Origin of the sequence: Paenibacillus thermotolerans (assembly GCF_028745515.1) — a bacterium.
GTDB lineage: Bacteria > Bacillota > Bacilli > Paenibacillales > YIM-B00363 > Paenibacillus_AE > Paenibacillus_AE thermotolerans.
Genome location: NZ_JAQZSG010000024.1, coordinates 1 through 57,671, shown reverse-complemented (window position 1 = coordinate 57,671; position 57,671 = coordinate 1). Strand labels below are relative to the sequence as shown.

General features: G+C 49.7%; 57 protein-coding genes, 1 pseudogene and 2 riboswitches. Of the genes and pseudogenes, 11 read left to right on the top strand and 47 right to left on the bottom strand.

Features of this window, described 5'->3' with window-relative positions; genetic code table 11:
• Positions 1 to 264: 264 nt before the first annotated feature.
• From PT964_RS18435 to PT964_RS18425, 3 genes are all read right to left on the bottom strand, one after another.
• A complete protein-coding gene (locus PT964_RS18435; RefSeq protein WP_274364830.1) occupies positions 265 to 822 on the bottom strand; it encodes a hypothetical protein in 558 nt (185 codons plus the stop codon).
• Between the two features lie 229 nt (positions 823 to 1,051).
• Positions 1,052 to 1,765, bottom strand: a complete 714-nt coding sequence (locus PT964_RS18430) for a response regulator (protein WP_274364829.1) — start codon at positions 1,763 to 1,765, stop codon at positions 1,052 to 1,054.
• An 85-nt stretch (positions 1,766 to 1,850) separates the two neighbouring features.
• Positions 1,851 to 1,936: riboswitch (cyclic di-GMP riboswitch) on the bottom strand.
• Positions 1,937 to 2,161: 225 nt separating this feature from the next.
• Positions 2,162 to 2,392 carry a hypothetical protein gene (locus tag PT964_RS18425; RefSeq protein WP_197081102.1) on the bottom strand — a complete coding sequence of 77 codons (231 nt, stop codon included), beginning with the start codon at positions 2,390 to 2,392 and terminating at the stop codon, positions 2,162 to 2,164.
• 651 nt (positions 2,393 to 3,043) lie between these two features.
• Here PT964_RS18425 and PT964_RS18420 point away from each other — a divergent pair.
• The 3 genes from PT964_RS18420 to PT964_RS18410 are packed head-to-tail and all read left to right on the top strand — an operon-like array spanning position 3,044 to position 6,840.
• Positions 3,044 to 4,132, top strand: coding sequence for a GerAB/ArcD/ProY family transporter (locus PT964_RS18420; protein WP_274364828.1), 1,089 nt, complete (start codon positions 3,044 to 3,046; stop codon positions 4,130 to 4,132).
• 6 nt (positions 4,133 to 4,138) lie between these two features.
• The gene (locus tag PT964_RS18415; protein ID WP_082053538.1) at positions 4,139 to 5,689 is read left to right on the top strand and encodes a spore germination protein; all 1,551 of its coding nucleotides are present in this window, start codon (positions 4,139 to 4,141) and stop codon (positions 5,687 to 5,689) included.
• Complete coding sequence (locus PT964_RS18410) at positions 5,686 to 6,840, top strand: Ger(x)C family spore germination protein (protein WP_274364827.1); 1,155 nt, start codon at positions 5,686 to 5,688, stop codon at positions 6,838 to 6,840. The genes PT964_RS18415 and PT964_RS18410 overlap by 4 nt, the downstream gene beginning before the upstream one ends.
• A 179-nt stretch (positions 6,841 to 7,019) precedes the next feature.
• On the opposite strand, the gene PT964_RS18405 is transcribed toward PT964_RS18410, so the two are convergent.
• On the bottom strand, positions 7,020 to 7,337 hold the full coding sequence (locus PT964_RS18405; RefSeq protein WP_274364826.1) for a hypothetical protein: 318 nt from the start codon (positions 7,335 to 7,337) through the stop codon (positions 7,020 to 7,022).
• 188 nt (positions 7,338 to 7,525) lie between these two features.
• Here PT964_RS18405 and PT964_RS18400 point away from each other — a divergent pair, with 188 nt between their 5' ends.
• The 4 genes from PT964_RS18400 to PT964_RS18385 all read left to right on the top strand — a co-directional run bounded on the left by PT964_RS18400 (position 7,526) and on the right by PT964_RS18385 (position 10,220).
• On the top strand, positions 7,526 to 7,870 hold the full coding sequence (locus PT964_RS18400) for a helix-turn-helix domain-containing protein (RefSeq protein WP_274364825.1): 345 nt from the start codon (positions 7,526 to 7,528) through the stop codon (positions 7,868 to 7,870).
• Between the two features lie 281 nt (positions 7,871 to 8,151).
• Positions 8,152 to 8,235: riboswitch (cyclic di-GMP riboswitch) on the top strand.
• Positions 8,236 to 8,313: 78 nt separating this feature from the next.
• Positions 8,314 to 9,030: an EAL domain-containing protein gene (locus tag PT964_RS18395; RefSeq protein ID WP_274364824.1), complete on the top strand. Its 717-nt coding sequence runs from the start codon at positions 8,314 to 8,316 to the stop codon at positions 9,028 to 9,030.
• Between the two features lie 45 nt (positions 9,031 to 9,075).
• Positions 9,076 to 9,429: a hypothetical protein gene (locus PT964_RS18390; protein WP_041049416.1), complete on the top strand. Its 354-nt coding sequence runs from the start codon at positions 9,076 to 9,078 to the stop codon at positions 9,427 to 9,429.
• Entirely contained in the window at positions 9,426 to 10,220 is a 795-nt protein-coding gene (locus PT964_RS18385; protein ID WP_274364823.1) for a GGDEF domain-containing protein, read from the top strand. The genes PT964_RS18390 and PT964_RS18385 overlap by 4 nt, the downstream gene beginning before the upstream one ends.
• 153 nt (positions 10,221 to 10,373) lie before the next feature.
• Here PT964_RS18385 and PT964_RS18380 read toward each other — a convergent pair whose 3' ends face one another.
• The 7 genes and pseudogenes from PT964_RS18380 to PT964_RS18350 all read right to left on the bottom strand — a co-directional run bounded on the left by PT964_RS18380 (position 10,374) and on the right by PT964_RS18350 (position 16,624).
• The gene (locus PT964_RS18380; protein WP_274364822.1) at positions 10,374 to 12,095 is read right to left on the bottom strand and encodes a methyl-accepting chemotaxis protein; all 1,722 of its coding nucleotides are present in this window, start codon (positions 12,093 to 12,095) and stop codon (positions 10,374 to 10,376) included.
• A gap of 97 nt (positions 12,096 to 12,192) precedes the next feature.
• Entirely contained in the window at positions 12,193 to 12,834 is a 642-nt protein-coding gene (locus PT964_RS18375; RefSeq protein ID WP_274364821.1) for a GGDEF domain-containing protein, read from the bottom strand.
• 10 nt (positions 12,835 to 12,844) lie between these two features.
• Positions 12,845 to 13,151, bottom strand: a pseudogene (locus PT964_RS18370) (response regulator).
• Positions 13,152 to 13,338: 187 nt separating this feature from the next.
• A complete protein-coding gene (locus PT964_RS18365) occupies positions 13,339 to 15,663 on the bottom strand; it encodes a VirB4-like conjugal transfer ATPase, CD1110 family (RefSeq protein ID WP_274364820.1) in 2,325 nt (774 codons plus the stop codon).
• Positions 15,656 to 16,021 (bottom strand): PrgI family protein, encoded by a 366-nt coding sequence (locus tag PT964_RS18360; protein ID WP_274364819.1) that lies wholly within the window; start codon positions 16,019 to 16,021, stop codon positions 15,656 to 15,658. The genes PT964_RS18365 and PT964_RS18360 overlap by 8 nt, the downstream gene beginning before the upstream one ends.
• 34 nt (positions 16,022 to 16,055) lie before the next feature.
• Positions 16,056 to 16,412 (bottom strand): hypothetical protein, encoded by a 357-nt coding sequence (locus PT964_RS18355; protein WP_274364818.1) that lies wholly within the window; start codon positions 16,410 to 16,412, stop codon positions 16,056 to 16,058.
• 26 nt (positions 16,413 to 16,438) lie between these two features.
• Positions 16,439 to 16,624: an aspartyl-phosphate phosphatase Spo0E family protein gene (locus tag PT964_RS18350; protein ID WP_274364817.1), complete on the bottom strand. Its 186-nt coding sequence runs from the start codon at positions 16,622 to 16,624 to the stop codon at positions 16,439 to 16,441.
• A gap of 165 nt (positions 16,625 to 16,789) precedes the next feature.
• Between PT964_RS18350 and PT964_RS18345 the strand changes: the two genes are divergently transcribed.
• A complete protein-coding gene (locus tag PT964_RS18345) occupies positions 16,790 to 17,128 on the top strand; it encodes a helix-turn-helix domain-containing protein (protein WP_274364816.1) in 339 nt (112 codons plus the stop codon).
• A gap of 33 nt (positions 17,129 to 17,161) precedes the next feature.
• Here PT964_RS18345 and PT964_RS18340 read toward each other — a convergent pair whose 3' ends face one another.
• The 16 genes from PT964_RS18340 to PT964_RS18265 all read right to left on the bottom strand — a co-directional run bounded on the left by PT964_RS18340 (position 17,162) and on the right by PT964_RS18265 (position 29,541).
• Positions 17,162 to 18,001: a VirB6/TrbL-like conjugal transfer protein, CD1112 family gene (locus tag PT964_RS18340; RefSeq protein ID WP_274364815.1), complete on the bottom strand. Its 840-nt coding sequence runs from the start codon at positions 17,999 to 18,001 to the stop codon at positions 17,162 to 17,164.
• A 67-nt stretch (positions 18,002 to 18,068) separates the two neighbouring features.
• Positions 18,069 to 18,377: a glutamyl-tRNA amidotransferase gene (locus PT964_RS18335; protein ID WP_425571507.1), complete on the bottom strand. Its 309-nt coding sequence runs from the start codon at positions 18,375 to 18,377 to the stop codon at positions 18,069 to 18,071.
• Positions 18,374 to 20,029, bottom strand: coding sequence for a VirD4-like conjugal transfer protein, CD1115 family (locus PT964_RS18330; RefSeq protein ID WP_274364814.1), 1,656 nt, complete (start codon positions 20,027 to 20,029; stop codon positions 18,374 to 18,376). Before PT964_RS18330 ends, PT964_RS18335 begins: the two co-directional genes overlap by 4 nt.
• Before the next feature lie 100 nt (positions 20,030 to 20,129).
• Positions 20,130 to 20,321, bottom strand: coding sequence for a hypothetical protein (locus PT964_RS18325; protein WP_041052546.1), 192 nt, complete (start codon positions 20,319 to 20,321; stop codon positions 20,130 to 20,132).
• 47 nt (positions 20,322 to 20,368) lie between these two features.
• A complete protein-coding gene (locus PT964_RS18320) occupies positions 20,369 to 20,503 on the bottom strand; it encodes a hypothetical protein (RefSeq protein ID WP_274364813.1) in 135 nt (44 codons plus the stop codon).
• The gene (locus tag PT964_RS18315) at positions 20,500 to 21,273 is read right to left on the bottom strand and encodes a hypothetical protein (protein ID WP_274364812.1); all 774 of its coding nucleotides are present in this window, start codon (positions 21,271 to 21,273) and stop codon (positions 20,500 to 20,502) included. The genes PT964_RS18320 and PT964_RS18315 overlap by 4 nt, the downstream gene beginning before the upstream one ends.
• A complete protein-coding gene (locus PT964_RS18310) occupies positions 21,270 to 22,166 on the bottom strand; it encodes a PcfB family protein (RefSeq protein ID WP_274364811.1) in 897 nt (298 codons plus the stop codon). The genes PT964_RS18315 and PT964_RS18310 overlap by 4 nt, the downstream gene beginning before the upstream one ends.
• Positions 22,075 to 23,499, bottom strand: a complete 1,425-nt coding sequence (locus PT964_RS18305) for a relaxase/mobilization nuclease domain-containing protein (RefSeq protein ID WP_041052548.1) — start codon at positions 23,497 to 23,499, stop codon at positions 22,075 to 22,077. Before PT964_RS18305 ends, PT964_RS18310 begins: the two co-directional genes overlap by 92 nt.
• A 14-nt stretch (positions 23,500 to 23,513) precedes the next feature.
• Positions 23,514 to 23,873: a plasmid mobilization protein gene (locus tag PT964_RS18300; protein WP_041052549.1), complete on the bottom strand. Its 360-nt coding sequence runs from the start codon at positions 23,871 to 23,873 to the stop codon at positions 23,514 to 23,516.
• A 279-nt stretch (positions 23,874 to 24,152) separates the two neighbouring features.
• Complete coding sequence (locus PT964_RS18295) at positions 24,153 to 24,470, bottom strand: type II toxin-antitoxin system RelE/ParE family toxin (protein WP_274364810.1); 318 nt, start codon at positions 24,468 to 24,470, stop codon at positions 24,153 to 24,155.
• A complete protein-coding gene (locus PT964_RS18290; RefSeq protein ID WP_274364809.1) occupies positions 24,448 to 24,738 on the bottom strand; it encodes a type II toxin-antitoxin system Phd/YefM family antitoxin in 291 nt (96 codons plus the stop codon). The genes PT964_RS18295 and PT964_RS18290 overlap by 23 nt, the downstream gene beginning before the upstream one ends.
• 171 nt (positions 24,739 to 24,909) lie before the next feature.
• Positions 24,910 to 25,692: a DUF3991 domain-containing protein gene (locus PT964_RS18285; RefSeq protein WP_274364808.1), complete on the bottom strand. Its 783-nt coding sequence runs from the start codon at positions 25,690 to 25,692 to the stop codon at positions 24,910 to 24,912.
• Positions 25,693 to 25,741: 49 nt separating this feature from the next.
• Positions 25,742 to 26,026 carry a hypothetical protein gene (locus PT964_RS18280; RefSeq protein WP_274364807.1) on the bottom strand — a complete coding sequence of 95 codons (285 nt, stop codon included), beginning with the start codon at positions 26,024 to 26,026 and terminating at the stop codon, positions 25,742 to 25,744.
• A gap of 250 nt (positions 26,027 to 26,276) precedes the next feature.
• Positions 26,277 to 27,284: an HD-GYP domain-containing protein gene (locus tag PT964_RS18275; protein WP_274364806.1), complete on the bottom strand. Its 1,008-nt coding sequence runs from the start codon at positions 27,282 to 27,284 to the stop codon at positions 26,277 to 26,279.
• A gap of 8 nt (positions 27,285 to 27,292) precedes the next feature.
• A complete protein-coding gene (locus tag PT964_RS18270) occupies positions 27,293 to 29,152 on the bottom strand; it encodes a DUF342 domain-containing protein (RefSeq protein ID WP_274364805.1) in 1,860 nt (619 codons plus the stop codon).
• 29 nt (positions 29,153 to 29,181) lie between these two features.
• Positions 29,182 to 29,541: a response regulator gene (locus tag PT964_RS18265; protein ID WP_274364804.1), complete on the bottom strand. Its 360-nt coding sequence runs from the start codon at positions 29,539 to 29,541 to the stop codon at positions 29,182 to 29,184.
• Positions 29,542 to 29,915: 374 nt separating this feature from the next.
• Between PT964_RS18265 and PT964_RS18260 the strand changes: the two genes are divergently transcribed.
• Complete coding sequence (locus PT964_RS18260) at positions 29,916 to 30,155, top strand: helix-turn-helix domain-containing protein (RefSeq protein ID WP_274364803.1); 240 nt, start codon at positions 29,916 to 29,918, stop codon at positions 30,153 to 30,155.
• Positions 30,156 to 30,289: 134 nt separating this feature from the next.
• Here PT964_RS18260 and PT964_RS18255 read toward each other — a convergent pair whose 3' ends face one another.
• From PT964_RS18255 to PT964_RS18225, 7 genes are all read right to left on the bottom strand, one after another.
• Positions 30,290 to 30,568, bottom strand: coding sequence for a hypothetical protein (locus PT964_RS18255; protein WP_274364802.1), 279 nt, complete (start codon positions 30,566 to 30,568; stop codon positions 30,290 to 30,292).
• Between the two features lie 404 nt (positions 30,569 to 30,972).
• Positions 30,973 to 32,529, bottom strand: coding sequence for a helicase C-terminal domain-containing protein (locus tag PT964_RS18250; protein WP_274364801.1), 1,557 nt, complete (start codon positions 32,527 to 32,529; stop codon positions 30,973 to 30,975).
• 192 nt (positions 32,530 to 32,721) lie between these two features.
• Entirely contained in the window at positions 32,722 to 33,867 is a 1,146-nt protein-coding gene (locus PT964_RS18245; RefSeq protein WP_274364800.1) for a Ger(x)C family spore germination protein, read from the bottom strand.
• On the bottom strand, positions 33,864 to 35,390 hold the full coding sequence (locus tag PT964_RS18240) for a spore germination protein (RefSeq protein WP_274364799.1): 1,527 nt from the start codon (positions 35,388 to 35,390) through the stop codon (positions 33,864 to 33,866). The genes PT964_RS18245 and PT964_RS18240 overlap by 4 nt, the downstream gene beginning before the upstream one ends.
• Positions 35,391 to 35,392: 2 nt before the next feature.
• Positions 35,393 to 36,460, bottom strand: a complete 1,068-nt coding sequence (locus PT964_RS18235; RefSeq protein WP_274364798.1) for an endospore germination permease — start codon at positions 36,458 to 36,460, stop codon at positions 35,393 to 35,395.
• A gap of 483 nt (positions 36,461 to 36,943) precedes the next feature.
• Complete coding sequence (locus PT964_RS18230) at positions 36,944 to 37,720, bottom strand: ParB/RepB/Spo0J family partition protein (protein ID WP_274364797.1); 777 nt, start codon at positions 37,718 to 37,720, stop codon at positions 36,944 to 36,946.
• Positions 37,721 to 38,110: 390 nt separating this feature from the next.
• The gene (locus PT964_RS18225; protein WP_274364796.1) at positions 38,111 to 38,497 is read right to left on the bottom strand and encodes a hypothetical protein; all 387 of its coding nucleotides are present in this window, start codon (positions 38,495 to 38,497) and stop codon (positions 38,111 to 38,113) included.
• A gap of 628 nt (positions 38,498 to 39,125) precedes the next feature.
• On the opposite strand from PT964_RS18225, the gene PT964_RS18220 reads away from it, so the two are divergent.
• Positions 39,126 to 39,356 (top strand): helix-turn-helix domain-containing protein, encoded by a 231-nt coding sequence (locus PT964_RS18220; RefSeq protein ID WP_010274573.1) that lies wholly within the window; start codon positions 39,126 to 39,128, stop codon positions 39,354 to 39,356.
• A gap of 117 nt (positions 39,357 to 39,473) precedes the next feature.
• On the opposite strand, the gene PT964_RS18215 is transcribed toward PT964_RS18220, so the two are convergent.
• From PT964_RS18215 to PT964_RS18200, 4 genes are all read right to left on the bottom strand, one after another.
• Complete coding sequence (locus PT964_RS18215) at positions 39,474 to 41,420, bottom strand: DUF4368 domain-containing protein (protein WP_274364795.1); 1,947 nt, start codon at positions 41,418 to 41,420, stop codon at positions 39,474 to 39,476.
• Positions 41,421 to 41,501: 81 nt separating this feature from the next.
• The gene (locus PT964_RS18210; RefSeq protein ID WP_274364794.1) at positions 41,502 to 41,696 is read right to left on the bottom strand and encodes a transposon-encoded TnpW family protein; all 195 of its coding nucleotides are present in this window, start codon (positions 41,694 to 41,696) and stop codon (positions 41,502 to 41,504) included.
• A 237-nt stretch (positions 41,697 to 41,933) separates the two neighbouring features.
• Positions 41,934 to 42,878 (bottom strand): DEAD/DEAH box helicase family protein, encoded by a 945-nt coding sequence (locus tag PT964_RS26670; protein WP_337995049.1) that lies wholly within the window; start codon positions 42,876 to 42,878, stop codon positions 41,934 to 41,936.
• 3,584 nt (positions 42,879 to 46,462) lie between these two features.
• Positions 46,463 to 46,804, bottom strand: a complete 342-nt coding sequence (locus PT964_RS18200; protein ID WP_274364792.1) for a TnpV protein — start codon at positions 46,802 to 46,804, stop codon at positions 46,463 to 46,465.
• A gap of 298 nt (positions 46,805 to 47,102) precedes the next feature.
• On the opposite strand from PT964_RS18200, the gene PT964_RS18195 reads away from it, so the two are divergent.
• A complete protein-coding gene (locus PT964_RS18195; protein ID WP_274364791.1) occupies positions 47,103 to 47,687 on the top strand; it encodes a hypothetical protein in 585 nt (194 codons plus the stop codon).
• Here the strand turns inward: PT964_RS18195 and PT964_RS26575 are convergent.
• From PT964_RS26575 to PT964_RS18155, 9 genes are all read right to left on the bottom strand, one after another.
• Positions 47,674 to 47,826: a winged helix-turn-helix transcriptional regulator gene (locus PT964_RS26575; protein WP_425262765.1), complete on the bottom strand. Its 153-nt coding sequence runs from the start codon at positions 47,824 to 47,826 to the stop codon at positions 47,674 to 47,676. The genes PT964_RS18195 and PT964_RS26575 overlap by 14 nt on opposite strands.
• 131 nt (positions 47,827 to 47,957) lie before the next feature.
• Positions 47,958 to 48,398 (bottom strand): hypothetical protein, encoded by a 441-nt coding sequence (locus PT964_RS18190; protein WP_274364790.1) that lies wholly within the window; start codon positions 48,396 to 48,398, stop codon positions 47,958 to 47,960.
• 34 nt (positions 48,399 to 48,432) lie between these two features.
• Positions 48,433 to 52,257: a DUF5704 domain-containing protein gene (locus PT964_RS18185; protein WP_274364789.1), complete on the bottom strand. Its 3,825-nt coding sequence runs from the start codon at positions 52,255 to 52,257 to the stop codon at positions 48,433 to 48,435.
• Positions 52,258 to 53,370, bottom strand: coding sequence for a copper amine oxidase N-terminal domain-containing protein (locus PT964_RS18180; RefSeq protein ID WP_274364788.1), 1,113 nt, complete (start codon positions 53,368 to 53,370; stop codon positions 52,258 to 52,260).
• Positions 53,371 to 53,484: 114 nt separating this feature from the next.
• On the bottom strand, positions 53,485 to 54,468 hold the full coding sequence (locus PT964_RS18175) for a hypothetical protein (protein ID WP_274364787.1): 984 nt from the start codon (positions 54,466 to 54,468) through the stop codon (positions 53,485 to 53,487).
• Positions 54,455 to 55,003, bottom strand: a complete 549-nt coding sequence (locus PT964_RS18170) for a hypothetical protein (protein WP_274364786.1) — start codon at positions 55,001 to 55,003, stop codon at positions 54,455 to 54,457. Before PT964_RS18170 ends, PT964_RS18175 begins: the two co-directional genes overlap by 14 nt.
• Before the next feature lie 10 nt (positions 55,004 to 55,013).
• Positions 55,014 to 55,403 (bottom strand): hypothetical protein, encoded by a 390-nt coding sequence (locus PT964_RS18165; protein WP_274364785.1) that lies wholly within the window; start codon positions 55,401 to 55,403, stop codon positions 55,014 to 55,016.
• 81 nt (positions 55,404 to 55,484) lie between these two features.
• Complete coding sequence (locus tag PT964_RS18160) at positions 55,485 to 55,964, bottom strand: ABC transporter permease (RefSeq protein WP_274364784.1); 480 nt, start codon at positions 55,962 to 55,964, stop codon at positions 55,485 to 55,487.
• Positions 55,965 to 56,039: 75 nt separating this feature from the next.
• Entirely contained in the window at positions 56,040 to 57,623 is a 1,584-nt protein-coding gene (locus PT964_RS18155) for a hypothetical protein (protein WP_274364783.1), read from the bottom strand.
• Positions 57,624 to 57,671 lie beyond the last annotated feature (48 nt).

The window sequence follows — 57,671 nt, the reverse complement described above, 5'->3', positions numbered from 1 at the left end:
GCCGTAATCCTTTCCGCTGGGTAGCAGGGAAAGAAACGACGCTTGATAAAGAGTGACCACAGAGTTTTCTTGTTGCTACTGCTGCACTGTCTGTCCACGTTATCATCATAGCACGAAATACGTGCATATCGTGTGCATACTTCGTGCAAAAAAAGGGCAAATCCGGTGCAGCATTTGGTGCATGTTCGATACAATTCTGGCGCTCCAATCCTTAAATTTGCATAACTGAGGCAAATCTATGCACAATGCATCTTCTGAATTCATTCAATCTGCTTGAGACGACTCCAAATCCAACAAAACTGCCCGATCTTTGATTTTCATATAGATTTTGTGTAAGATCCGCTTCCGATGATAGAAAAATGCGCGACGGGACAGTGCCAGACGGCTCATGGCGTCTGAAAGCGCCAGATTATCCATATATCTCAACCGGACAAACTTGCTTTCTTCCGGGTTGAGAGCCGAGAGAGCGTAGTCGATTAAACCGATTCTGGACAGCAACAATGGGATTTCATGTTCAGTGATTTGTATGCGTCGAATGAGCGTTTGCAATACCGTTTCCAGCTTTCTGCCTCTACTATGAGCCGCAACCATATGCAGGGTGCGTGTCAATTCCGGAATGTAAGTGATTTCGGATTGAACATACTTCAATCTTGCTTTCCAGTCCTTATAGGACTTCAGCCATGATTCAACTTTCTCGTAGGGAATGGGGACTATGTCGGCGACATCACAACTCCCTCCTTGCTGCGCATGCTTTCTTATAGTTTTCCGCCAGTTTGGACGGTCAATCGACCTCGTTGTACATTGTTCACTCTCCATTTCCATCGTCATCTACCCTTCTTTTCTATTTCGCAGAAGTTGACAAGGTACTATTTTCACAACCTTCGCTACTCTTTTACGACTCTCACCTCCGGTAAAATTCTCCTAAGAATATCCATCTGCACCTATCATTTTACCTATAAAGTGATTAAATATGGAGGGTGATTTTTTCATCACGCTATCATTTCTAAAATTGTCGAATAAACGCAAAATGCCTCGAATCGAGTGTGAATCGCTAGCACGTGATCCGATTTTGCCGATCGTACAAGCCTCTTCGTTTCGCTTTTTCCGCTGCTTCATGAACGGAACAAACGTTGAATTTTCGATTGATATTACGAACGTGCGACTTCATGGTATTAGCTGTGACGCCTAGCAACTCTCTAATCATCGGCTGTCTATAGCCCCAACCGATCAACTGCAAGATCTCTTTTTCAGTGGGCGTCAGCATTCGATGTAATTCCTTCCGCTTAACAAGCCCAATTTCATTACGGATAATGGATGCAACATCGGCATGAAGAGAAGATTGCCCTCGATAGGCTTCCCTTACGGCATTTGCGACATCCGCATAGTTGATCTTGGTAATATAATTGATCGCCCCGGCTAGCACAGCTTCCACAATGATTTCAGGCTCATAGAGGGAGGTCAAGATAATGATTGGCATCGTTTTAATTTTCAGAACTTCGGAAATTGTATGGAGTCCATCCTGTTGCGATGAATTTAATACCAGATCAAGGATCATTACGTCTAAATCCAATTGCGCGCTGGCTCGAATGGCTGATTCCTTATCTGTTGCAATATGAAATATATTCATATCCGGCTCTGTATTGATCAGCCCCGCCGTCCGTTGTTGCCAAATGGGGTCGCTGTCCACCAGCAATACTTGTATCCTGCCTTCTTTCCAACGAACGACTTCATCAACTTCTACGGCATAACTTGCACGCTCCTCCATCTTTTCATCACCTCGTTGATTGTTCTGGAAAAACGAAAAGACACGTACCCTCGAAAGGCCGTGCCTTTTAACTGACAACATAAGAGAGGGTAACCCGGCGATCATTGCACGCATGCAGAAGACCCGTGGCTTTGCGTCCCAGTCTTTCGAACTGGTTTGCCATTTTCCTGTCGGAACTTGTACGTCATTTGTTATAATGCCCCATGTCCATTGTTGTCCTTTTCGTCACCTCGAAGCATACTCTGGAACTCGCAGGGTACGAATGAAGATGCCTTGGGGCATCTCCCTTACATCTCAGTCATCTTTTGAATCACCCTTAACTGCTTTCGTTCTTGTAACCTTAGCAGCATGATCACCGCTTCCGCCCGAGTGGCCGTATGGTCCGGAACGAATTTGCTACCGTCGCGGCCGCGAGCGCCGTGCGGCCCCGCTTGCGAAAAAGCCGGTACATGCAACGCAGCGAACGGATATACTTCGCTTTGATTGCCTCCTGCTTGCTACAGCCCAGCTATAATCGCAGCCCTCCATATATTCGCCTTTGTACAAACCGTTGATCTTGTCGTACACCCGTTCATCCGGTTCCTCCGCCGACAAAATGTCGTCCAGCATCCCCTCGAATGTCGTCACATCGGCAACCCGCCCCATCCAGCCGGATCGCGAACCCGTTTTCGGCTTTGTCTACGCTGATGGGCACGTCATGCTCCTGCAAACTTCTCCGCAAGTAAGACAGGCAAGTATACAAATTTCGCCTTTTTCACATCGTACCCCGCCAAATCGACTCAATGATGAGCGAGGTATCCGCAGGCGTCCCTTCGTGAGGGAGTTTCCTCGCCGCCTCCATGCCCGTCATGCCCGGCATATGAATTATCCAGGAAAACGGCGTCCACAGGCGTATTGCCCGAAGCGGATTCACAAACCTTCCGACAACTTCGAAATCCCCAATTTGACCGTTTCCAACAGATTGAGCGCATCTTCTTTCATCATCCGCGAGCTACACACGAATCATTGGGCTTTCCTCCTTTGGATGCCTTATGGAAAGACACCTGTAACACACAGTAATAAACTATCCATTCCTATACAATACTGGACAACCATGGACACACTTCGGACATATTCGACAGAAAATGTCCAATTCCTTGCCTTTCGTCAGCTTCCCCTATGAACGTCGTCGTCAGCTCTCGCTGTCGATCGACTGAATCAAAAGGCTCTACGTCTATTCAGGCACGATGTTTTCGCAAGGGGGAAATGGGATAACATAAGAAGAGGTTCCTTCGGAAAGTGGTGACAACTATCGCATCGGTCAATCATAAAATATCGTTGCTGCAAGGATATATGCTGATCCTGATGGCGATCGGCATTCTGAATCACGTCATTATTATCCCGCTTCTGCTGACTGCTTCCCAAAGAGATGCCTGGATATCCGTTTTAGCCGTATTGGCAGTATCGCCAGTCTGGATCACCTGTTTATCTTATATTCTCAAAAACATGAACGGGACGCCGGTCAAAACCTGGTTGTATCGTCATTTCGGCAAACTGCCTGCAACCGGTATGCTCGTTTTTTTCACGATATATATGTTCGTAATGGGCGCCATTTCGCTAAAAGACACCATCACATGGACGATTGCCTCCTATTTGCCGCAGACGCCGGCTTTGGCGTTAGTACTTGCGGGAGTCGGATGCAATCTATTGGCGGCATATGCCGGGTTGCGCGTGATTGCAATCGTCACCGGCATTTTGCTCCCGGTTGTGATCGTGCTCGGCGATTTTGTGATGACAGCCAACTACAAGTATAAGGATTACAGCCTGCTGTTTCCGGTCTTCGAGTTCGGGTGGGAGCCTGTATGGAAAGGCGCATTATATGCGGCTGGGGGGCTTTTGGAGATCATCTGCATCCTTTTTTATCAGGAGCATTTATCCAAACGTCCTCGCTTCGGCACTCTCATGCTGGTGAATGTGCTGCTTGCCGGATTGATTCTGGGACCGCTGATGGGTGCCATCGCCGTGTTTGGACCTGCTGAGGCGGCAAATCAACGCTACCCTGCATACGAGCAATGGCGTTTGGTTCAACTCGGGCAATATATTTCGCACCTTGATTTCTTCTCCATCTACCAGTGGCTTTCCGGCACGTTTGTTCGCGTCTCGCTGGCCCTGTTTCTTATGGTTGACATTTGGAAACCGGGCAAGCGATTGCCGTGGCTCATCCTATACGGCGCGCTGATGATCGTTGTCGTTGTGCTGCCCGTGAGTGATGCACTGTTCCTCGATTTTCTTGGGAGCGTGTTTTTCCCGGCGTCTGTTTACTCTGCTTTGGGCTTGACGGCATTGTTTGTCGCGAAAATCTGGATTTCCAACAGAATGAGGAGGTGAATTCCCATGTTCAAAAGGGGGTTGAGGCCGTTTGTTTTCAAAAAATCTGTCGCCGACTCTTTTCAACCATCCCCTTCAACTTCCGAACGGCCAGCCGTTGAACTGGCCGATGCTTCAGTTATTTTAAATTTGTTCAATCGTTGCGCCGATGTCAAGCATCATACTTACACCTTGAACGCACTGGAGGAACGTTCAACCGTACTATTCGTCTTCTGCGAAGGGATGAGCGATAGCCAACATATGATTCATGAGGTGGTGCTTCCCCGTTTGCAACGTTTTTATGAGACATACGGCTTTACGGACGCGGGCATGCTTCAAACGGCGAGTCAGCTTCAACTGGAACGTCTGCCGGATGATAATTGGCAACGGAAAGCAACACAACAGGTGTTTGAAGGCAAATTGCTCATGTATATTCCTGCGCTTCAGATCATCTGTTCCGTTGATATTGCCAAGCTTCCGGCGAGAAAACCGGAAGAATCAAATGTCGAAGTCTCCGTTCGGGGAGCCAAGGATTGTTTTGTGGAAGAGTTGGCCACCAATGCCGCGCTCATCCGCAAACGGCTTAAATCGCCTTCGTTAGCCTATGAGCAAATGGTGCTTGGCGAACGTACGCAAACCCGGATCGGATTGATGTATATGTACGATATCGCCGATCCAAAGGTCATACAGGAGGTGAAACAGCGCCTGCAGAAGATAACGATAGACGGAGTATTCAGCGCTACGGAACTTGAAGAAATGATTGAACCGACATGGGCGTTATTTCCCCTTATGGCGTATACCGGAAGACCCGACTTTACCGTCAACTGCTTGACGAACGGGCGATTTGTTATATTGGTGGACGGAACGCCGGCGGCATTAATTGGCCCGGCTAACTTAATGCTCCTGATCAAAACGCCGGAAGACATTCATTTTACAGCGTTATCCTCAACGTTCGGACAAATGTTGCGGTTGTTAGGTTTATTCGTGTCGCTCATGCTTCCCGCATTTTGGCTCTGCCTGCTTTCTTATCATCAAGACCAGCTTCCATTTTACTTGCTGGCGACGCTGACCGTGAATCGTCTCGGGATCCCCTTATCCACCGGCCTGGAGATGTTTCTTGCGCTCATTTTTCTTGAAATGTTGCGCGAGGCCGGCGTTCACCTTCCTTCCTCTATCGGTTCGACACTTACCGTTGTAGGAGGCTTAATCTTGGGCGATGCAGCCATTCGAGCCGGAATTTTGTCGCCCGGAATCGTGATCATCGGCGCGATCACGCATGTATTCGGCGCAACACTTACCAATCAGGCGTTAGGAGGTGCGGTGAGCATACTGAGAATCATACTGTTTATATTTTCTTGCATATTCGGTTTATACGGTTTTTTTCTCGGCGTATTTTTGTTGCTGGTTTTGCTGGCGTCTCTTCAGTCTTTCGGGGTTCCGTATCTGGCCCCGATGTCTCCTCCGTTTTTTAAAGATTTACCGCATGCTTTGTTTCGGTTGCCATTAGCGTGGAAGAGAAAGCGTCCGGAGATGCTTCATACGATTGACGATACAAACCGGGGAGAACAATCAAAATGAAAGGCATGAAAATAACAGGAATCTTGATTGCTTTACTCGTCATCACGACCGGTTGCTGGAATATTAAGGAAATCCAAAATATTAGTTATGCAACCGCCATCGGGTTCGATTATCGTGACGGAAAGTACATTGTGTATTTGCAACTTATTGATTTTTCCAGCGTCGCCAAGTTGGAAGGACAACAAAAATCGAGGGAAGCACCTGTATGGGTCGGTAAAGGAACAGGCGCATCGTTTACGGAAGCTGCAAACAATTTATATGAGACGTCGCAACAAAGAGTGTTTTGGGGTCATGTTTCCACGCTCGTGTTCAACGAACACATTCTGAAACAGAATAAATTTCAAGATGTATTGGATTTGCTGAACCGTTACAGGGAAATCCGCTATTTGGTTTGGGTTTTCAGTACCAAAGAATCGATTGAAGATATTTTCAACTCAACTCCGTTCTTTAATGAGTCTCCGATGATGTCCATTTTGCACAATCCGGAGGACCAGTATCGGCAACGATCGATCATTTCACCGATCAGGTTGTATCAATTTGTCATGACGCTGAAAGAAGATTCGCGGATGAGTTACCTGCCTGCTCTACGGATTGAGAAAAATCAGTGGGAAGTAAGCAGAAAAACGCATCCGTTGTTAGAATATGCAGGTATAACCGTGTTTTGGAACAATCGGTACCATGGAGAATTGGATCCGGACGATTTGCAAGGATTGCCTTGGATGCATAAAAAGACGGTTCGCGTGCCGCTTTCTCTCGAACGTGAAAAATCGTTAGCGGCTGTATTGGTCATGGAGAAGCCAAAAGTGCGCATCAAGCCGTCTGTTCAAGATCTTCGCGTTTATTTTGACGTCGAGCTAACGGTAAAGGCAGGCATTAACGAATTGCATCAGGAAATGTCCGAGAAAGAATTGATCGACCTGGCCGAACGAAAGATTGAAGAACAAATTCGCCATACTTACCGGAAAGGCTTTGAGCGGAAGGTTGATGTTTATAATCTGGGCGAGTCGTTGTTTCGACGCTATCCCTCGGTATGGCACCGGATCGAAGACGAAAATCATTTTGTGCTGCATGAGGATTCTTTACGAAACATACGAATCCATGTTCAACTGACCAATACGGGGAGGTACAAGTTAAAGCCTAGCCAAACCTAGATGTTAAATCTAAAGAAATTCCGATGTTCAAATCATGGATTCGCGGCGCGATTGATGCATGCGATCAATCGCGCTTCCACGTCGGCAGCAATGCCGTAACCATTTTCAACTTCATTGAAGATACTCCGGGATACAAGAATATAATACGTCCATCAAGCATTCTTTCTGAAGACAACCTCCTATTCCATTTCGGACAATTTCGTATCGGATTCCATCCATAGCAGTTTCTTGAACAAAAAAGCAACAAACTCTTCTTCAAGTCCCATGTTCCAAGCTGTCGCTATACATTCGAGCAGTTGCTCCTTGCTAAGCAGCCTCGTGGCAACCCTCCCCCTTATTTCTCGCATTCCATTCTCAGTCTGTTGACTTACGTTTTCCAATAATCGAGTCAGTCTCGTAATCTCCTTGGAAAGCTGGACCACTTGATTATGGCTCAAGCCGATTTCCTGCCGTTTCCCATATAATACAGTCTGTGCAGCGATCATGACATGATGCATAACTTTCGACTCCTTTTATCCAATCTAAACATAAAGGAATATGTGACTTGACTTTGCAACTCCGTGGAAAATTATAGCTTAAACAATTTAAAGGTACAATAAAGAGGATTTACTGTAGTTTAAGAGTACTCCATCCCTCTAACCGCTTTGACTACACTTTACTATAGAGAGGGGTTGTAAAAGACGACATGGCTACTTTTGCGCAAATCGTTGGAGCAAAAATTCGCTTACACCGCATCGAGCACAACTTGACGCAAGAAAAACTAGCCGAAACGATCGGCATGGCCGCGACATATCTTGGACAGATTGAACGCGGCGAAAAAAACGTCAAACTTCAAACGATTGAAAAAATTGCTTTGGCATTACATATGAGCGTATTCGATTTATTCAACGACGAGAAAGAGGCCAATCTGCAACAAAAAAAAAGGTTATGGGCCAGCATTCTCTTGTTGCTCAAACACAACGATGCCAAACAGCGACAAGCGTATCGTATTTTACGGGAACTGTTGGAACCGGCAACCGAAGATTTGTAGAGAAGTGATATAAACTATGAAAAAGCAAGCGGTTGGGACGATCAGGACCAACCGCTTGCTTGCTTATCTACCGCGATTCTTTATGACAAATGATAATTGAGGCATTTAACTATTTTTGGATAAATGCAATCCCTTAGGAGCACCCGTTCGGAAGGAGTTGGCGCTTTTTGCGCGAATTATTGGGTATAAAGAAGGATTTTGTCGTAAATGATCTAACTTTATTCAAAAAGGGGGATCTATTTGTAGGTCTTCAGGCTGATCCCTTTCTTTCAGGATCATAAAAAACGAAACGGCAAACCCATTGAAAAATGGGGGCGCAAAACTTCAGGCCTAAGGATGATATCTATGGTAGCTGGGTTGCCGAAATGATGCTTCCGAGCTCAAAGCTGCCCCAAATCGGGGTGGCTTCTTATTTTGATTCTCCAGCAAAGGGAGTAGCCTCGATGCCGAATATTGAACAATTAATTGTACAAAACGATTTTTATCATGTGTTCCAGCCCATCTTGGGGTTTCCCGAAAAGAGAATCCTTGGTTACGAGGCCCTCATTCGCAGTAACTCCAACATGAATCCGGATCTTTTATTTCAGCGCGCCATGGAGCAGAACAAGTTGTTCGAAGTCGATTCTTTTTCAATTTTGCAGGCGATTTCAGCCTACTTCGAATTTCCGGGCTCACGGGAACATAACTTGTTGTTTATCAACATATTCCCTTCAACTTTGGTCTCGCCTTTATTTATCGACTTACTCGACTCCCTTGTCGAGCGATTCGAGCGATTTAGAAACCAAATCGTATTTGAGATTAACGAGTCCATTTATGAGGGCCTCTTATGGAAAAGTGCTTCTTTCAGAGATGCCGTCCGTTTGCTGCGTGAACAGAACTTCCTTATAGCCCTGGACGATGTAGGAGATGGAACAACATCTTTTCGAAATATTGTGGACGTCTCGCCGGATTTTATCAAAATCGACCGATTCTTCGCCTCTGACTTGAGTACATCCAGGAAAAAACAAAAAGTTGTCGCGCTGTTTGCCGAGTACTGCCATGACGAGGCCAATCTGATCCTGGAAGGAATCGAAAAGGAAGAGGATTTGGATACCGCGCTGTCATTAGGCATCAAGATGGGACAAGGCTATTTATTCGGTAAACCGAATCGGTTAACGTAAACGGTCGAACGTGAAGTCTCACCCGAACATGAAGGAGTAATCAGGATGCAGGATAAACTGAACTATTTCCGGAAAGCCATGCTCTCCTTGAAAATTTCAGAGTTTGAAGTTCCGCCTATGCAGGATTTGTTGATCATCGGGAAAAAAGCCCCGATCGGGCCGGAAGCGGTAAAGCGAATGGCGCAGGCGATATCACCGGAACAATTTACAATCGTTAAACTGGAGCACGCCAAAATTGAAGCGGTCTTAATTCGGAACTCTCTTCTTCAGATGTTGGACGAACGTTTGCTGATGCAAATCATATTGGAAGAAGCGGACCGGTTGATCAGCGACAACATGGTTCTTCGTTCGGAACTGAAAATTTCGGTATCGGTTCAGCGGGAGGTGGAGCTGCAATGAAGGTGGCGGAATTCATGTCGTCCCCTGTCTATACGGTTTCAGTGGAACGGAGCGTTCAGTACGTGTCCGATATGATGAATGAACTTGAGATCGGTTCGTTGGTCGTCACAGATCATGGAACAATCGTAGGAATTATTACGTCGCGGGACATCCGTTCTTCCCACCCCAATCGGATTGCAGCCGACGCGATGACCCCAAACCCGATCAGCATTTCGCCTGACCAGTTTGCTTGGGATGCGCTGGAATCGATGGAGCGGCATCGCATTGAACGACTTCTTGTAGTTCATGAAGATCAGGTACTCGGGATTGTGACCCGCGAGAAGCTTCAAATCAAACTGAACCAGCTCGTTGACCCTCTAACGGGACTGTACCGCGCACCCTATATTCAACAGATCGGCGAACATTTTCTGAACCGTCGCCAACATTTCCGTTTGCTCTTTATTGATCTCAATAACTTCGGTGAAATCAACAAATTGCATGGGCATCCGGTAGGGGACGATTTTCTTGTCGAGTTCTCCAATCGCTTGCGTGCATTAACGAACGAACAGGATTACGTATGCAGGTACGCGGGGGACGAGTTTATTGTGATTACTTGCCGTGATGAATACGATGGCTTGCAATTGGAAGAAGCCCTTTCCCAGCCCGTCGTTATTCAGAACGTTGCTTTGTCCGCATCGGTGGGAGTCGTCAACGGGTCTCTCGTACCCGACTTTTTTTCGCTGACTTTTCGAGAACTGATCAGCAGAGCGAGTCTTTTATCCTCTTCTTTGAAACAAAACTCCCTTGTATGATGCAACTCGCAATATTAAAGTACAGCTACTTAAGATATTTAACGACTTTGTCGCAACTTAATTCTCTCGTCCAGTCATTTATTCGTAGTAGAGAGGAAACATATAAAAACTCAAGTCCCGATCCTATCAGACGAGGAAGATCGGGACTTGGACTCACACTTTGAACTTGCCGACTAGCGCTTTGAGAGAATCTGACATTTCGCCAAGCTGGCGAGCGGTCTGCAGCATTTCCTGGCTCGTGGCCGCCTGCTCCTCGGTCATGGCTGCAACCTCTTCAGTGAACGAAGCGGTTTCTTCCGTAATCTTCGTAATTTCCCGAATGGAACCTTCGATCGCTTTGCTTCCAGCGGACATCTGTCCTACAGAAGCGGCAACTTCCATGACTTGAACGCTCAGGTTGTTCACTTCGTTCATAATGGCCCGGAACGACTCGCTGGCTTTCATCATAGCCTGAACGCCATCCTTGACGCCATGGCTGTTCTCGTCTACTTTCTGAACGAGTTCGTTAATGCCGTTCAACATCACTTCGATGGTGTCATGAATCTCGCGGGTCGAGTGCGCCGCCTGGTCCGCCAGCTTGCGGATTTCACCAGCGACAACAGCAAATCCGCGCCCTTGTTCCCCGGCGCGCGCCGCTTCGATGGCGGCATTCAGCGACAACAGATTGGTTTGATTGGAGACGTCCTGAATATATCCGACCACTTCCCGAATCTTTACAGACAACGATGCCAGTTCCGCGGCGGAAGCCTGAATTTCGGAAAACGTTTCTTCAATCTGGCCGATTTTTTCCGCATTTGCCTGCATTTCGCCGGCATTCTCCGTCGCGACGGACTGCGCCCGCTTGGCAAGTCCGGAGACGTCGGTTGTCGTGACGGCAACCTGCTCCAGTCCCGATACCGTCTCCTGCAAAATCGCCGACATCTCCTCCGTCTGGGATACTTGCTGCTCCGCTCCCTGCGCAACGCGTTGAACAGATTCAGAGATTTGATCGGCGGCTTTGTAACTCTCTTCTGCGCCAACCTTCAACATGGATGAGGAGCGTTCCAGTTCCTGCGTCTTCCCTTGAATATCGGCGATCATACTCTGAAGACTGGATAACAGCAAGTTGGTTTGATCGGCCAAATCCTTCGTTTCGTCCTTGGTTTTCACTGTAATTCGTTTCGTCAAATCGCCGCCGGAGGAGGCAATTTCTGCAATGGCGTTCCCGACTTTGCGTACGTTCCTGGCCGTCAATGCGCCGGTGAAGTAAGACGAGATGACCGAAACGATAAGTACCAGCAACAGAGAGCCGTATAGCTGCAAGCGGAGTTGACCGTTTTTCTTTTCGAGCGCCGACACCCGATTCAACGTAAGCTGTTTTTCGATGGAACGGAACGACGAAAGCTGCTCGCGCAGGGCATCCATATCCTGCTTTCCCGGATCGTCCTGGAAAAACTGCTGGATTCCCTTGTTATCATTGGCCTTTTTCAAGGCAATTACTTTCTCGCCGGCCGTTTGAATCCAATGTTCCACGTTTTTTTGAATGGCTTTCAAGTTGTCCTGCTGGCTTGGATTGTCGGCAACAAGCTGGAAAAGGGCGTCAAAGTGCTTTTGCCAATTGGATTTGCCGTTGTTGTACGGGTCCAAATATTTGTTTTCTCCGGTTATAATAAAACCTCGTTGGCCGGTTTCCATATCCACCAAATCCTTCTCAATGGATTGGGCCAGACTATGTACTTGCATATCATGATCCGTAATGAACCTCGTTTCCTTTTGGAAAGAGGATAATTGCCGGGTTACGCTAAGAATGGCGAAGACAAAAAAAATGACGACGACCAGAAAACCGAGGCCGATTTTATTTTGAATGCGGTTTAGACGGATGGGTACAGTTTTCATCATTGAGTTCTCCTTGTTGTAGGTTGAATTCAGAAACGGATTAACGTAAAATGACTTTGTTCAAATTGTCAGGCCTTGCCTGTGATGCCCATGTTAATCATCTGGGCGGCTTGCATTTTTGCTCGTACATTCTCTTGTCCGCCAATCTCAGGAGATCGCCAAGATCGGCGCTCTCATCGGGACAAACCGCATAACCTGCATAAAGATATACGTGCGTCTTCAACTCCTCAAGTGATATGGACAGCGCATTGCCATGACGTCTCCGAAGCGCTCTGGCTCCTTCTTCGTCGGTGTATGGCACATTGACTATAAATTCATCGCCTCCCCACCTTGCAACATAGTCGTATTTGCCCGCTGCTTTTGCCAGCATGCTTGAAAGTTGACAAAGTACACGATCTCCGGTTACGTGAGAGTACGTGTCGTTAATATTCTTGAAGTTGTCTACGTCCACATAGAACACGAGCAGTTGTTTTCTCAACCTTTGAGACCGGCGAACCAGCCTGGGGAAAACGCGCTGAATGAACCCGCGATTATACGCCCCGGTCAGGTCGTCTCTTTGCAAGAGCCGCAACAACGCATCGAATCGCTTGCCGCATAGGTATCCCAACGGCAAAAAGACCGCAAGCGACATGGCCACGGCCTTATCCACTGCCTCGTAAGCATGCTTAATATAAATGAGCAGAACTGCGCCAAGAGAGAGAACGAAAACGACACCCGTAACGCGCCCGATCTTGTACATAAATCTCCGGCTACTTCAACGCTTTGGCCAGCGTCTCCAGAACTTTCTCCCGTTGAAACGGCTTGACGATAAAATCCGCGGCTCCTGACGTAATCGCATCGACAACCCGATCTTTTTGCCCCATTGCGGAGCAAATGATGATTCCGGGGCATCGTAATATCCATCGTGACAAGTTCGGTTTTGTGCTGCCTGAAAAATTGCACAGCCTCTTTTCCATTCTCCGCTTCCGCTACCACTTCATAGCCGTTATTCGTTATGATCTCTCTCAGCATCATTCTCATGAACGCCGTATCGTCCACAATCATAATTTTGGCCATGACAACCTCCGCTTGCCCATGCTCTCAAAGGCCTATGATTCCAAACCTATTATACTCGAAATTGGAACATATTTCATAGTCCGCCGTATTAAGAATCAGTTCATCGTATTTTTGTCGATATCATAATTATTCATCGACAAGAAGGGGCTGACCTCACCTGAGTCCAGCCCCTTCTGGCCACTTCCTTCTATTCACCAGGCTTCGTCGTCATCAGGCGATACAGCTTCGTATGCCGCGGAAACTTGTCGGTAAACGGCACAAGGGAGCTGCCGACTTTCATCAAGCCATTCCCGGCGTCAACATTGGTAATATAAGAGAGTTGCAGTTCCGAAATATTTAGCAGTTCGGCTAGCTCTTTCCGGTCGGTGCTGGCCTGATTCAGCATGACGATAAATTCACTGTTTGCCAGCATGGTGCGGGCCGTATGGCTTTGCAGTAAATCGTCCACATTTTGCGTAATGCCCGTACAAAAAGCGCCATACTTTCGGACGCGCTTCCAAAGCGTGAACAGAAAGTTGGCGCTGTATTCATGCTGGAACAAAAGATAGATTTCGTCGATAATGATAAACGTATTTTTGCCTTTTGCCCGGTTTTGCGTAATCCGATTCAGGATGCTGTCCAGGACGACCAGCATGCCGATCGGAAGAAGCTGTTTGCCCAGGTCGAGAATGTCGTAGCAGATGAGCCGGTTATGGACATTGACATTGGTCGGTTTGGCGAACGTGTTCAGGCTGCCGGAAGTAAACAGTTCGATCGCCAGCGCAATGTCCTGCGCTTCCGGCTCCGATTGCTTGAGCAGTTCCGCGCGAAAGTCTTGAAGCGTCGGCGGCTGCCCCTTATAGTTGCTCTGCAAATACTTCCTGTACACGCTGGCGGTGCAGCGGTCAATAAGCGACTTTTCCTTGGCTCCCAACTGGTAACCGCCAATCAATTGCTCGCAAAGCGAGAGGACGAATTCCGATTTAAGAATAATCGGATTGGCTCCGTCGCCATACTGCCTGTTCATATCCATCGCATTGATATGGTTGGACGAAGTGGCGGATATATGAATCGTCTCGCCGCCCAATGCGTCCACCAGCGCGGAGTATTCCCGTTCCGGGTCGATCAGGATAATATCATCGTCGCTGGCCAGCATCTGGTTGACGATTTCCCGTTTCGCGGTAAAGCTTTTGCCGGAACCGGATACGCCGAGGATAAAGCTGTTTCCGTTCAGCAATTGTTTGCGGTTGGCGATAATCATGTTTTTGCTGATCACATTTTGTCCGTAGTAAATGCCGCCCGGATGCATGATTTCCTGCGCCCGAAACGGAATAAAGACAGCCGTGCTTTCCGTCGTTAACGTCCGCAAAGCGTGAACCTTCCGCAAGCCGTAAGGCAGCACCGTATTCAGACCGTCCATTTGCTGAAAGGACAGCGTGGAGAACTGGCACAAATGCTTGCGGGCGGTGGTGAGCAGCGCCTCCGTATCGCTGTCGAGCTGCTCCTTGCTGTCCGCGATATGGACCATCGTCAGCAGGCCGAACATCATCCGCTGGTCGCGGGTAGTCAGGTCGTTCAGAAATTCTTTGCTCTCTTTGCGTTGCTGCTCCATATCGTAAGGGACCATTGCGGAAAAATTGTTGTTCCGGTTTTGTCGCCGCTGCCAGTTGGTGATGTTCGTTTCCACGCCGAGCAAACGGCTCTCCACCTCACGAACGGCCTCGTCGGTCGGAATCGGGATGATATCCAGCGACAGCAGCAAATTCCGGTTCAGGTCGCAAAGCTCGGACACCATGCTGTCCTTAATATAGCTGGCGTATTCCCGCAGAAAGATGACGCGGCCAAAAAAGTTGCCCATCCGAAAATGATCTTTTTCAAACTCGAACGTATCCGGGCAAATGTAATCCTTGAAATCATGCCCCTTGCGCATCGTTTCGGAGAGATGGAAACGAAAATCCGCTTCCTCGCCGATCCGAAAGAAATCATGAAAAATGCGCAGACGGTCGGTTGCATCCAGTTCGATACATTTGGAACCGAGACGAGAAAAATGCGACACAAGTTCGGTTCCGACCCTCGCGAAATATTGACGGGCTTCCTCCACATTTTTCTTGACGACAGAAATGGTAACGTACTTTTCCTGAATCGTACCGTTCGCGCCGATGGCCTTTGCGAGCAACATCTCGTTGTACTCTTGCCGGTACACATCGAGAGGGTCCTGCCGAAGCGGAATCAGAATCGAGCTTTCAAAATCGGCCCGATTCAAACGCCGGTTATGGATTGTGATCTTCGTGGTCACTCCGCTGTCAAAGGAATTGAGCAGCTCGGAATAAGACAAAAACATCGCTTCCTTGTCCTCCCTGGACGCTACGGCGTAGTTGATGTCCTCGAATCGATACGATTTGGAAAATTTGTTGCCGACAAAAAAAATCCCGTCCGGCCAGAGGGCGCGAATCGGGATAACTTGCTGAACGCCTTTCGGGATGACAAATCGTTCCTTGTCCTGCTTGATGATGCGTCTGAGCGTTTTAATCACGGCGCATCATCCTTTCCTGCTCATGATGCTGCATGCTCTTTTTCATCGCTTCAACGTAGATGTTGGTCGAATAGAAGACGAAGCGCCTTGGCAGCAGAAATTCCGATTTCACATACGCCCAAAGCAACTGCTCGGCCGTCATACCGTGATAGTTGATGAAACCCAAGGCTGCGCAGGGCGCGGCCCCCAAAATGCACATCCAACTGAGCGTTTCCAAGCCAAAGCGGCCGCGCAGTCCAAAATAAAGGCCGATCGCCACGCCGACAGCCAGCACAGAAAAAAAGAACTGCCGCAAGGACAGTCCAAAGTATAAGCTTTCCGTATAATCCCGGATTTCCCGGTTGATTTTCACTTCCATTTAAAGTCCTCCCATTAACAATGCTCGTTATGGTCTACAACTCGGCCCCATCCTCCGGTTGAACCGTTGTTGGCTCTGTCTTTTTCGATCTTGCCAACACCTCATCGCCGGATGGAAAGGGAGCGGCCAAAAGCGCAAATACAAGCTGAGCGCCGTCCCGCATGCCTTGCAAATATATCCATTCATTCATGATCGCCTGCCTAAAATGGTGCTTGTCCTCCCATTCCGCATACTCCGGCATGCGCCCAATGTCCATACCAGCGAACAAAACTTGAAATGCCTTGCTTTCTTCAGCACGAGGACGACTCAGATCAGGATGATATTCAATTCGAGCAGAAATATCATCCAATCGGCTTTGAATAGCTTGCCGAAACCACGCTGGAAATTCCATCGCCTTCTTCCTCCCAGGTGCCCCTTTTACCGTACCCGCTGCTTTCGCTGGACCTTCAGGTCATAATAACGGGCTACTAACTCATCTACCTTTCGACTCTGTTCCTGAAGCGCTTGGCTGCAGGATAAAGAAATCGATTGTTCCATTAACTTATCCCCAAGCGTATTCAGCTTTCGTCGCTCCTCCTCCAGTTTTCTTAACAAATCATCCATCCTTCATCCTCCCGTTCTTCCGTGTGAGGGCAGCTATTTATGAAAAATCTATGGTGTATGTTAAAAAACTACTTTGATCGTAATTTCAAACCTCATTTATGTCAATTGTATACTCCTCCATAATGGAAGTTATAAATTCCTAACCCAATGGATATAGGTGATAAAATGATAGGTGTTTACGATAAAAAGAAGGTGGGGCAACGCATTCGGAAGCAACGAGAGGCTTTGGAAATTTCTCGTGAGCAATTGGCTGAACGGATTGGACGAGTCCCGAGATTCTGTGCCGACATTGAACGAGGTAAAGCCGGTATGTCCATTGAAACCATGCTCAACATCTGCAATTTGCTCAAACTTTCTCCTAACGAACTGCTCTTAGAGCATGAAGCAAAGGTTACGCCGAGCGATGAAACGGAATTGATTGTAGCCGCCCTTCGTCATTGTACGGAGAAACAACGCAAGGACGCATTGGCTCTTTTAAAGCTGTTTCTTACCGCAATTCGTTAATGCAAGACTCAATCTCAGCAACGGAAGCGCGTTTCACAGCCCCATCATCTCCCTCACCACCCGGTCCGCCATTTTGACCGTTCCCACAAGCACCAGCATGTTGAAAATCAACTCGCCAATGTACGTCCACACCATCGTAACCGCGCCAGCGCCTTCATCAACCGCCGGGGGAGCGGAGGCAAAGGCGGAGTAGATAATGCAGGCGAGTACGATTATCGCGCCCTCCAGACAAGCGGCCGCATACCCTTTGAGAAACGATTTGCCGATATTTTGGCTCGGTTCCCCGGCAATGGCGGACAACGGAACGGGAGCGATGGCCGTATATAAGTAGATACGAAAAAAACGTCCGTACACCGAGAGGATCATCACAAAAGACAGCACCGTGATGAACAGACTGCCCAGAAGGGTGACGACCCACAGCGGAATGCTTTGCCAAAAACCGACGTCTTCAATCGCTTTTGCAATGGTGTTCGGCAAAGTCATAGCCTCCGTCCTTCCGAACCCGGAACGTCCCATCATCGTGGAAATGATTCCCTGAACAATGGTAAACAGCGCCATCATGAGCTCCAGTCCGTAGGTAACGACTGCTTTGGCCAGGACAAAGCGGATAAACAGCTTGACGGCCATCTCCGGCTTTTTCACTTCGGCAAAACTGCCGGTCGTCTTCACCACGCCGATCATAAAAAACAAGACTAGAAGCGCCAGTCCCGTCGCCTGCAACGCGCCGTGAATGTCGGTAATGACGCGCCACACGCCGCCACCCTTGAAGTCGGCCGGCGACTCGGTAACAAGCTGCCAGATTTCATTCATTTTCTCGTTCCATGTATCGAGCGCATGTTCGAGGTTGTCAATAATCCAACTGTTTTTGGCCATATTCTCACCCCTTTTCTGTAGACGGGGAACGGACAAATCGCCCGTTCCCCTCATTTGCGACTCCCGTTTAACCGGCAATCAGGGTAAGAATTTCCTTCGTAAAGGTAATGATAATCCCGCCGGCAAGCGTCAGGAACCCGTTCGCTCGCTGGGAAGGGTCGTGAGACTTGAGCGACAATCCGATCTGCACAATGCCGAAGCCGAGTATGATCATACCGATGGCCCGTATTAATCCGAATATGAAGGTGGACAAGTTATTGACGGTCGTCATCGGATCGCCCTCGGCATAAGCGGTAGAGACGAATACGGTTCCCGTTAAGACAAGCATGATGTAAAGCGCCAGCAGCCGTTTCCCTTTGATTTTCAACTTCATCATTCCCTTCGTAAAAATAGCGACTCCATGTCTTCTTCTGACAGAAGCTCGTACTCTCCGTTTTCATGAAGCAACACCTTTCGCCAATCCAAAGCGTGTTCCGTGCCGCCATGCTGGTAGGGGAGACCGCTGCCATCCGTCGTGAGCTCGACATGGGGATGCCTGAGCAAATCGTACTTGTCGTCCTGAACAGGACGCTCGCCGCGAATAAAGAGCAAGGCATGACGGTTATCGACAAGCCGCACCTCATCGGGCGTCAGCAAGTCGCGGCCGGACAACTGATAGTTGATCGAATAACTGCCGCTGCGGCCCTTGCTTTGACCGTATGTGTTCGTGTCGATCGTTTCCTTGCCCAGCAGTTCCGAGACGTATTTGTGAGTGGATTGTTCATTTCCGCCCAGGTACAAAAACACGTCGCAGTTCCCCACGATTGATTCCCACGTCTCCTTATACAGCGCTTTGAGCTGCGCCAAATTTTGCAGGATGATGGAAACCGAAATCTCGCGGCTGCGTATGGTGGAGAGCAGCTTGTCGAATTCATCGGGCAAGGCGACGTTGGCAAATTCGTCCATCACGAAATGCACGTGCACCGGCAAGCGTCCGCCGTGCCGATAGTCGGCCTCGTACATCAGGCATTGGAAAAGCTGGGTGTAAAGCATCCCGACGATGAAGTTGAAACTGCTTTCGTTGTCGGGAATGACGGCAAACAGGGCCGCTTTCTTTTCTCCCATGACAGCCAATTCCATTTCATCGACCAAGCTCATTCCGGCGATTGAATGCAAGTTGAACTTCTCCAGCCGAACGCCTAGGCCGATCAATATCGATTTGGCTGTTTTCCCCGCCGCCAGTTTGAAGATGTTGTACTGTTTGACCGCTAAATGCTCCGGGTCGCGCATCGCCAGCCGTTCAAACAACTCGTCCAGCGGACTCTGGTAGGTTTCGTCTTCTTCCCGCACTTCGGCGGCGGCGATCATTTCCATCACCATCGGGAAATTCTGTTCCTCCGGCGGCGCTTCATAGAGCAAATACAAAACGAGCGCCTCCAATAGCGCCGTTTCGGATCGTTCCCAGAACGGGTCGTTCGTGTTGCTGCCCTTCGGCGTCGTATTGCGAATCAGGTTGGTGACCAGTTTCAGCACGTCCTTGTCGTCGTGCAAATAGGCGAAAGGGTTGTAGCCATGGGAACGATGCGGATTGATCAGGTCGAGCACCTTGATGTCATACCCTTTGGCTTTGAGCAGATGGCCGGTATCGCGCAAGATTTCGCCTTTCGGGTCGAGAACGACGAACGACGTGTTCGCTTGCATGACGTTCGGTTTGGCGTAAAACCGCGTTTTCCCGGAGCCGGAACCGCCTACGACAAGCACATTCACATTCCGGCGATGCTTGCGGCCGTCGAGTCCGATGCAAACCTGCTTGGTTAAAATTTTGTTTTGCTCCAGCTGCTTGCTTCGATATTTGGCGCATATGCTTTTCGCCCGGCCCCAACGGGCGCTGCCGTGTTCCTCCCTGCGCCGGTAGTTTCGCGGGGAGGCCAGATAAACGCCGACACCGAGTCCATAGGCCAGCGTAAAAGAGAGCAGACAGCGGGGCGTATCTTCCACCCACTGAATGTCGAACGGGTGGTTGATCGCCGCGCTGAGATGCTCCACCATCGCTGGCAGCCCCCCGGAAAGTGCAGGGGCGGTGAGCAATGCCGCCCAAACGACGGGAATAAAAAAAACCGCAAAGAGTATCAAATGACTCCTTGCGGTTTCAACGCGCCTCATGATGGCTCCGTCGCTTATGTTTTTGATAAGGGGCATCAATCGTTTTGAGCAACAGTTCATCGACGGCGTCGGTGGGGCGCTTCTCGCCGATCAAATCGTTTCGCAGCGCATTCAGTGCATGCACCACGATGCCATGCTCGTAATGATCCAAACAGAGAATCCGTTCTTCTTCCTTCACAGGCGCTCCCTCCTGAACAAAAATTGAGCATGTCCCGCGCAGCGCTCCTATCTTGCTGGTTCTGTCCGATGATGCTGCCGCTGCTGCGCCAGCATCCGGTTCATCCTGCGGGCCATGTCATGTGCGGTATCCTTCATCACCGCCAGTTCGGCGCGAATTTGCTGCGGCTCGATGTCCTTCACTTCTCCTGCACACGATGGAAACGAAAGGAAGACGTGTCCACGCCGAACTGTTTGCACAGCATGTAAGAGGCGCAATATGCATGGAACGTAAAATAGGAACGGCTGTAACGGCCATCGCCGCGATCCAGATCCGCATGCGCCAGCTCCTGCGCGAGCGACCGGAAAATGTCCCCGGCATCCAAGCCGCGGCGGATGACAATATTGCGCATGTCCGGCTGATAGAACGCATGCGTTTCCGGCGGCATCGCATCGCCAATAACGATCGGAACAGGAGCGCGATCCATCAGCGCTTTGATGCGCACTCGGTCGTCCGGATAGGTCGGTTGCTCCCGTTTTGGATTGGCCGTCGTTTGTGCGATGTCGAACATCTTTTTGAGGTTATAGCTGATGCCGGTGCTGCCGTCTTCCCTCCGGTACTCCTCGCCCGGCTCCAAAATATAAAAGCCGGTTTCCTTGCGGCGAATAAAGACGCCTTGTTCCTTCCACGAATCGAAATCGGCGATGCGGGTCGCCTCCGGCCGCTGCGTGAGAATCAGAAGCGCATTGGATACGCTGTAGCGGTCGAAACGGCTTTGCACATCCAGATACCGCTGAAATTCATCGCCGCTGCGCGAGATGGAAATCGTGGCTGCATCAATCGTCTCATAGGCCCATTGCCTGAGTTCCTGCTTTTTCTGTACCCACGCTTCCTTGTCAAAAGGTTGCTCGGACGAATTCGTGGAAGAATGGCCCGTTGCTTCCTGCCGGAATAAATCGTCCAGATTGTTCATTTGGCTTTCCCTCGCTTTCGGGTTCCGTTGGATTTGGTTTTGCCCGTCTTCGCTTTTCCATTATGTGGCTCGCTTCGCTTGGGCAGCGACGATTTCTTGACCATCTGACGCCGTTCTTTCTCCGCCTTCCGATTTTCTTCCCGGATCTCGCGCAACAGTTCGCGGATCGATGGCCGCCGCTGCACTTTATCGGCTTTCAGTTCAATCATACCCCTTGCGGATGCTTCGCTGCGCCCGAAGGTAGGCTCGGACGGATGGGGCGGCTCCGTCGTCGCCATCGTGGGGTTTGGGTTGCCGTTCGCCGGGGAAGTTGGCTGCGTCGATTCGGGCCTCTGCATCAGTTCGGCCAAAAAATCGTCGGTGCTCTTCGCTCCTGGCGTTCCCTTGACTTCCGCTCCTTGTACCTCCTTCTTCTGCCGGGTTTGGTTCGATGCTTGTTGTTGACGCTCCCCGGACGCTGGATGGTCCTGCTGTTTCCCGGCGCGGGATTTCTCAATTTCACTCTTGATGCTGGCCGTATCCACGGTCGCCAGCTTGAACCGCTCGACGATGCGGTTGATTTTGGAAGCGTCCTCGGCACGCACCATCACATCGCACAAGCCATCGACATTCTTTTTGTCCCGCAGGGCACAGTACAAAACGCCGTATCGTTTGGCCTCCTTGCAGAAGGTAGGCAAGTCTTCGTTTTTGACGGCAAATACTTTCAATTCCTTGCCGCTGCGGAGCAAGCTTTCCAGACGAATGCTGCCCTTTGTCCGTTTCTGCCCCTGCAGGGCGGCAAACAAATAGACGGCCAGATGCTTAGCGCCTTCGCCGGAAATCTTGGCCATAACCTCGATGCCCCTCAGACTCATGTTGACGACCTGATCGGCCGCCTCGGCTCCACTGCTCATGGATGGAATCCTCCCTTCGTAATGGTTGATTTTTCCTGTCACCATGTAGTTTAGTCATCATTTCCCCGGATCGGGCCAGGATGCCCGCACACAGCTTCACCTCCTTTCGAAGCGCGGCAAGCCGCTTGGATAATACGGCTATCTGCTCTTTGCAAGCGTCGATCCGGCCTTCCTCCTTGCAGCGGCGAAGACGGTTGTACAGCGCTTTGCGCTCGCTGGAAAGCAGGCGCATCTCCTGTTGGGCAATGGATACATAGTCCAAAAGCTGCTCTTTGCTGGAGATACGGCGCTGGCAGAGTAGTTTGGTCTGAGCGGTAATAACCGCCAAGTGTCGCAAGTCTTCCCGTAATAAAAAAGGCGTCCTTCTCACGGACGCGCGAAAACGGGGCCATATGCCCATCTCATATAAATAGCGCAGGTACAATGCTTGTAAGCCGCTGAACTTCCTGCCGGATCGAAGCGTTCCTTTGCAAACGGCGCGCCTGCGTTGCGGCATTGGCAGAGGCTGTGTTTTACGGGGAATGCGATTTCGTAAAATCCGCTGTTTCAGAGCCTCTTCCGTATAGTCGTCTCCCAAGCTGCGCAAACGAACGAAACGTTCCTTACCCGGTGGACGAACCGCCATATGCTTCACGGTCGTTTTCACGTCATAGCCCTGCTTTTGCAAAGAGGCGATAAACTGGGTCCACGTCATGGATGCCGCAATCGCCTGATCCACATCGCTCCGAATCGTCCCCCTCCAAGTCGGCTTGCCTTCCCGATCTGCTTTCCATTCTCCGTAGTGCTTGGCCTTGCCCGGCTCGGGTTGCTCGATCACTGACAATGCATGTTCACGGCATAACCGGTCGGATGTTCTCCTTAGGAGGGCGTAGGAGGCTTTGTTGTCGTAATACCGTTTGCCGTCCATAAAGGAGACGGAGTTTAGCACAAAGTGATTGTGCAAATGTTCCTTGTCCAGATGGGTCGATACGACGACTTCAAATCGATCGCCCCATAGCTCCTGCGCCAACTTGACGCCAATGGCGTGCGCCGTTTCCGGCGTCGTTTCACCTGGTGCAAACGCTTGGTAGCCATGAAACGCGACGATGCCATCCATCTTTTGAAATTGACGCTTGGTGCGCTGCATTTGCTCGTAAGCGGTGAGCGGATCGCAATTGATTCCGCTCACATAAAGCTGCCTCTCCGTCTTGAGATCCGATACTGCATAATCGATCGCCTGTTGCAAACCTTCATTTTTCTCGTCGCGATCTTGCGCTGTTTTGTCAGGATTGGCGGCGTAATCAATCACGCGCTTCAAGCGGTCGGTGACATCCCATATCGCCGTCGTCGCCATATGTGACGCCCCCTTTACATCGGATGCGCACGTGGAATCGCTTGCTCTGTTCTTCTTTCCGGGGCAGTCACGGCCTGTTGAATCTGTTGGACGGCGCGGCGCAACTGATCTGCCTCCTGCTGAAAAGAAGCCCGATCCAGATAACCTGTCGCATGCGCCTTCGCCGCCAGTTGGTTGAGATTGTTGCCAATGGCGTGAAGCTCGCGCATCATCGCGTAATAATCAGGCGGCGGCAGCGGCTTCGGTATATACCCATTGATGAGCGCCCGGATGTACGCTTCCCGAGAAAGACCTGTTTGTTTCACTTCATTCATTAGACGAACATGTTCGCTTTCACTTAAACGAAGCAGAAATGAGATCGAACGTTTTCTCAACGAACAACCCCCTTTCAAAATCAACTATTCTAAGAAGTTTACGCCGCAATAAACATGCGATCTGAAAACCATCCGCTTATCGAATCGTTAACATCGCGATGAGGGGTCTTAGGGGCGCAAGCCCCTAACAATCGAATTTGGATATCCAAATTCAGTGCTTGCTGCAACACGAGACATGCATCTCGCGTTGCCTTCAAAGCACCTGCCGGGAAAAAGAGAGGAGCCCAAAAACACAAAAAAGACGCCGATCCGCTCAGCGTCTTCCTCAGAACTTTTTTGTTATCGCACTAACCAGTTGTAATCTTGGCGGCAGTCTACAATGAAATCGACATACACGATTTCATCCTGAATCTGATACAATACCAGATACCACTTATCCACGAACATCTTGTGATACTTGTTTGACGGGATAAATTCCGCTTCCAGAAAAGGATAACGTTCCGGCATTCGCGCTAAGGAACGTATCGCATGCAGCAATTCGTTTTTCGTTTTCCGCGCCGCATCCGGATGTTTCTCCGCAAGAAATCGCACATGAGCCGCCAGCATTTGGCGGGCGCGATCGGAAACGATGATCCTATAACGGGACATCTTTTCCATGCTGAACCTCGTCAATAATGCCCTCTAGGTAAGTGTCCAGTTCATCCGGCGTCACACCAACACGGCCCGCCAAACGATCCTCTTGCACAGCGAGCAGTTCTTCGCGCAGCTTTAACATCCTCTCGCGACGGGAGAATGTCTCAATGTCCATCACGACGAGATCCCCTTCACCGTTCTTGGTCAGATAAACCGGTTCTCCGGAAGATTTGCATAGGTCGGCGATTTCATTATAGTTTTGCCGGATACTGGCAGAAGGCTTGATGATCATCTTGCTCACTCCTTGCATAGCTGTATATTGATTTTATTATACCTATTACATGCTATACAATCAATATGGCTGCGCTTATCCCCAATCTATTCACATCTCATCCACATGCAGTGCGTCACCGCTATCGGGATGGTTCTCCGCGTCTTCTTCGGGATTCCATCAAATCGTTGTTTACATCCTTTCCGAACTTAGGCGGCTCATCGGATATGAGAAGGGCGGGGGAGTAGAGTCCTCCCCATTTGTCTTGGGCCTGTATATTCCGGCCAGCGACAGCTTATGCGCCTGCCGCCAATCCCGGCCTGCGAGATGTTCCAGCGTACAGTAAGATAAAAGATCAATGGCGCTCTCAAACAGATGCAGTTCCGTACAGTTTCTCGGGGCCGAAATGGAAAACGAATACCGCTTGTCGCTGCCGGCGGCTTCCCCCATATAACGGGTGCTTGTCGTACCGCGTATCGCCGCATAGCGCGGCGTCCCTTCCTGGTCAAATCCGACGAATACCGCGTTGTGGTAACGGCGGCTTTCGTACAACCTTCCCGATTCCAGACAGTAGTCGATCACCGAGCGGTGGATGCCTCGTTTACTCAAATAAGCGATGACGCGATGAGAGTTTTCATACGGTTCTGGAAGCTCCAGCCGCGCCGTAGATGTGCGTTGTTGGCATGATTGCGAAACCATAAGAATATTGCCGGGATGAACGCCTTCAATCCGAAGCACCGCATCGGGAAAAGACATGCCGCGCACTTTGATCAAGTAATCCAGCGCCGAGCGCCCGCCGATTCCCCTTGACCACCAGTACCATTTGCCGTTGGAAATTTTCAAGCTGTCATTTGTTCGGGTGGTATAGACATTGCGGGAGCAACGTACCAGTTCCGCAGGCTCGCACATTTGCAAATACGTGAGCAAATCCAATCTTTTTGCACGTTCGATCTGTTCCTTGTTTACGTAGCCCATTGCCGCAGCTCCTTTTGGAACTCCAAGCAGCGTCCGATGGGTATATTGTTCATCGTGCCTTCCCCCGCTTTTTGGGGTACGTATAAGCGCTGCCTTCCTTCAACTTTGTAACGCCATTCTTTTTCATGAATGCGTCTAAATCGCCTTCATAAACTTGACTGGTCACCCCGTTTGAGTCGCGGATGTAATAATACGTGTCGCCAAATCCGTTCTTCTCTTTGGATATCAACTCCAATGTTGGCACGGCTTCTCCCTCCTCGATCAAGCCGGTTCCATAACAAAAAGGCGGTAGAATCGGACAAAAGCATCCGTCGCTTGGGATGGCATACAACATGTTCATTCCTCCGGAAATGAGAAAAGGACCCCAAAATCGGAGTCCATTTCGTCATATGATTTTAACAAGTGACCTATATTCGACCTGTAAATGCTACGCATCGAAGTCATAATTCCCCAAACTACAAAAAAAACCTGCCGCGCGATGAAGCGCAACAAGCTTTCTAAAAAAATGTATCCGGTTTTAGGTCGAAAAGCACGAAAGATACATCTCTAAATGAACCTATCAAAATAAACTAGTTTCTGTATTATTATTGGATACTGGCAAAGTCCATAATTTTACTTTTAGACAGCCTTAAATCATAATATTTCCCTTGCGATTCAACCAACGGATTGATCAGGTCATCTGGATGGAGCATCACAATTCGAGCCACTTTACCGTCTGACAACAGAACTGAATCTCCAATCATTCTGTTCATCAAGTTAGTAATGAAGCATTGTACGATCACAGGGTTAAACAATCCGAATGCTCTTTGATAAATCTCCTGTAATACTTGGAATAATGGGATTGCTTTCTTATATACCCGCTCTGAAACCATCGTATGAAACACATCGGCAACAGCCACAATCTTACTAAAATATTCTATTTCTTCACTAGACTTCCTATAAGGATAGCCGCTACCATCTTCTCGTTCATGATGTTGTAGGGCAACCAGAGCTTGTTGATCCGTCATGTCTGGGAGTCTAAGAATCATCTCATACCCGTACACCGTATGAAGCTGCATTTCAGCATACTCATCCGAACTTAATTTACCTGCCTTTAGTAAAATCGAGTCAGATATTTTTGTCTTACCTACATCATGTAACAATCCCGCAACAGCAAGGTCATTTAACTCCTTCTCTTTCAGACCTAACCATTTTCCAATAAAATAGGATAGCACCGAAACGCCAATACAATGTCGATACGTATAATTATCTTTCTTTCTTAAACCCAATATTACATTTGAAAAATTATAATTGGAACACAATTCCTGGATCTTTGGCATTACCTTTTGACGAATCATTTGATTTGAAGGCTTCTCGGCGCTATGATTTATCTTTTCGTATATAAATTGAACCTCGGAGATTGTTTCATCTATTATAAATTCGGTAACAAGTTGGGTGTCCTCGTCCAACAAATTAATACCATGTTGATTCAAGAGGTCAAGATTATGGTAACTTAATACACTGTTCTTAGGTAAAAGCAAGCTTCCTTGCCTAGAATAAATATTGGTATTTAATTTTCTTCCAATAAAAGATGTATTGTCTATAGGAATCACCCACTTTTCTAAGCCAGTCGTATGATACTAGTACGATCAAAAGTCATTTCTTCTACTGGCTCAAAGATATCTGTACTATACCGATCAACAGTTACTCTACCTTCAAACATTTTCTTTACAATAACCTTTTTTGTTGCTTTTAAGATTGTTCCAACTCCAGTGATTCCACCTACATACATCGCAGAAATGGTGTCACCAGCTTCAAGATTAGAGCCTCTGCAAACTGAATTATCTAGGAAGAAGATGATATTGCCCGCGGAATATAGATCACATTGAATAACACCTTCTCTTCGAATCAAAATATCCCCATTTGACTTTAATGTAGAGTTTTGAGCTTGGTTAATATTTATCTGAACTTGTGATTCTTGGCTTAACGCAACTCTCATGTACGCATCTTTCAATACTCGAATGAAATCTTCCATTCTTGGAGCTGACATCACTTCAACAATCTTAGTCGGCAACAAGAATAATTCCAAATAATCTTTCAATTGCTGCATAGCGTCCTTATTATAAGTCTGAAGGCCGGAAATAACGCCAAGCAGTTCCTTCACAACTTCCCAAACCTGCTGATATTTGCTCTCAATTACTAACAATAATACTTGTCCATACTTAACTTGTAGTTTCTTTTTACTAATTTCATTCATTAACAGCTTTACACTTTCCGCCATTTTTTCGAGGAGATCCAACAACCGTTTGGAACCGTTATAAAGTCTGTTGAAAAGCATGCCGAAATACCCCGAATAAAGATTGCTTCTAATTACATTACCCTTCACTGCAATACTTCCTGTGGCCGTTAAGGTTGAGTTGAAGACACTGCCAGATATATAAATGTTCCCAAGCGACTCAATAATCATGTTGTCCATGACATCGCCATACACAATAACGTCTCCAGCAAAAACGATATTACCTGTTTGCAAATCAACATTCCCTGGTACAATGAAGGCGGTGTTAATATCGAAATACTTTATCTTGTTACCAGTTATTCGCGGTCTTCCTTCTTTCCGAGCAATCACGATATCATCTGGTGTTATTTCAACACTTTCTTTCCCAGCAATGCGAATATCGTGAACCGGTTCAGGAAGTAATATATTTCCAAAGACATCATACCCCGCCTGACCGTCTACGGGGGGTGTCTTCTTTGCTATTACATCCCCGCTTTTGACAGAAGGAATATTCAAATGATTCTTAAAATCCACAAAACCTCTTACCTCTGTAAATATGTTCTCGATATTTTCCGAAAAGAAAATATCTAAACAAGCATCTTGACCCTGCACCGGAGCTTTTCCTCTGGCGATGGTCACTGGTCTATATGTAGGTTGAATAATCTCGGTTTGAATAACTGCAACATCAAGATTCATTTTGATATTCATGTTTTCAACAACCGCGAGAATATCCTGCAAGTTTAGTGTTTCCAAAATAATCGCTGAATCTTCTTTGGCAGTAAGGGTCAAATCTAAAGTTGAGGTATTATCAGATAACACCCACGCATACCTCTGTGGACGATGAACAATCAAATACGCTGTTAACTTATCATCCGAAACTTCAATCTCGAATAATGGCTTTTCTTCAATCTTCCACTCAATGACGCTTTCTGATGATACTTTAATCCTTTTGTGGATCTCTTGACCATCAACAAATAGGATCACAGGTGAATGGGCCTCGATAGTCGGAATCTTACCCCCATTTAAGGGATTTACGACGATGATTTTACCGTGTTCAACTCTGATATATCCATCCACTACTTGACCATCTATGTTAATCCCCGTTACTGAAGATGACCCCATCCGTTCACTTTCCGACTCTTGGGAATCTTGGTCGAGTTTCTTCATTAGCTTCAATACTTCTTGCTCACTGATAAAGTCTGACATACGAATCACCTCATCGACAGCAGTGAGAACTAATTTTCTAGAGCAACTGTAACTAATCCTAAAAATTTATTGATGTCGAATGGTTTTGAAATAACTGCAATGTCTTTAATCAATCTAGAATCATTTCCTAACGCATCAGTGGAAGCAGTGCACAGCAAGACTTTGACTTCAGGATCTACTTTTGTGATTTCTTCTATAAGTGAAATGCCATCCATGACTGGCATTTGATAATCGACTATCAACAAATCGGGTTTTGCATTGAAATAAGCGTTTAATGCCTCTTGACCGTTCTTCGCTTGTAAAACGACTTCATGACCTGCATCCGTAACTAGGGCTGAAATCAATAATCGAACAGAAGGATTATCGTCTGCGATCATAATTCTCGCCATAGGCATCCCTCCAATAGAAAATCAAGAAAGTAATGTTTTAGAGGCTCAACTCACCTTCGGTAACTTTGCTACCGTAGAATTGTCTTCCCTAGTCCCAAAATTTCACCCCCTTCTTTTCAATAGGGTTTCCGTTTCGTTTATGAGAACTCTAAAGTTAGCTTTTATATTTACAAAACGAAAACAGATCAAAAATTTGTCAAAATCTAAGTATAGTTTTAACATCACCTAACATAAAAACGACAAGAATCGACGTAATATTTGTATGGTTCAATATTACTACAGATATTCAGCTAAATAAACCCATTTTGTAGAGTATACTCCGTAGTAATCCTCCCCCATACTAACTAAAGATAAAGCTTTAAAGGGGGGCAACTATGAAAATTGAACTATCGTTTGCTAAAATTCTGAAAACGTTGAGGATTAATAATAAGTTGAGCCAAGAGGAACTTGCCTTTAGAAGTAATCTTGATCGAACTTACATCTCAATGTTGGAAAGAGGTATTCATCAGCCGACCATTTCCACTTTATTTGCCTTGTCAAAAGCTCTAAACATTAAAGCTTCCGTGATAATTCAACTTGTCGAGCTTGAATGCGAAAATAAGAATGAATCATAACAGCAATAAAAAACGCATTTGAGTACAACAAGAAGATCGAAACTCCGCCCCCTGTGTTCCTTAGTAAAAAAATCGCATTGTAGGGAATTGATACCCCGACAATGCGATTTTCTTACTTATACCGGTAGATCGACTTAGATGTTACTGAATCTCCGCAATAATTGCATTCCATCCTTTAGACCAGCAAAATATACCCACTCTTTTTCAAGTGTACACCGATGGTTAAGAATGTCTTCCAACTCGAGAAGAAGATCCAAATGGGCTTGTGATAATTCATCCTTCAGCAACTTTTCTATTTCGTTCTGCCTAAATCGGAATTGTTCAACCTCCATTTGACTTCCAGCTTCCTTAGCAACTTCAATAAAGCGTTGATCAAAAGCTGGTCTTAACCATTCTGGACCTATATGATGCATATTTACCCTCCTTTCATTCAGAATGTACCGATGTTACAGCGACAGGAGGGGTATCTCAAGTAATTATTGGAACTCTTCTATGTTTACAGTTTTACTTTCCAGATTCTTAACTCTCCATCTCCAACAGTTCCTTGAACCAAGTTACATCCAGCATCCTCACCAATGGAGCTCCAGAGTAGTAATGTTGATGTCATCGGTTGATGGTGCAACCCCCAACTCGCCATTATCGGAATATTGCGGAGACGATTTTACTGCCGGAACAATCGTACGTATATCTCCTCGCTAGCGCTTTCAATCTGGTCGAATACGGCCTCCATTCGCGATAAATACGTCGGTTTCCAAATACGTCCCCTTCCTGCTTCCACTATAAAGGAAGCAAGAAGAGGAACGATGGTGTCAACCCGTTATCGCTCACGGCCCACCACCCGCCGTTCCGGCGCTTCCGGTTCTTCGTCCGGCACGCTGTCCACGGCTTCGTTTTCCCGTTTGTCCATGTTGAGCAGCGCATTCAGTTCCGCAAGACGCGCCGCTTTCGTTTGCAGCTCCTGCTCCTTCTCAAATGGAGTCGCGATTTGTTCCTTCGCCGTTTCCATTTGCAGACGCAAAGTGGCAAGCTGCTCGCGGGCATGCTCCAGCTTCGCAGGCAAGTCGGACAAGGCATTGTTGATGCGGCTTATGTTACCGCCTGCATCCGCTCCGAGCGTCACTGTATGACCGAGCGCGCCGCGAAGCGTGACCTTATACTCCTTATGGAAGCTGTCAAAGGACAGCCACAAGGAAAATCCCCGGTAGCTGCCGAATTCCTGCGGATCGGGCGATCTCATTCCTTTGCAAGCGTCCAGCAAAGCCGCGCCCGCTGCCGCCCTCTCCGTATAGGTGAAATCCTTGACCGTCATGCCGGGAAATTTCTCTGTCCCATCCGCCTCGGATGACAGAGAACGTGTATACAAAGCAACGTCCTGTTCATAGCCGGCAATTCGTTCTTCGGTGGACTTGATCTGTTGCGGCAGCAGCTTGAGCAGACGATCTTCCAGTGCATAACGTTGGCTCAAGTGGTTCGCTTTGAGCAGCTTGAGTTTGGATACCTGGATATCCAGGTCCATTTTCTCCTTGATGTACGGGTTGCCGGTCGCCAGCGCCTTCACCTCGGCATAGGAGAGCGCCGTCTCGTCGATATCCTCGGCGGAACGAACCGGAGACTTGCTGGTCATGATCTGCGAAATGAAGCGCTGCTTGTTCTCCAATGTCTGATAAAGGTACGCGTCGAACGTGTTCTCCGTCACATAGCGAAAAATATGCACCTCGCTGTTCTGGTTGCCTTGCCGGATAATGCGCCCGCTGCGCTGCTCCAGGTCGCGCGGACGCCAAGGGCAGTCAAGGTCGTGAAGGGCAATCAGCTTCGTTTGCACGTTCGTGCCCGCCCCCATCTTGAACGTCGATCCGAGCAGTATCCGAACCTGTCCGCTGCGTACTTTGGCGAACAGTTCCTTTTTCTTGACCTCGGTATTGGCATCGTGAATATAGGCGATTTCGTCAGCAGGAACACCTTTTTCCATCAGCTTGCGCCGCAGCTCGTCGTAGACGTTGAAGGAGCCATCCTGTTTGGGGATGGATAGATCGCAGAACACCAACTGGGTCAAACGCTGCTCCTGATGTTCCGCCCAATACCGGTAAACGTTGTCCGCACAAACGCTCACTTTGCTGCCTTCGTCGTCGGGAAGCATCTGATTCGCCAGCCTTTGATCGAGCGCGAGTTTGCGTCCGTCGTTGGTGATCGTCAGCATATTGTCCTCGTGCGGCTCCACTTCTTTCGCCCGCACCCGTTCGGCGCGGCGGGCGAGATCCGCGACCATTTCCCGCTGAAAGTCGCTCGGCGGCACCGCGACGTTGTGGAAATGGGCTTTCGGAACCGGAAGCTGGAGCATGTCCGCCGTCTGGATGTCCGCCACTTCCTTGAACATATTCATCAGTTCCGGCAAATTGTAAAAACGGGCAAACCGGGTTTTCGCCCGATAGCCCGTTCCTTCCGGTGCAGTTTGTCAAGGAGGTTATTACTCATATGAAATGGGCATGGGTCGCTCAAATCCACTGTCCCATAAAGGGGCGGTACCAGAGTAGCTGACACCACCCGCAAAGTAAATCACAACCAAATATTAGGATGATAATTTATACCTGCCAGGGTACACTATTTGTACGGTAACTTTGATATTTTGTAACGAGTCTTTGTTCAGCACGATATGCTGTTTTCCAGATGCAATTCGTTTCCACGCATGCGGATTTTTGCGATATAGTGACTCGCCTAGATTGTAGATATCGATGTTCTCCTCATACGAAGCTTGAAAGGTTTGCCTAATTTGACGCTCAATTTCTTCTTGAGCCATTCGCTTGAGTACTTGTTCTGTAACGTCAGCATGTATCTCATTCACTCCGGCCTTCACCTTGATGGATATATCGAAATACGCCTTGTCGTATTTAACGCTTGGCATGACGTCATATTCGGGTTTCTCTGCGACGAGAACCGCAAGAAGCTTGTTTTCGGAAAGCAAATCAACGGGCAGTCGGATTGTGTGTTTATTCAGCCACGGCAATCCTTTTATTTCTTCGAGGCTCATGCGTGCGTAATAGCTGCCTTTGTCACATATCTGTATGCCAGAATATCTAAGCAGCTCGTGCGGTTTTTGATTTTCCTTCCATTGGCCCTTTCGAATAGATAACTCTGGGATGTAGCTTGTCTTCTCCTTTTCGTTTGAATCCATTACAAACTTTTGCAAGCGGATCGGAGCGAGGATCGAACGCTGCCGATAATTCTGCTCGGGGTTATGGAGAATCGAAGCCTTTGGAGACAATCTGTAAAAGGGTGTCGCCATTAAAATCTCATCGAGAGGGTCTCGCGTGCTGAACACCCAGGCCAAGTACCTGATCTCGCGATATCGATTAATCAATTCCAACACATCGCCGACTTTTCGTTCCTTCAATAACCTTTCGCTGAATAGGATTGCAGAAATCTGTCCCCAGTTTAACCTCTGTTGCGATGTGCTGTAGAGGTCATTTGCTGCTTCTGTAAAAGAGATACCTTTTCCAATACCGACCCAGACCGGAGGCTGTTCTGCCTTCTGTTGTCCTTCCAATTTTGCTACTGTCGAGAAATCAAGCAGTTGGGCATAAATGGTGTATTGACCATCCGCATAGTCTACTCCGACGGCAGTCGCATAGTTCATGTTTTGCAATTCATACTTGCTCCAACATCCGGTGAGAATGAAGGGAAGTAAAAGGAGAACAGTACATTTGTATACGTTCATTGCTGTCCCTCCCCTTGGCGTGTTGGATCTTGAGTATTTAACATGTCAGGCCGTGTCTTCCGCCATTTCCAAGGCAATCGGAACAAAGCATTGGCGAAATCTTTATAGGGAGGCGAAAGCGGAGCCAGGTAAGGCAATCCGCATGAACGTAATGAGGCCAAATGAGTGGTCACGATAAACAAAGCTAGCAAAAAACCATAAATCCCAAGGATGGCAGACAAGGCGAATATGAAGAAACGCAATATACTGATGGTTCCGGCCAGCGACTGGCTGGACAAAGTCGAACCGAATACTTGCGTAATGGCTCCCAGAACAACAATGCCGGGGGACAAAAAGCCTGCGCGGATGGCCGCATCCCCCAGAATAAGTCCTCCTACTACCGTAACCGTAGAACCTACCGCAGAAGGCAACCGAACGCCGGCTTCCCGCAATATTTCCAAAAAGATGAGCGCGAGCAACATTTCCCCTGCCACGCCAAGAGGTATACCTAATCGGTTAATGCCGAGTGTGGCAAGAAGGTAATACGGCAGTTGATCTTGATGAAATGCAAGTATGGCAACCCAGAAACCGGGCAGCATGAGTGAAACGGACAAGCCCAGCAGACGAAGCGATTGCCCAAACGTAGCAGACAACGCCGTAAAGTGAATATCCTCGGGTGTTTTCAGGAGCAGAAATAAATTGGCCGGAGCGATCAAAGCAGCCGGAGTGCCATCCACAATCAGCGCCACACGTCCATTCAACATACAGTTGACGACAAAATCCGGCCTTCCTGTGTATCCCATTAAAGGAAACAAAGCTTTGGTAGGTTCCATTAATTCTTCTAGCTGAGTGGCGCTGAATGCTCCGTCAATTTGAAGACCATCCAATCTCGTCTTGATATCACTGACAATTTGGGGATCAACGATGTCTTGCATATACAAAATCGCAACGATTGTTTTCGTCCGGGCACCTAAGATTTTCGTTTCGTAAACCATGCTTGTTGACTTGATTCGTTTCCGAATTAACGCAACATTGACTCCAAGTTCTTCGACAAAACCGTCTTTGGGCCCGCGGATTGAATTTTCAATATTGGATTCTTCGGGCTGACGAGCCGGTTTTTTCGATATGTCGAGTGAAAACAATGAAGTCAGTGCCGGAATATACAAAAGCAGTTTCCCCTCAAAAATGTCCGTTTCGGATTTCTGCTCCCATTCATGGTTGGAAATATGTTCAAGTTGTAATTGACATGACTCAAGTACTTCCTCGTTCTTCTGAAAGCCGTAATTTTCATAAAAACGGGTCAAGTGAGGAAGCGCTACATCCTGAATGAGTTGCTGACTGTCGCATAACCCATCGCAAAACAGTAAAACGATCCTCGACTTTTCGTCCCCTGCTTTTAATTTGTAAGCATGGTGCTTGACATCACGGCACATCTGGAACTCTTGAAGAAGAGCTTGTTCATGAAGCGGTTGTGTAACCGATGCTCTTTTTTGCGGCGAGAACGAAGCAACAACTGCACCTTTTTTGCTGAAAAGTTTTATCATCTTCAATTGCTCCTCCGTGTTGAAATGAAAATTCGGAATACGTATATGAGCATAATTCCGATGGTAAAGACACAAAACGATGGGAAGTAATATCGACTAAGCAGGTCTTGAAATACCATATCGCTGACTGGCATCAAAACAGCAACCAGCATGAATAATGCGCCAAGCAATATAGGCAGCCACTTATATTTTTGCAAATTCCACAATTCGCTCAGAAGGAACAGGGAGAGGGACACTCGAATGTATGTACCGGACAACCACTGGTAAATCGAGAAAAAATCGACGTGCTCGACGTACTCGCCAAGTCGAACCATTCTCCATTGTTCGAAAGCGGGATATCGTTGGTGAGCCGCTTCATGTGGCCCGTACATGGCAATCGAACCCATCAAAGGGCCGATGGTTAGGCCGGATAATATCATGCAAATCAGCATTAGACTTTTAAAGCCAGCCTTCTTCGTCATCTTGTGCTGTAACAAAGTCAGTAGCGACAACTCCAGCAATCCTCCAGCGGCGTACGGAACGCCTTTCCAAAGCGGTGATGTCCCATTTTCGAGCAGCGGAAAAAGCATGGTGTACTCTTTAAACTGAAAATTCGCCGTCATGACAAGGTCGCCCAGAATAACGACAAAGGGCAGCAGAATACCGCTTAATATCGCAATGGTGCGAAGTCCTTGAGATGCCGCGAAGAAGCATCCGACAAGCGTTGCTGAAGCGAGAACAAGCATGGGAACTTGAGGCATATATGTTGCAATCGTCCATGTTAGTGTATCCTTCAAGGAAATAGTTCCCATAAGCCATACAAGCACACTGTAAAAAACAATCAAGGTTGCCGAGAAGAATACTCCAAAATGCTGCTTTAACCAATCCTTAATAAGTATTCCATTCATGTTTTTTAGGACATAGCTCAGAACGCCCACCCATACTGGCGAAGCAGCTAAAACAAGAAGCACGACAAGCCAGGAATCTCGCCCTGACGCACCTAGCAGTAACGGTATGATGATGACGTGGTTCAGCAGACCGACTGAAAGCATGATGATCATGTACATCTGAATAAGTGAAATTTTCGGCATTAGTTCACCTTAACCTTGGTAAGCAGAAAATGGAAACATCATCATTTACTTTTCCCTCCTTAACCATCTTCATACCAGTCACACACTTTAGATATTCCCTTTCGAGAAAGTTCCGGTTTTGATTCGGGAATTAGAATTTCGCAGATTTTATTCCACATTGTCTCATTAAGTATGCTTCGGTATACATATTGAGATTTCAGTTCCAACCAATTTAGGTTACATTTTTCTTGCTGTGAGCATTTGAGGCGAAGTTGAGAACATAGATTTACGGAAAATTTTAAGACTGTAGCTGTATGTCAAGGCCGGATTTATAATGACCCACTAATGCCAATTTAAAAATGACCCACTCACTGACCGTCTGCGCTTGAGTGGAAGCGACATCTTCCCTTTCATCCTGTAGTTGTTGAAATCATTTAATTACATATACAATGTGAGTGGCGTCAGCTTCGCTGATCCTCCCCCCATATACCATCCGGGAAAAAGTCAGCGGCTGTTCTCGCGGCTCTGTTCCCGCTTTTTGCGCCATTCCTCCAGCAGCTTCAATATGGTCTGCTCCATCTGGCGGGCCGTATAGCCCTTTGGAAAATACTCCTTGATGGTTTCCATTTGCAGCTTGATTTGCTCCCGTTGATTCGGTTTTTCTTCGGTCATGATTTTGAAAATCGCGTCCATATCGAGCAGACCGTTCGCGCTCAGCTTTTTCATGCGCTGGGCTTGGGATAGGGAAGGAGTACGGTCCTCGCTGCTCATCGTATCCAGCAAGGCTTTCTGTTCTTTTTCAGTCGGATAGGACAACTCCACGGCAGGACTGAATGCCACCTTGCCGCTGACCACCATTTCCAGAAGCGACGGAATCAACTCGCTCAAACGGATATAGCGTTGCACCTGCGTCGCACTCGTTCCAACATCAACGGTAACGTGCTCCCGCGACTTCTGTCCAAGTTGGTCAGGAGTTCCAATATCGGCCAAATCATTACGCTGCCCTTGCCGTTTGATAGCATCCAGTTTCATCTTATAGGCCCATGCTTTTTCGGACGGCAATACATGCTCGCGGTGCAAATTGCTGTCCACCAGGGCGATAATCGCCGCGTTTCGATCCATTTCACGAATAAAGGCAGGGATCGCAGCGATCCCCGCCTTTTCACAAGTCGCTATACGACGGTGTCCAGATATGATTTCATAATCTCCTTCGTCCCGGGGCCGCACGACAAGCGGCGTGATCACGCCATGCTCCCGAATGCTTTCCGCGATGGCCTGCAACTCGTCGTTATCCGCAACCTGATAGGGGTTGTCAGGGAACGGGTGTAGCTTTTTCTATAGGAATTGTCGTAACAGTTTCGTTCATCGGACTTGCTCCTCCTTTTTTCCCGGCAGGTGATCTACAGGCAATGTGAGACGGCTGTCTCACGTTGTAGCAAGCACTGAATTTGGATATCCAAATTCGCATGTTAGGGGCATCGCCCCTAAGACCCCGCTATTTTCTGACAGCATACAGCGCCACTGAAAACATAGTTTGACACACCTTTTTACGGGCAGAGGTGTTCATCTATATAAAAAGCGTCAGAACGGTGTCGACTCGCCGTTCTGACACTTGGATCTTCTAAGTGAAGAAAAAGGACGCCATTGAATTACAGCGACCTTTTCGGTAAGTTATTTGGCTGGTTCCGGTTTAACCTGTGAATTAGCGAGCATCTGCACTGCCAGCATAAACACGCATTGCATTCCGATTTCCATATACACATCTTCACAAGTACCTGCGTAGTCATAAACCCTTGCTGTTACTTCCTCGTATTCAGCCATGTCGGGGAACTTATTCTCAAGTAGCTCGATAACCGACTTATGCGCTTCGTCAACCCGTTCCTTAATGCTCTTCGGATTAGTGTCGGTGCCCGCCACACCGCGTAGCAAAAATTCACGAATACATTGAATATGGGCTCTCTCGAAGATTTCTGAAATATGGCTCATTTCTTTCATCACCCCCTGTTGATTCGTATAGAAATCAATCACATTGTAAATCCCATATCCCTTTGCAGACAAAGCTATACTGCTTCGCCGCCCGCGACAGTATGAATAGTGGGGATTGGGGGGCAGCCTTCAACATTCAAATTTGAGAGCCCAAATTCAATGTTTGCTTCAACGCGAGACAACCATCTCGCGGCGCGAACATCAATTTGAAACGTGATTATCTTTCAGAAATGCGCTTTTCGAAAATATTGTTGTTGAAATAAAAATCAATCAATTGGATCGTCTATTAACGCCATTTTAAAGTGTAAATCAACACAAAAAGCTAGGAATTTATCTCCTAGCTTTTTGTCTGCGAAAATATGCCGCGCCTTTTACGAGGAAAGGTATTGGACAACAACTGTATTGACGACCTTTAATGAATATATGTTTGGGTGTCGGGAGCGCTTTCCCGGCATTTTTTTAATTCGCGCCGATATTTTGCTTCAAGTATAAAACAGGTAACCCATGACAAAATACCCGCTATTAAGTAAATCACTCTCGCCCAAGTAGGCATTTCTAGCCAAGTGAAATAAAACAACTCCATCACCCCCACGCAATTCCATTTTCCTACAAATATACCACAGAACCAAAATTATACGAAAATCGCATAAATGTCAATATACTAAAACCGCATAAAGTAGTATTGGTTTGGGTGATAGACATGTATAGAAAGGTACGGGATTTACGAGAAGATAAAGACATTACACAACAACAAATGGCGGAACACTTAAATATTACTCAAGCCACATATTCCCGCTATGAAAGCGGTGATTTGGATATTCCGACATCTGTTTTAATAAAACTTTCGAAGTTCCATAAAGTAAGTGTCGATTATTTATTAGGGCTGACCGATAACCCCAAACCTTACGGGCGTATTCGAGAACAGGATTAACTATGACAAACGAATGCAATCTCGCTTCCTTATGTCATGTAAAATTGTATGAACGCTTCCCCAACGTTCCTTATCCCCCGCTTCTTAGGCGCGTCTCATCCGATGTATCCATCCTAATTAGCTTATAAACTGCTTTACGTCAGTTTCTGCTCTTTTTAACAGAATAACCTGACGCTCCAAATCCAACTTTTCAACGTCGTAGCCGGCATTATAGATGATGTTGGCTAATGGACGATTCTTCTGCGGATACCAGTACGTCCTGTATTTGTACGCAGTCGCCGTCAGTCTTCTCCCAACGACCTTCTCAATTTCAGAAATGGTCAATTGAAGCGTGACGGCACTCTGCTGTTCCAAATACTGTTTAAGGGGCGCATAAGCTTTCATTGCCTTTTTTGAAACGGTTTTTTGCAGGGTACTACTACCAGGGACGACGTTATTTTTCTCTCCCGGCAACTCCACCAATCCCACAAAGTTAAAATAAATATCCACCTTTTGCGTGGTCGTGTAGCGATTGCCTTTAACCCTTTCGTGAACAACTACCTTTTCCACAAATTCATTGAGCATAGGCGTAGTAAGTTCCTCAAAATCGGTGTAGCGGTCAACCAAGTCCAGGAAGCGATCTGCATTGACCGTCTGCTTCTCCATGTTGTCAATCTCACTCTGTATGCGCTCTATAGTCTGCTCCAGTTCTTCCTGCTCTCGCTCATAATCGCCGGTTAGCTTCTCGAAACGCTTGTCCGACAGCTTCCCGCTCAAATTGTCCTCATAGAGCTTGCGGATGATCGTATCAAGTTCATTACTGCGCTTCCTATATGCGGTCAGCTTCTTCCGCTGCTGCTTTGCCGATTTGTCCTGCCGCATGGAAGTGCTGTCCGTTACCAGACGAATAAATTCCTGCTTGTTTGCCCGCGCAAATGCGCTAACTTCCCGCAGCGCATTCAGAATAAGTGTCTCAACAACGGGAACGCGGATAAAGTGCATTGTACAGCTACGGGTTTGTGTGCGGTAGCTGGAACAGTAATATTCATTTTTGGCACTTCTGCCCGGCCGCTTGTCAATGGAGCGGTCATGCGTCATTTTCGCGCCGCAATCGGCGCAATAAAGAAGCCCTGTCAGCCTGCTTGGTTTTCCTTTCTTATCAGGTTTACGCACCGTTCGGCGCAGCCGCTGGGCGTTGCGCCACGTTTCTGGGTCGATGATGGGTTCATGCGTGTTTTCAAAGATTACCCGTTCTTCCGGCGCTGTCGCCTTGGAGCGTTTGTCTTTGTAGGATACGGTATGGGTCTTGAAAGCCACGGTATGGCCCATGTATTCCATCCGCTCAAGGATTTTTGCCACCACGCCGCCGCGCCAACGGTACGGGTCTTGATAATGCTTGTGCCTTTGATTATCTGCCCCGATGCGTTCCCAATGAGCGGAAGGAATAAGCACCCTGTCAGCGGTCAATATATCAGAGATTTGGTAGACGCCATACCCTTCGATTACAAGCCGGAAAATGCGCTGCACAACCTCCGCGGCTTCCGTGTCTACAATCCATTTTTGCTTGTCCTGCGGTTCGCGCAGATAACCGTAGGGAGTGGAAGGTGAAACGCGCTTGCCCTCCAAAGCCCTTGCCCGGAAAACCGCTCGGATTTTGCGGCTGGTGTCTCTTGCCGTCCATTCATTCATGATGTTGCGAAAGGGAGTAAAGTCGTTTTCTCCGTTCTCGCTGTCCACGTTGTCATTAACCGCAATAAAGCGGATACCGGCTTTGAAAAATTCCTCCGTGTACATGCCAACGCGCAAGTAATCCCGCCCGACTCGCGACATGTCCTTGACGATGATTGCGCCGACTTTTCCCTGCTCAACTTCTGCCATGAGCTGTTTCCAGCCAGGTCTTTCAAAGTTCGTGCCTGAATAGCCGTCGTCTGTGAAGTTAACAAGATTCTTGAAGCCGTTATTCCTTGCGTAATCCTCCAACATTTTCTTCTGATTGACAATGCTGTTGCTGTCTCCCTGTAATTCGTCATCTCTCGAAAGGCGTTCGTACAGGGCGGTGATTTTCTCATTTGACTGTCTAAACATAATAGCTCCTTTCAGACAGTCAACTCATTTGTGGCTAGTGTCATTTTATCATGCATTCAGTTGCCGCCTCCATTGTGCCGTTTACTCCGTCAGGCGGCGTTGCAGATCGTTGCGGACAAGACGCAGTATCTTGTCATTCATGTTTTCCTTGCTAGTCTTGCTGAAATGAATCGTCACATCGTAGGTCGTTGAGCCAATTTTGCAGGATAACCTGCGCGCGGCGGCGGGTAAATCGGGTTTCGGCGACACAGCATCCGGGTTTTGATATTCGGTCATGTAGCGGCTCCTTTCATTCCTAATACGCTGGCTTACAGCGCGATTTCAGAGCTACAAAAGCACACAAAAAGGCTGAACAAGACAGATCGCCACGCTTTCGCCATTGGCAGTCTTCTTTTCAGCCTGTATGATAGGAATTATTCTCCTGCGCATGGACATCCGTTTCCTTCCATGCGCAGGCTTCCAACCGTTAGATTATCGGTACACTTGCAAATTCTTTTTCGTCAGCCAATCCATTTAGCCACAAATGAGTTGACCATACTTTTTCGTATTTGAGGAAAACCCTCCACCACAGCTTATACCTTCCGGCGCAAGCTCTATCGCCGTAACCGTTTCGCCAAATGTCGAAGCCCAGGCGTCAAAATGTTGCAAACCTTGCCGCTTGAGTCGCTCGTACTGCAAGTAGCGCTGCATCGTGTACATCTCGGTGATGGAGTTGGAGATCGGCGTGCCCGTCGCAAAGATGATGCCCCGGCCTCCGGTCAGTTCGTCCAAATAGCGGCATTTGGCAAACATGTCCGACGACTTTTGCGCTTCGGTCTGCGACAACCCAGCCACATTGCGCATTTTCGTATAAAGAAACAGGTTTTTGTACGAGTCGGCTTCGTCCACAAATAAACGGTCTACGCCTAGTTCCTCAAAGGTGACGACATCATCCTTCCGGCTCGTATCGTTCAGCTTTTCCAGCTTCGTTTGGAGCGTCTTTTTCGTTTTTTCAAGCTGCTTGATCGCATAGCGTTCGCCTCTGGCTTCCTTAAGTTCTCGGATGCCGTTTGTAATTTCCGAAATCTGCTCATACAGCTGCTGCCGCTGACGTTCCATAGAAATCGGTATTTTTTCGAACTGCGAATGACCGATGATGATCGCGTCATAATCGCCGGTGGCAATCCACGCGCAAAACGTTTTGCGGTTTTTCGTTTCAAAGTCCTTTTTGGTCGCCACCAAAATATTCGCGGACGGATAAAGCTGCAAAAACTCCGCCGCCCACTGTTCGGTTAAATGGTTCGGAACGACCAGCATGCTTTTGTTGCATAACCCTAGATGCTTGCTCTCCATCGCTGCGGCGGTCATGGCGAATGTTTTGCCCGCGCCGACGCAGTGGGCGAAGAGGGAGTTACCGCCGTACAATGCGCGGGCAACCGCATTGACTTGATGCTGGCGCAGTCGGATTTCCGGGTTCATCCCGGTAAATCGAATATGACTGCCGTCGTATTCGCGGGGACGGATGGCGTTAAAACGGTCATTGTACAGCCTTGTCAGCCGTTCGCGCCGCTGCGGATCTCGCCATATCCAATCGCGAAACGCTTCTTTTATCATCTCCTGCTTTTGCTGGGCGATGGCCGTCTCCTGCTTGTTTAACACACGCTTTTCCACGCCGTCCTCATATACAGTGTCAAATACGCGCACGTCCCGCAGATTGAGCGTATCTTCCAAAATCTTGTACGCATTAACGCGGTTTGTGCCGTACGTGACGTTCGCCTTAATATTGTTGCTGCGATCATCGCTTTTGCCTTTGACGTTCCAGGCCGCCGTATATTCGGAATACATGACGTTGATGTAAGTCTGGTACATCGGCGGCGTGTCCACCAGTTCAAACAGAAATTGCCGAATGTCTTCCGGCGGCAGCCAAGTTGCGCCCAGGCGGACGTCGATTTCAGAAGCGTCCAGATCTTTCGGCTGTACCGCTTCAAGCGCTTTGACGTTTTCGCCGTAACGTTCGGCATCATATGCGGCAAACTGTCTGGCCACACGCAGCTTCTCCCGCACATTGCCGGACAGGTACGCATCCGCCGTTTCGTAGATCGGCTTACCTTCCTCGTCCAGATTTTCGGGATTAGGAAAGATGACGCCGCGCAGTTCCTTAATCAGCTGCTCTTCCGTCATACCGGTTAGCTCCGCCATATACGGCAAATCGACACGAGCTTTTGCGCCGATGGAAACCGCAAGCGCCTCCGAAGGGGTATCTACTTGTTCAACGTGGATGCGCTGACGGATGGTTCGTTTGGTGAACATATCCGCCTTGCGCAGCAGTCGTCCTTCCTCGTCAATGATTTCAAGCGAGCAAAGAAGAAAGTAAGAACTGTCATCCGAAAAAGCAAGACTGTTGGCGCGGCTGTTGATCAGGCCGTATTGTGCCGTAAACCGATCGTACTGCGCATTCAGCTTACGCTGCTGCTGCTCAATCATCTCATCGCTATTGTCTTCGGTTTGGTATTCGATCAACTCGCGCACGGTGTCCCTTAGCTGAATCATTCCCTTGATGCGACCTGCTGCCGTAGCCGACGTGTCCACACGGCGCATCCGGCTGTTCTCCCGGTAGTAGATATGACCGTCCACCAGCGCAAAGCTGAAATTGCGGACAGACGGATCGGCAGGGAGGGAAGGCTCTTCCTCCTCCGGCTGGTCTTCCCGTTCCAGTTCCACCCATTCGGCATGGATGCCCGACAACGCTTCGCGCAGCAGTTCATCCAGGTTGGCATCCGGGAATGGCTTGCAAGACGTTTCTTGACGGTTACCGTACATCCGGTCGTCAAAAACCATTGTGCCCAGCACCATATCGGGATGTTCCGCGAAATAACGATTCACCGGCACACCGTCCGCTGTCTCGGACAGGGATAGCCATGCTTCGGTTTGCTCGCTGACGGCGACCATGCGATCCCGTTTCTGTAAAAAGATGATGTCGGCGGTTACTTCGGTTCCGGCATTGGCCAGAAACGCATTGCTCGGCAGACGCACCGCTCCGAGCAGTTCGGCGCGTTCCGCAATATATTTGCGAACCGCCGGGTTCTGCTTGTCCATCGTTCCTTTGGACGTAATAAAGGCGATGATGCCGCCCGGACGCACTTTGTCCAGTGTCTTGGCGAAAAAGTAATCATGGATGAGAAACTTGTGTTTGTCGTAACGTTTATCCGCCACGCCATAACCGCCGAACGGCACGTTCCCGATGGCGAGATCGAAGAAGCTGTCCGGCAAATTCGTCTGTTCGTAGCCGCTGACCGCAATCGACGCCTGCGGGTATAGCTGCCTGGCAATACGGCCGGTAATACTGTCCAGTTCCACGCCAAACAGCCGCGAGCCTCGGATCGACTCCGGCACCAGTCCGAAGAAATTGCCGATGCCGCAGGACGGCTCCAAAATATTGCCGCTGCGAAAGCCCATCGATTCCAGACAGTCGTACATCGCCTTGATGACGGTCACAGACGTATAATGGGCATTCAGCGTTGACGCGCGGGCGGATGCATATTCCTCCGGCTCCAGCACATTTTTCAGTTCCGCATATTCGGCTGCCCACTGCGTGTTCGCTTCGTCAAACGCCTGCGGAATGCCGCCCCATCCGACATATCGAGCCAGTATCGCCTGCTCGTCCGCTGTCGCTTGCCGCTGCTCCTGTTCCAGCTTGTTCAGCAGCCGAATCGCTTCCATGTTCCATTTGAACTTCGTTTTTGCGCCGCCATGCCCCAGTTCATCATCCGTAATCCGGTAGTTGACAGCCGGGACAGACGGACGGGCTGGCGCGGTGCGGCCGGCCGCACCATCAGAGGAAAGGGAAGTGTCTGGCTGCGATACGGTCTCTGGCCCTTCCGTCACCGGCTTCTCCTCCGGTAAAACCGCATCTTCCGCCGTTTCCCATGCCGTTTCGTCAGTCCATTCCGATTCCTGCTCTCCGGTAATCAAATGATCGTTCAGCGGGTTTTCGCGCAGCATTCGCTCAAAATCCCGGCGATTCACCTCTTTGATGAAGAGCGGGAACTGACGGTCTTGCAGCACCACTGTTCGTTGCTCCAGCTGCACAACTTCATATTCGTCCGCACCAATCCAGACCGTGCTGCCTGCGTCATAACCGTAGCGCGCCCGTTCCCGATTCACAGGCGTGTGTTCCGGTTCCGCTTGCGCGTCCGGTCGGGAAAGCCCCGACGATGCATCCGGCTGCGGCAATTCGCGCCTGGCCATTTCCGCCGCTTGCAGCCGCCGCTTTTCCTCCTGTTCTTCCGAAAAGGCGGGCAACCGCTCGGCTTCCTCCCGGTTCAAGTAACGGCCCGCTGCCAGCAGTTCGCCGATACGTTTCTGCACCTTCATCCACGGCAGCACCACCTGCGTATCCGGGTTCATGATGGAGCCGCGGGTCAGCGTGATGCCTTTGCTGTCATAATTCATGTGAATATCCGTGCCGATCAGCGCGGGAAGACGCCCGCCGGTCCCGTATTCCCGTTTCAGGAAATCGGCGTTCTCCTGTGCGGATAGCGACTGCTGGAAATGCAGCGCAATCCGAAACTTGCCGTTCTCAAAGCCGCTGCCGTTTTGCAAAATGGCGTCAATAACCGCTTGCGGCATGAAAAAAGCGGAGGCTTTTGCGTCCTCCGCTTGTTCCATCCACAGCGTCTGTTGCTCGATGGATGGTTCTGACTTTCGCGACAAGTCAAATTCGTTCAACAGCATCATGCTGTTGATATGCCCGGCGATGACACCCCAATCGTAAAAGCTTTGCGCCGTGCGTTCCTCCGCCGTACCTGTCCACAGATGCAAAACGTTGCGATACGGTTCAAATCCTGCTCGTACGCCTTCATCAAGCGTCAGTTCGGTGATGCCTGCCGGAAACAAACCGCGCACATACAACATGCGCTCGCGCTCGTCCTCATTAGCAAGGAAAAATGCTGCGATGTCCGACTTGCTCTCCCGCAGCGGCGCGGCTCGAAGCATGTCATTGATGATGGCCTGGTCATGAAAAAACGGAAGACTTCGGTCCTCCGTTTCCCGGTCGTACCATTTTAATGATAAATCAGTTCCGCGAGAATCAGTTCCTCCGCCTGCTGCTTCAGGTTGTTCATATGTCCCGTCCAGGCCAGCGGATCGCTCGCCTTGTCCGGGGCCGGGTAAGAAGCGAGCATCTCCTGCATCGTCCGGTCGATCTGCTCCCGCGCCGTCCGGTCGATGTCCGCCAGATGCCGGTTCAACTGCTCCGACAACATCAGATGGGCGTACATGCCCTTCCGCTCGGTTTTCAGAAACGTCTTGCGCATCATCCCGTACTTCCCGATGGTCGTCTCCGCTTCGCTCAGCGTCAGGTTGGGCAGCAGATAATCCCCTTGCGGCGTGTACGTCAGTTCCATGTTCATCCTTCCTTTCTTGCAGGGTAGCTTCATTGTGCGGCAAGGAATCGGGTCTTGCAAGGGTATGAAGCGACTGACCCTCATTTGCACGTTGTGCATCCCGGCGCAGCGCCCGGACGGTCGATTCAATTTCCCGCAGCATCATCTCGGACACATCGCTGATCGCTGCGCCTAAATGGGATAATGCTGGAAGCGTATTGAAATAACCAATGGAAGACAAATCCTCGGTGCTAATGTAAAGTTCGGGATTCAACTCGCAGCGGGTTAAGGCCATATAAGCGACGGCTTTTTCAGACGCTTGTTTGAACAACAATTCCACATGCGGAACGTCCAGGTCCTCAAGCAAACTGTTCTCCCGCTCTTTCATCAACTCCGCCACATAATCGGCGCTGTTATCATCCACCGCATTCCGCGCAGCAGCGAGCAACGCGGCAGGCAGATCCGCACGCCGTTCGCTCTCGTCCGGCGCTCCGAACGCATTTTCCAGCGTTTCGATCACATGAGCCGTGTCGCTGTCCTGCAACCGCCAAAGCGACACCTGCGGCTGGCGTCTGCTTTGGGTATCCGATACGTCAAACACATGGCGCAGACCCAGGTGGTTGCCTCGGTCTTCAATCAGGGCAATCCCTTTTGCGCCGTGTTTCACCCAGCGATCCAGCCGCTTGTTCCAGACGTCAATCGGCGCGCAGGCCGTTGCGTCAGGACGTTGTGCGTAGATCAACAGTTGATCCTGAAACGGATATTTATAGTTCCAGGCCGCCGTCCGCAAAAAATCTGCCCAGCGGTCAGGGTGATTCGTCACCGTGCGAGCCGTGCTGGCAGCCAGTTCGACGATGCGCTGCAACTTGGCTGTCATGAGAGCACCTCCCTTACCGAAACGTGATTTGATTGGTCAGGCGAATGCCTTCCTCGGAATAACGAGCCGTAATCCGAATGAGTCCAATAAGTTGCAGTCGATGCAGATTTCGGCGGACAGTGGAAGGAGAGAGACCCACCTCCGAAGCCAGCTTTTTGCCGGACAACAAGATGCAGCCATGCCGCCCGCGCGGTCCATCAGGTAGCTATACAATAGCTTTGCTGCAGGAGGGACCTTCGCTCCGGCCAGCAGTTTATACCTGGTGAGATCGTTCATAGGCTTCCTCCTCAGCAGACGCTAACGCTCCGGCGACCGTTCCGACAAACGATCCGGCCGGATGTAGCAGTACAGATAGAAATTGTAGTCTCCCGCATGCGGGAAACAACGCAGGTAGTACCGATGGCGCTCTGTTTGAAAACAAAAGCCGTATACGCCGGAATGCCACGCCCCCGATAATCGGGCCTCCAGATGCGACAGGCAAAAACGGTGCATCTGGCTGCGGCTTTGAAGAAGTCCCTGCTCCGTCAATGCCCGCACAACCGCATCCAGTTCCGCCCGGAAAGCCGGCGTTTTAAGCGTTGGCGCATGATCGAACCAGGTAGACCAGAACGCCTCGCCGCTGCTGCCAAAATAACCGCGCAGGTGCCCGATGCAACCCCGTTCCGTATCCTTCTTTATCGAAGCGGAATAAAAATAGGCCGCGTCCTCCGACACGGCCGTTTGCAGTCTTTCCAGCATGTTCTTTTCCTCCCGGCTGGTATACAAGTGTCCTCTAATGGGCTCCCCCTGTGCCATAATCGTCGTAGCTGGACAAATTGGCATGATAAAAGACGACATCGCCGTCCAGCAGGGAGAACGTTGCCCCGTATGGATCGACGAAGCTTCGCTGAAACCCTTCCATTCGCCACTGATTGTCCAGCGGCGCGTTTTTGTATTGCAGATGCGGGTGGTTCAAGTCTTGATTGCGGATCGTTTCGATGTTGAAATTGACGATGATGTACCCATCCTTCAGAAATACGGGCGCATGGTCGTCCAGCCGGTGCGTGCGGCCGTACTCGGCCAGATTGAAGCCTTTCGGCACCACGTACGGCGCGGCGGGCAAGCTGTATTCGCCAAACCACTTCTGCACCGAAGCGTTGGCGCGGGCCGCATCGATGCCGGAGGGCACCTGCATGCTTCCGACAAACGTCCGAAGCTGAGGCGGCAGCAGCATGATATCGTAGCCGCCCACATACGTCGGCTTCTGCGCATCCTTTACATATTGTTCGATAAACGTCTGCTTCGCTCCGGGCGAACCGTTTAGCGACCAAAGCGTTGCTGCGGTGTCGGTCAACTCCTGCTTCGGCACATTGCGCAGGCGAGCGTCGAGCGTCACATACCGTTTCTCAACATCGTCGCTGGAACCGATGCGAATAAACCGCTGACTGCCTGAATGATAGTAAAGATCGACTTCCTGCCGATTGCGGCCTTTGCTGTCTACGAAGTAAAGGGTTGGCGTGACTTTAATCCCGTCGCCCGAGCCGAACATGTTGCCTTTCGTCATGACTTCGAATTTGACATGGTAACCCGTTTTGACCACAACATTTTTCTTGCCGCTCTCCGAGTGACTGCCTTGCCGTACCGGCAGCACGTAGGGAGGAGTATTTCCTCTCGCCGCGCCGTCAATGCCTTTCGTGCCGACCCAATAGACGTTTCCTGTCGGCGTCGCGCTGCCCTTTTGGGTGCGGAACACCGATTCCCATGCAAAATCGGCAATGTCGGTGATGCGGAAGTCATAAAGGCGGCCGATCACTTCCACCGGAACCACCTGCGTAGCCACATGTTTGGACAAGTCCAGATTAGCATTCATCTGGGATGTGAAGGATGCCGGGCTGTTTTCTGCGAAGGTACGGAATAACACGTCGTAATGGCCCTCGTCCACCCAAACGGGCAAATAGAAGGTCGTCTGCATCTGGCCGACCGGGATGGATACCCACGTGTCCTTGGGGACGAGCGTCGTGCGATCCGCTTTGTACACATCGAACGGAAAGCGTACCTGCTTGTCCCTCACATACTTGGCATAATCCCGATTGCCGTAGCCCTTGATGTCCTTGTGCGGGCCGCTTGTCGGAATCGTCACGGTAAAGGGCCGGTCCAGAATAAGCGCGGATCTTCCCGCTGTCGGTGTTGTCTTCTGGTTGTGGTCCTGATCGTCCGACACCGAGGCGTAGTTCACCACCGGCGTATGCACGGTCACCGGATTGATGCCGCCGATCGGAAAGCTCTTGTTTTCTCCGCCGCCAATGCCCTTGACCAGCGTATAAAAGATGGTGCCGGTACTCGGCTGATTCGCTTTGTTCGTTTTGGAAGCGTCAATGAGATAACCTTTGCCGTACAGCACATCTTGCCCAATCATCGGCGGTGCCGGTATCGCCCCCGGCGTCGGCGCTTTTTCTTCAACGATTCGATTGTCCATAATCGTATTTCCGTTAAAAACGAACGAGTCGTTTTTCACCTTAATCTTGCCGATGGCGCTTTCTGCAGTTGACTTCCAGTCCTCGTTCGGTACGGAAGGCCGGCTGGAACCGCCGGAAATCGTTTGTCCGGGCAGCGTCACATTCGAATAAACCGGATCGGTAATATGCGCGCTGAGCGACGCATCATGCGCGGCGGAAACGGTTGGCGGCGTATAGCCATTCGGCTCCAGTGTAACCGTCCCCGAAGGAAGCGCATAATTGGAGACCGTCGCCTTTTGAATGCCGTACACTTCGAGATTTTGAATCGTCCAGAAGCTGTACTTGCGTTCAATCAAATAGTTTTTGGTGACCGTCTGTGTATCTGAACGCGGAACGGTAATGGTCGTCGGATTCCCGTCCGCATCGGGCGGGCCGGATCGCGTCTCCGTCCAGGTAAGGGTATATGTTTTACTCACCTGAATCGGGTATTGCTTCGTGCCGGTCGTTTCCGTGAACGTGTTTCGGTACAAGTACGATTTGGCCAAAGCGTTCACATACAGGCTCTCTGAAGTCGGAATGCCTTGCAGCACATCAAATATTTCTGAGCCGCGCGCATCCGCCTGAATGACGGCAGAAACGTTCGGCTCCATCGCTTCGGCCTGCTGGGAATCGCCCGGTTGAGGTTCTCCGCCCCCGTCGCCTTTACGCACCGAATGGTCCGATGTCGAATCCCCCGTATTGCCGTCCACATCCTTCACGACGACGGTGATTTGCACGCTCACTTTGTCTCCGGACGTGAACGGGATTTTGATCGGAATCGTTTTACTCGTTGACGTGCCGGAGAGGGTTCCGGTTTTGTCGCCCGTTTGAACGAGCCTGGCATTTCGAATATCCGTGATTTCGTATAACTTCAAATTCTTTAACGACTTGACTTCAAAAACAAAATTCCCGTCCACTTCGGTCACGTTTTGGTCGACCGTTTCCGGCGCTTCAATCCGGGACGTGACCGTTACCGAGGAGGGAATTTTGTAAATGCCGATAAAGTTGGAGCCGCCCGATCCCACCAGAATGGAGCGCTCTTTGAGCTTGGGGTCACCTTTTTCCTGAATGAACAGCTTCTCGTCGGGTTTATTATTGTTCGTAATGTAAGAGCGGATGATTTCATACGTCTGACCGCCGGAAGTGATTTGTCCTTCGAACGTATGGTTCGCTTCATCGCCGGTTGCGAAAACGCCTTTGTCCACTTCTTTGAGTTTGGTGCCGTCTTCCTTCTGATAAATGGCCTTCACCGGATTGTTCTCCGCATATTCGGCGATGGCATCTGTTCCGCCCAGCGCAACCGTAAAGCTTCGCGTTCGCACCTTCGGATTGGTTTCCGGGTCTTCTTGCAGCCAGTCTTTCCGCGTCGGGTCCTGCTTAGGCGACAAATAGGATCGAACGATCGTATACGTTTTTCCGTTATCCTCGATCGTTTCGGGAAATTCATGATTGATTGTTTCACCTATTTTGTACTTGCCCTTTTGAAACGTAACTTCCGGATTTTGAATGACTTTGCCGCCTAAGGTTTTCGCAATGACATCGACGGGAAATTCCGCGCTTCGATAGGGTACATGGATGCCGAAATAATCGTCCAAGTCGTCCGGATGCGCCCAAGGTTCGGCCCTCTTGATCTCATCCAGCGTATAAAAGGGCCCTTTGCGCACGTTGCCTTTTCCGTCGATGGACACCATGATGGCATACAAATATAAGTCGTCGTTGTCTTTGATGTCGCCCATGCCCGCTTTCCACATACCTTCCGTGACGAGCGCCTCGCTAACTTCGTAATAGGTCGTGACAGGCTGGCCGGGGATGGGCGGATTCGGTTCCTGTCCTACTTGCCGTACTTGCTGGTCCAAAAAAGAAGCGTGTTGGCCGCTTCTCGGATCGCCGCACTGCTTGGGCGTCGTATTCGAACATAATTGGTCACGGCGCACCGTCCAACCCACAGTTCTGTATTTAATGGATGACGTTGCAGCCGTACTTGTGATTTCAAAGCTGATTTTTCCTGCCTCGGTTCTTACTTTTGGGATTTCGGCTTTCGCTGTGAAAGGAAAACCCGAAAATAAAAAAGAGCATGCCAGAAGCACGCTCAACGCCGATTTTATGAGTTTGTTTCTCTTCATCTATTCCGAGTCCGCCTTTCTGATGAAATAATTGCGGAATAAACTGGCTCCCGGATCGACTTTCAATGTACTGCCCCAATCGCCGCCAACATTCGTGGAAAGGGAAATATCCGCGTAACCTTCGTACCAAACCTGCTTATCGAGTTTGCGATCATTGGGGAACCGCTCATCGTACAGCAAATTTTTACTTTCCGTGAATGAGTTGAATTTGATTCTGAACTTGGAACGTACATAATTATTTCCAAACCCGTCTTTATAAATCATGGAAGGCTCGGGATCAAGGTATCCTTCAATTTGAATCTTGTTTTCTTTAACCCAATCCACATACCGCTGGATGTATTTCAATTCCGCATTGGAGCTTTGCATTTTCGTGGCGAATACCGCCTGCGCCCACGTGTCGTCAATCGTTTTGTAATCTACGTTCAGCCAAAGTGCACCAAACGTTTTCAGTTGGCTCATCCATATATCCACGTTTTTCTTATTGAATTCCGGTATGGTTGAATACAATACCGATGAAACTTTGCTGTCCGTAGGATGCGAGTAGGGATAGGCCATCTCATACGCTTCATTCGGCACATCGGCAAGTATATAAGGATAATCTTGCGCATTCTTGGGCAGGTTGGTTGCGCGAATCAGACGGCCCCATTCATCATACTTCTCATTGGCTTCTTCTTGTGTGGAAATAAAGACGGTTGAAGTCGGGCTGTCCCAATTCACTTCCGCCCCCAGCGCTTCGCTGACAAAACGCAGCGGGACAAACGTCCGGCCGCCGCTGGTGATCGCCTTCGAATCGAAGGCCACCTCCTTGCCGTTGACGAGCGCCCTGCTATCGCCGATCGTAAGCACAATATGCAGGTCGTCCCGCTCAATCGGTACGGTCATGGTTTTGGGCTCCCAGCCTACGTTCGCGCCCATCTTTTCCGCGATGAATCGAACCGGCACGAGCGTCCGGTCGTTTTCATCGACAAATGCTTGCGCATCGGGAAACCAGATTTTTTGTCCGTCCATGACGACGCCGACAAAGGACGGAAGTCGGCTCGCCGCGCTTGCCGTTACGGTGAACAAGCTGCAAATCATCGCGGCGACAAGTCCTGCAATTACCCATTTTCTCACGCCATTCGCTCCTCTCTTAATAGGGGTCATGACAAGTTTGGAAGATTTCGGCTGTCACGTTCATCATAGAGCCGATCTGACGGCGTGTCCACTTTCCGAAACAGCCAAGGCTCGTTAAGATGGAGAGACAGGACAGTCCAGCGGCATATAGCCTTTTTGCGCGGCCGCTTTTTCGCTGGAAAACGTCTCTTCCACCGGATAAGTAAAGCCGCATGTGCTGCGGTAATACACCTTCATGCTTCCTTTCCTGGCCCCGACAATCTCCGGCTTCTTGAGCACGCGGCTTCCGCCGAGGGCGTAGTTGTTGTAAAACTTGCCTCCCATCGGAATGCCCTGGATAAAAGCAAGCACCCCGACGTCATCCACGGTATTGTTCCATTCTTCCTGTGAAATCGTTGGCAATGTAAACGTGTAAGAGAGACCAAATCGGGAAACCTCTTCGTTGTGTTTGTTGATCCGGTAGGCGAGTTCGTCTTCAATTGCGCGGACGATGGTGCTCCGGCGCACCTGCTCAAATCGCTCCGCATCCTTTAATAGCGCAATATTCGTCTGTTGCCCGACGTCGACCCGCAAGCCTTCGTGCCAGCTCCGGCTGCCCGCATCGTAAGCGAGGACGAAATCGTCCAGTGTGAATGAAAGACTGTTGCCCGATGAATCGGCGTAAGCATACGGCTTTTTCGCTCCCCAGACCGGTTTCCGTTCCGTTTTCCCGTCGGCTCCCGTCCACTCCTCCTCGGCATAGACGTAGAAGCCGTCGTAACCAATCACCGCAATAGCCGGGATATACCGACCCAGTACGCCTTGCGCAACGGGATCGTCGGCAATGCCGAAGCTTGCGTACAGCGTCCGAAAAAAAGCGGCAATCGCCTCGTCCTTGTTCAGCGCCACCCGCTTGGCCGATTCGTATTGCGTCTCCCGCCGCTGGTCGGTATTGACGGTTAACATCCGCGCCGCGTCATCCACCGCCGCATCCAGCGCGGCGTTATAGCGCAGCTCGGTCAATAGCGCCTTCCGCTGCGTTTCGACTTCAATCCGGTTCACGATCGCAAACGGCAGGAAAATGAGCGCCCCGACAATGGCCCATTCAATCAGCCTCATTGCGCACCACCCCGCCGTAAGGAATGAAGATTTTTTCGTTCGGACTGATGGCCTGGTTCAGGAAATCGAACAGGATCGTGCCGGGAGTCCGGTTCGTATTTTTAACCGTGACCGCAAATGTATCGCCGACCCGCAGTTTGTAGCGTCTCGCCGGATCGTCTTTTGCGGCCGCGCTGTTCGGGAACAGAATGGGCAGGATCTGCGCGTTGTAAAACATGTCGTAGTGCACTTCGTAGCTGCCCCGAAACGTATCCGGCCTTGTCGGGTCGTCGTAAACCGGCACGTACTTTTTGCTTCCGTGTTCCATTTGCACATCGAAGGTGTTGCCCGTTGCCGCAATCGCCTCCATAAAGTCCGTATACATGCTCGGCGACACAAAGCCCTTGTCCCGCACTGCATCCACAAACGTTGTCGTCGCTTTCAGGACGACCAGTTCCGAAATATCGTCCTGCTGGTCGAAGGCTGCGGAAATGGGGTAGAGGTAGAGCAAAAGAACGGCAATGAGCGCCGCGAAAACTTTCGAGATACTGTTCATGGCATTCTCCTTAGCGTAAAGCGAAAATGAGACGCACCAGTTGTCCGGACGCATCTCGCTGGGCGACTGCCGTATACCGGGCATTCAGGCGAATGCCGGCGGGGACGAACTGGTCCCGATCGAGCGGCGGCGCGTATCGAACGCCGTCCACCACAATTTCCGCGTCTCCCGTCTCCAGCCGGGCAATGGATTGCGCTACCTCTGCGCCGGATACGGTGCCGTCGCCGGCAATCGGCGAAAACGTCATCTGCATGTTGCGATCCAGCGACTTTCCCGACACATAGGCGGTGGCGTTCAGCGCGGCCCCGGTTTGAAAGAGCAGCAGTCCGCTCGTTACGGCCATCAGAAAGAGAAGACAGGCCACACTCATTTCCAGCATCGTTCTGGGGGCATGTTCCATCGGCTTCCTCCTTGGAAAAACTGGGCGTCCGTCTATACCCGAAAGGACGCCCCGTCAGCGTTGTGATGTCAGTAAGGGCGCTTACTGCTGCCGGAACACGATGCCGCGAATGACGTTGCTGCTATCGTGCACCAGTTGCGCCCGAAATTTGCCGCTCGGATTGACGTAGTTGATATTCGATTCATCGAGCGCATGGCTCAGTTGCCCCGGCGCTTCACCAACCACTGAGCCGTAGGTCACACTGTCGGTCGGAACACCCGTGTTGATCACCTTGCCATACCACTGACCCGCCGGATTTTTCCCGGTGACAATCTGGATGCCGAACTGGTCCTGATCGCTGAACTTGCGCAGCGCGTTGACCACCTGACTGCCCGACAACGTCGTGTTGTCATATACCGTAAACGCCGTTTGCGACAGCTCCGTCTGGATATTGCTGAAATTGCTTTGCGCCGCCTTGGTGGAGTCTTGCGCGGAAATAAACAATACGACGGCGAGGGTAATGAGCGCGATGGCAAGAAAAATGCCTGCCGCCATCACGAGTGCTTTTTGTGCGTTGGACATGAACCGATCTCTCCTTCAAGTAAGATAGAAAATAAAAAAGCACTTCCCGTTTGGAAAGCGCCGCAACATGTCCGCTTACTGAATGCGCTGAAGCTGTTCGTAGTAAACGGACATCTGGTGCAAGCTGACGATGACGAGCGGAATGACCAGATAGCCGAAAATGAGGGCCATCATCGGCGCAAACCCGATCCATTTTCCCCAGCCTGCCTTTTGCTCGATCAATTGCTCGTACTCCTGTTTGCGCTGCTCCTGCGCGTAAGCCTGTTCCGACTCCAGGTCGTCGAACGCTTCCCGAATCGGCAAACTTTGCGCCGCCAGTTCCAGCTTTTCGACCGTGCGGACGAACGGCACAAACGGCGCATCCTCTTTCAGCTGCGCCAGCGCCTGAACCGCGCCCTGTTCGAAATGGAGCAAGCAGGTTTGCAGCGGCTCCTTGAAAACGCGGGCAAACTGTTCCATCCAGATGAGCAGATGCTCGACCGACATCCGGTCCAGATCCGCCAGCATGGCGATGACGGCTTGCAGCTGATCCACTTCATGCTTCATCTCCATCTGCCGCATGCGCCGCTGGAACATCCGAACGCCGACCGGCATAGCGTAGCCGCCCCATCCCGCGAGAGCGGCGAGGAGCGCTTCCCACCACTTCACATAATGATTGTCCAGCTTCGTGAGCTTGCCCATAATTCGCCGAGCCGCGGCGCGAAGCTGATCGTCTTGATTCGCCGTCGGCGTTTCGCTGCGGAGCAGGGCCGTCACCGTTTCTTCGGTGCGATGCTTCACCTCCTTTACGCGATCGATGATGCGGCGATCGAGCGCCGCCGCCTCGCGCGCCTTGGCTTCCTCCTCCGGCGAAAGTTGGCCGAACAGGATGCCCGGCTTTACCGGCGCATACAGGATTTGATGCCGGCTTGCGGCATGAAGCGCCATAAACATCCCGAGCACAGCCAGAAAAGCCATGCAACCCGCCACGATGCGCTGCACATTGAGCCATTCCAGACGAAGCGGCGATGCGGTGTCTTTAAGCAGCTTGACCATGCGGTCAGCTTCCCGGGAACCGGGGGCGGGACCGAAACGATGCACAAGCCAGCGCATCCAAGGCCATTCGTAAACCCGTTTCTCCCATCTTTTTCGGCCGGTTGGTTTTGGACTCGCGTCCAGTTCTTGAATGTTCCGCAGCAGAACGTAGGACAGCCATACGACCGCCATCAGGCCGATTTTCACGATCCAGCCGGTCGTGCTCGCATAAAAGGCGTCCATGGCCGGAAAGTAATGGCTGGCCCAAGCTTCGATCGGCCGGGTAAACAGCAGCGGCAACAGCGCGATGGCGGTCAGTCCTTGCAACAGGAAACTGAGGCGCTCGCGTCGCAGCAGTTCCAGATTCAGTTCGGTCGCAAGCTTCCCGAGCGCCTTCAAGTACACGGAACCGGTTGCGGTTCGTTTGTCGCCGTATTCCTTCACCAGATGCGACAGCCCGGCCAAGCCCTGCAAATAGCGGTTCGGCGCGCTCACGATATACTGCGCCAGCCGCTGCTCGGCGTCGCTTGCCGTGAGCACTTCGTATATTTCGTGTCCGTGCAGCGCCATCTCATACGACGCGCCGTCCGCCGTTTCATAAATGGCTTCTTCCACCATGCCGTGACGATGATAATGATGACGCACATCCGAAAAAAAACTACGACTGACCAATTAACTAACAAGGATTTCCAT

Bases quoted from the DNA above. Each gene is read 5' to 3' on its own strand.
- PT964_RS18410 (WP_274364827.1), top strand. From the start codon at position 5,686: ATGAAAGGCATGAAAATAACAGGAATCTTGATTGCTTTACTCGTCATC.
- PT964_RS18350 (WP_274364817.1), bottom strand. From the start codon at position 16,624: ATGGATGATTTGTTAAGAAAACTGGAGGAGGAGCGACGAAAGCTGAAT.
- PT964_RS18250 (WP_274364801.1), bottom strand. From the start codon at position 32,529: ATGTTCAAGGAAGTGGCGGACATCCAGACGGCGGACATGCTCCAGCTT.
- PT964_RS18310 (WP_274364811.1), bottom strand. From the start codon at position 22,166: ATGAGCAGTGGAGCCGAGGCGGCCGATCAGGTCGTCAACATGAGTCTG.
- PT964_RS18185 (WP_274364789.1), bottom strand. From the start codon at position 52,257: ATGAAGAGAAACAAACTCATAAAATCGGCGTTGAGCGTGCTTCTGGCA.
- PT964_RS18305 (WP_041052548.1), bottom strand. From the start codon at position 23,499: ATGGCGACGACGGCGATATGGGATGTCACCGACCGCTTGAAGCGCGTG.
- PT964_RS18375 (WP_274364821.1), bottom strand. From the start codon at position 12,834: ATGTACAAGATCGGGCGCGTTACGGGTGTCGTTTTCGTTCTCTCTCTT.
- PT964_RS18260 (WP_274364803.1), top strand. From the start codon at position 29,916: ATGAAAATTGAACTATCGTTTGCTAAAATTCTGAAAACGTTGAGGATT.
- PT964_RS18355 (WP_274364818.1), bottom strand. From the start codon at position 16,412: ATGGAATTTCCAGCGTGGTTTCGGCAAGCTATTCAAAGCCGATTGGAT.
- PT964_RS18415 (WP_082053538.1), top strand. From the start codon at position 4,139: ATGTTCAAAAGGGGGTTGAGGCCGTTTGTTTTCAAAAAATCTGTCGCC.
- PT964_RS18390 (WP_041049416.1), top strand. From the start codon at position 9,076: ATGCAGGATAAACTGAACTATTTCCGGAAAGCCATGCTCTCCTTGAAA.
- PT964_RS18235 (WP_274364798.1), bottom strand. From the start codon at position 36,460: ATGCCGAAAATTTCACTTATTCAGATGTACATGATCATCATGCTTTCA.
- PT964_RS18255 (WP_274364802.1), bottom strand. From the start codon at position 30,568: ATGCATCATATAGGTCCAGAATGGTTAAGACCAGCTTTTGATCAACGC.
- PT964_RS18175 (WP_274364787.1), bottom strand. From the start codon at position 54,468: ATGAGGCTGATTGAATGGGCCATTGTCGGGGCGCTCATTTTCCTGCCG.
- PT964_RS18360 (WP_274364819.1), bottom strand. From the start codon at position 16,021: ATGGAAGTGAAAATCAACCGGGAAATCCGGGATTATACGGAAAGCTTA.
- PT964_RS18380 (WP_274364822.1), bottom strand. From the start codon at position 12,095: ATGAAAACTGTACCCATCCGTCTAAACCGCATTCAAAATAAAATCGGC.
- PT964_RS18430 (WP_274364829.1), bottom strand. From the start codon at position 1,765: ATGGAGGAGCGTGCAAGTTATGCCGTAGAAGTTGATGAAGTCGTTCGT.
- PT964_RS18295 (WP_274364810.1), bottom strand. From the start codon at position 24,470: ATGGAAAAGATGTCCCGTTATAGGATCATCGTTTCCGATCGCGCCCGC.
- PT964_RS18265 (WP_274364804.1), bottom strand. From the start codon at position 29,541: ATGGCGAGAATTATGATCGCAGACGATAATCCTTCTGTTCGATTATTG.
- PT964_RS18400 (WP_274364825.1), top strand. From the start codon at position 7,526: ATGGCTACTTTTGCGCAAATCGTTGGAGCAAAAATTCGCTTACACCGC.
- PT964_RS18330 (WP_274364814.1), bottom strand. From the start codon at position 20,029: ATGGTGGAGCATCTCAGCGCGGCGATCAACCACCCGTTCGACATTCAG.
- PT964_RS18285 (WP_274364808.1), bottom strand. From the start codon at position 25,692: ATGGGCTACGTAAACAAGGAACAGATCGAACGTGCAAAAAGATTGGAT.
- PT964_RS18395 (WP_274364824.1), top strand. From the start codon at position 8,314: ATGCCGAATATTGAACAATTAATTGTACAAAACGATTTTTATCATGTG.
- PT964_RS18385 (WP_274364823.1), top strand. From the start codon at position 9,426: ATGAAGGTGGCGGAATTCATGTCGTCCCCTGTCTATACGGTTTCAGTG.
- PT964_RS18220 (WP_010274573.1), top strand. From the start codon at position 39,126: ATGTATAGAAAGGTACGGGATTTACGAGAAGATAAAGACATTACACAA.
- PT964_RS18435 (WP_274364830.1), bottom strand. From the start codon at position 822: ATGGAAATGGAGAGTGAACAATGTACAACGAGGTCGATTGACCGTCCA.
- PT964_RS18405 (WP_274364826.1), bottom strand. From the start codon at position 7,337: ATGCATCATGTCATGATCGCTGCACAGACTGTATTATATGGGAAACGG.
- PT964_RS18245 (WP_274364800.1), bottom strand. From the start codon at position 33,867: ATGAACGTATACAAATGTACTGTTCTCCTTTTACTTCCCTTCATTCTC.
- PT964_RS18160 (WP_274364784.1), bottom strand. From the start codon at position 55,964: ATGTCCAACGCACAAAAAGCACTCGTGATGGCGGCAGGCATTTTTCTT.
- PT964_RS18290 (WP_274364809.1), bottom strand. From the start codon at position 24,738: ATGATCATCAAGCCTTCTGCCAGTATCCGGCAAAACTATAATGAAATC.
- PT964_RS18200 (WP_274364792.1), bottom strand. From the start codon at position 46,804: ATGGAACTGACGTACACGCCGCAAGGGGATTATCTGCTGCCCAACCTG.
- PT964_RS18270 (WP_274364805.1), bottom strand. From the start codon at position 29,152: ATGTCAGACTTTATCAGTGAGCAAGAAGTATTGAAGCTAATGAAGAAA.
- PT964_RS26670 (WP_337995049.1), bottom strand. From the start codon at position 42,878: ATGAACCCGGAAATCCGACTGCGCCAGCATCAAGTCAATGCGGTTGCC.
- PT964_RS18335 (WP_425571507.1), bottom strand. From the start codon at position 18,377: ATGATGAAGTTGAAAATCAAAGGGAAACGGCTGCTGGCGCTTTACATC.
- PT964_RS18240 (WP_274364799.1), bottom strand. From the start codon at position 35,390: ATGATAAAACTTTTCAGCAAAAAAGGTGCAGTTGTTGCTTCGTTCTCG.
- PT964_RS18340 (WP_274364815.1), bottom strand. From the start codon at position 18,001: ATGGCCAAAAACAGTTGGATTATTGACAACCTCGAACATGCGCTCGAT.
- PT964_RS18345 (WP_274364816.1), top strand. From the start codon at position 16,790: ATGATAGGTGTTTACGATAAAAAGAAGGTGGGGCAACGCATTCGGAAG.
- PT964_RS18190 (WP_274364790.1), bottom strand. From the start codon at position 48,398: ATGCTGGAAAGACTGCAAACGGCCGTGTCGGAGGACGCGGCCTATTTT.
- PT964_RS18210 (WP_274364794.1), bottom strand. From the start codon at position 41,696: ATGACCGAATATCAAAACCCGGATGCTGTGTCGCCGAAACCCGATTTA.
- PT964_RS18215 (WP_274364795.1), bottom strand. From the start codon at position 41,420: ATGTTTAGACAGTCAAATGAGAAAATCACCGCCCTGTACGAACGCCTT.
- PT964_RS18280 (WP_274364807.1), bottom strand. From the start codon at position 26,026: ATGTTGTATGCCATCCCAAGCGACGGATGCTTTTGTCCGATTCTACCG.
- PT964_RS18315 (WP_274364812.1), bottom strand. From the start codon at position 21,273: ATGAACAATCTGGACGATTTATTCCGGCAGGAAGCAACGGGCCATTCT.
- PT964_RS18170 (WP_274364786.1), bottom strand. From the start codon at position 55,003: ATGAACAGTATCTCGAAAGTTTTCGCGGCGCTCATTGCCGTTCTTTTG.
- PT964_RS18165 (WP_274364785.1), bottom strand. From the start codon at position 55,403: ATGGAACATGCCCCCAGAACGATGCTGGAAATGAGTGTGGCCTGTCTT.